Origin of the sequence: Mucilaginibacter angelicae, assembly GCF_042434235.1 — a bacterium.
Taxonomy (GTDB): domain Bacteria; phylum Bacteroidota; class Bacteroidia; order Sphingobacteriales; family Sphingobacteriaceae; genus Mucilaginibacter; species Mucilaginibacter angelicae.
This window is the reverse complement of record NZ_JBHLTS010000004.1, coordinates 288,072-345,742: the sequence shown is the minus strand read 5'-3', so window position 1 is coordinate 345,742 and position 57,671 is coordinate 288,072. Positions and strand designations below refer to the sequence as shown.

General features: G+C 43.6%; 36 protein-coding genes and 1 riboswitch (1 of these 37 only partly in view). Of the genes, 26 read left to right on the top strand and 10 right to left on the bottom strand.

What is annotated here, in order from left to right; genetic code table 11:
* The 3 genes in view from pdxA to ACFFGT_RS01670 are tightly spaced (at most 9 nt apart) and all read right to left on the bottom strand, a layout consistent with a single transcriptional unit that may run on beyond the window.
* Positions 1 to 699, bottom strand: partial view of a 4-hydroxythreonine-4-phosphate dehydrogenase PdxA gene (gene pdxA, locus ACFFGT_RS01680; RefSeq protein ID WP_377020757.1) — the 5' portion only. The gene continues 342 nt to the left of window position 1, outside the view; the window shows 699 of its 1,041 coding nt (coding positions 1–699); its start codon is at positions 697 to 699; the stop codon falls past the left edge of the window.
* Entirely contained in the window at positions 696 to 1,628 is a 933-nt protein-coding gene (locus ACFFGT_RS01675) for a dihydrodipicolinate synthase family protein (protein WP_377020756.1), read from the bottom strand. The genes pdxA and ACFFGT_RS01675 overlap by 4 nt, the downstream gene beginning before the upstream one ends.
* Before the next feature lie 9 nt (positions 1,629 to 1,637).
* Positions 1,638 to 2,804, bottom strand: a complete 1,167-nt coding sequence (locus tag ACFFGT_RS01670) for an iron-containing alcohol dehydrogenase (protein WP_377020755.1) — start codon at positions 2,802 to 2,804, stop codon at positions 1,638 to 1,640.
* Positions 2,805 to 3,212: 408 nt separating this feature from the next.
* Here ACFFGT_RS01670 and fbp point away from each other — a divergent pair, with 408 nt between their 5' ends.
* From fbp to ACFFGT_RS01640, 6 genes are all read left to right on the top strand, one after another.
* On the top strand, positions 3,213 to 4,256 hold the full coding sequence (gene fbp, locus ACFFGT_RS01665; RefSeq protein ID WP_377020754.1) for a class 1 fructose-bisphosphatase: 1,044 nt from the start codon (positions 3,213 to 3,215) through the stop codon (positions 4,254 to 4,256).
* A gap of 139 nt (positions 4,257 to 4,395) precedes the next feature.
* A complete protein-coding gene (locus tag ACFFGT_RS01660) occupies positions 4,396 to 6,861 on the top strand; it encodes a TonB-dependent receptor (protein WP_377020753.1) in 2,466 nt (821 codons plus the stop codon).
* 351 nt (positions 6,862 to 7,212) lie between these two features.
* Entirely contained in the window at positions 7,213 to 8,172 is a 960-nt protein-coding gene (locus ACFFGT_RS01655) for a family 43 glycosylhydrolase (protein ID WP_377020752.1), read from the top strand.
* Between the two features lie 14 nt (positions 8,173 to 8,186).
* Positions 8,187 to 10,169 carry an alpha-L-arabinofuranosidase family protein gene (locus ACFFGT_RS01650; protein WP_377020751.1) on the top strand — a complete coding sequence of 661 codons (1,983 nt, stop codon included), beginning with the start codon at positions 8,187 to 8,189 and terminating at the stop codon, positions 10,167 to 10,169.
* A 37-nt stretch (positions 10,170 to 10,206) separates the two neighbouring features.
* Positions 10,207 to 12,348: a glycoside hydrolase family 43 protein gene (locus tag ACFFGT_RS01645; protein WP_377020750.1), complete on the top strand. Its 2,142-nt coding sequence runs from the start codon at positions 10,207 to 10,209 to the stop codon at positions 12,346 to 12,348.
* Positions 12,349 to 12,582: 234 nt separating this feature from the next.
* The gene (locus ACFFGT_RS01640) at positions 12,583 to 13,470 is read left to right on the top strand and encodes a helix-turn-helix domain-containing protein (RefSeq protein WP_377020749.1); all 888 of its coding nucleotides are present in this window, start codon (positions 12,583 to 12,585) and stop codon (positions 13,468 to 13,470) included.
* On the opposite strand, the gene ACFFGT_RS01635 is transcribed toward ACFFGT_RS01640, so the two are convergent.
* From ACFFGT_RS01635 to ACFFGT_RS01625, 3 genes are read right to left on the bottom strand one after another with little or no spacing between them, the layout of a single operon-like run.
* Positions 13,455 to 14,273, bottom strand: coding sequence for a sugar phosphate isomerase/epimerase family protein (locus tag ACFFGT_RS01635; RefSeq protein WP_377020748.1), 819 nt, complete (start codon positions 14,271 to 14,273; stop codon positions 13,455 to 13,457). The genes ACFFGT_RS01640 and ACFFGT_RS01635 overlap by 16 nt on opposite strands.
* Positions 14,263 to 16,773: a glucosidase family protein gene (locus ACFFGT_RS01630; protein WP_377020747.1), complete on the bottom strand. Its 2,511-nt coding sequence runs from the start codon at positions 16,771 to 16,773 to the stop codon at positions 14,263 to 14,265. Before ACFFGT_RS01630 ends, ACFFGT_RS01635 begins: the two co-directional genes overlap by 11 nt.
* Positions 16,774 to 16,822: 49 nt before the next feature.
* Positions 16,823 to 17,638, bottom strand: coding sequence for a phytanoyl-CoA dioxygenase family protein (locus ACFFGT_RS01625; RefSeq protein WP_377020746.1), 816 nt, complete (start codon positions 17,636 to 17,638; stop codon positions 16,823 to 16,825).
* 544 nt (positions 17,639 to 18,182) lie between these two features.
* Between ACFFGT_RS01625 and ACFFGT_RS01620 the strand changes: the two genes are divergently transcribed.
* The 20 genes from ACFFGT_RS01620 to ACFFGT_RS01525 all read left to right on the top strand — a co-directional run bounded on the left by ACFFGT_RS01620 (position 18,183) and on the right by ACFFGT_RS01525 (position 53,812).
* Complete coding sequence (locus ACFFGT_RS01620) at positions 18,183 to 21,269, top strand: SusC/RagA family TonB-linked outer membrane protein (protein WP_377020745.1); 3,087 nt, start codon at positions 18,183 to 18,185, stop codon at positions 21,267 to 21,269.
* Positions 21,270 to 21,295: 26 nt separating this feature from the next.
* Positions 21,296 to 22,840: a RagB/SusD family nutrient uptake outer membrane protein gene (locus ACFFGT_RS01615; RefSeq protein ID WP_377020744.1), complete on the top strand. Its 1,545-nt coding sequence runs from the start codon at positions 21,296 to 21,298 to the stop codon at positions 22,838 to 22,840.
* Positions 22,841 to 22,978: 138 nt separating this feature from the next.
* Positions 22,979 to 23,794: a DUF6597 domain-containing transcriptional factor gene (locus ACFFGT_RS01610; protein WP_377020743.1), complete on the top strand. Its 816-nt coding sequence runs from the start codon at positions 22,979 to 22,981 to the stop codon at positions 23,792 to 23,794.
* Between the two features lie 71 nt (positions 23,795 to 23,865).
* Entirely contained in the window at positions 23,866 to 24,246 is a 381-nt protein-coding gene (locus ACFFGT_RS01605; RefSeq protein WP_377020742.1) for a YybH family protein, read from the top strand.
* Positions 24,247 to 24,418: 172 nt separating this feature from the next.
* On the top strand, positions 24,419 to 25,195 hold the full coding sequence (locus ACFFGT_RS01600) for an isocitrate lyase/PEP mutase family protein (protein ID WP_377020741.1): 777 nt from the start codon (positions 24,419 to 24,421) through the stop codon (positions 25,193 to 25,195).
* A gap of 288 nt (positions 25,196 to 25,483) precedes the next feature.
* Positions 25,484 to 26,671, top strand: coding sequence for an N-acetylglucosamine-6-phosphate deacetylase (gene nagA / locus ACFFGT_RS01595; protein WP_377020740.1), 1,188 nt, complete (start codon positions 25,484 to 25,486; stop codon positions 26,669 to 26,671).
* Positions 26,661 to 27,452 carry a glucosamine-6-phosphate deaminase gene (locus ACFFGT_RS01590; RefSeq protein ID WP_377020739.1) on the top strand — a complete coding sequence of 264 codons (792 nt, stop codon included), beginning with the start codon at positions 26,661 to 26,663 and terminating at the stop codon, positions 27,450 to 27,452. Before nagA ends, ACFFGT_RS01590 begins: the two co-directional genes overlap by 11 nt.
* Before the next feature lie 119 nt (positions 27,453 to 27,571).
* The gene (locus ACFFGT_RS01585; protein WP_377020738.1) at positions 27,572 to 29,047 is read left to right on the top strand and encodes a glycoside hydrolase family 32 protein; all 1,476 of its coding nucleotides are present in this window, start codon (positions 27,572 to 27,574) and stop codon (positions 29,045 to 29,047) included.
* Positions 29,048 to 29,324: 277 nt separating this feature from the next.
* Positions 29,325 to 29,435: riboswitch (SAM riboswitch) on the top strand.
* Positions 29,436 to 29,553: 118 nt separating this feature from the next.
* On the top strand, positions 29,554 to 30,123 hold the full coding sequence (locus ACFFGT_RS01580; RefSeq protein WP_377020737.1) for a TlpA disulfide reductase family protein: 570 nt from the start codon (positions 29,554 to 29,556) through the stop codon (positions 30,121 to 30,123).
* Positions 30,124 to 30,499: 376 nt separating this feature from the next.
* Complete coding sequence (locus ACFFGT_RS01575; protein ID WP_377020736.1) at positions 30,500 to 33,682, top strand: SusC/RagA family TonB-linked outer membrane protein; 3,183 nt, start codon at positions 30,500 to 30,502, stop codon at positions 33,680 to 33,682.
* 5 nt (positions 33,683 to 33,687) lie between these two features.
* Positions 33,688 to 35,124 (top strand): SusD/RagB family nutrient-binding outer membrane lipoprotein, encoded by a 1,437-nt coding sequence (locus ACFFGT_RS01570; RefSeq protein WP_377020735.1) that lies wholly within the window; start codon positions 33,688 to 33,690, stop codon positions 35,122 to 35,124.
* Positions 35,125 to 35,213: 89 nt separating this feature from the next.
* Complete coding sequence (locus tag ACFFGT_RS01565) at positions 35,214 to 36,131, top strand: bestrophin family protein (protein ID WP_377020734.1); 918 nt, start codon at positions 35,214 to 35,216, stop codon at positions 36,129 to 36,131.
* Positions 36,132 to 36,221: 90 nt separating this feature from the next.
* Positions 36,222 to 36,764 carry an isopentenyl-diphosphate Delta-isomerase gene (gene idi / locus ACFFGT_RS01560; RefSeq protein WP_377020733.1) on the top strand — a complete coding sequence of 181 codons (543 nt, stop codon included), beginning with the start codon at positions 36,222 to 36,224 and terminating at the stop codon, positions 36,762 to 36,764.
* A 173-nt stretch (positions 36,765 to 36,937) separates the two neighbouring features.
* Positions 36,938 to 41,125 (top strand): hybrid sensor histidine kinase/response regulator transcription factor, encoded by a 4,188-nt coding sequence (locus tag ACFFGT_RS01555; RefSeq protein WP_377020732.1) that lies wholly within the window; start codon positions 36,938 to 36,940, stop codon positions 41,123 to 41,125.
* 288 nt (positions 41,126 to 41,413) lie between these two features.
* The gene (locus tag ACFFGT_RS01550) at positions 41,414 to 44,596 is read left to right on the top strand and encodes a SusC/RagA family TonB-linked outer membrane protein (protein ID WP_377020731.1); all 3,183 of its coding nucleotides are present in this window, start codon (positions 41,414 to 41,416) and stop codon (positions 44,594 to 44,596) included.
* A 12-nt stretch (positions 44,597 to 44,608) separates the two neighbouring features.
* Complete coding sequence (locus tag ACFFGT_RS01545; protein WP_377020730.1) at positions 44,609 to 46,309, top strand: RagB/SusD family nutrient uptake outer membrane protein; 1,701 nt, start codon at positions 44,609 to 44,611, stop codon at positions 46,307 to 46,309.
* Positions 46,310 to 46,379: 70 nt separating this feature from the next.
* Positions 46,380 to 47,882, top strand: a complete 1,503-nt coding sequence (locus ACFFGT_RS01540) for an RICIN domain-containing protein (RefSeq protein WP_377020729.1) — start codon at positions 46,380 to 46,382, stop codon at positions 47,880 to 47,882.
* A gap of 54 nt (positions 47,883 to 47,936) precedes the next feature.
* Positions 47,937 to 49,472, top strand: coding sequence for a glycoside hydrolase (locus ACFFGT_RS01535; RefSeq protein WP_377020728.1), 1,536 nt, complete (start codon positions 47,937 to 47,939; stop codon positions 49,470 to 49,472).
* Positions 49,473 to 49,492: 20 nt separating this feature from the next.
* A complete protein-coding gene (locus ACFFGT_RS01530; RefSeq protein ID WP_377020727.1) occupies positions 49,493 to 51,925 on the top strand; it encodes a glycoside hydrolase family 2 TIM barrel-domain containing protein in 2,433 nt (810 codons plus the stop codon).
* Between the two features lie 48 nt (positions 51,926 to 51,973).
* A complete protein-coding gene (locus tag ACFFGT_RS01525) occupies positions 51,974 to 53,812 on the top strand; it encodes a beta-galactosidase (protein ID WP_377020726.1) in 1,839 nt (612 codons plus the stop codon).
* Positions 53,813 to 53,950: 138 nt separating this feature from the next.
* Here ACFFGT_RS01525 and ACFFGT_RS01520 read toward each other — a convergent pair whose 3' ends face one another.
* From ACFFGT_RS01520 to ACFFGT_RS01505, 4 genes are all read right to left on the bottom strand, one after another.
* Positions 53,951 to 55,441: a glycoside hydrolase family 30 protein gene (locus ACFFGT_RS01520; RefSeq protein ID WP_377020725.1), complete on the bottom strand. Its 1,491-nt coding sequence runs from the start codon at positions 55,439 to 55,441 to the stop codon at positions 53,951 to 53,953.
* A gap of 118 nt (positions 55,442 to 55,559) precedes the next feature.
* On the bottom strand, positions 55,560 to 56,399 hold the full coding sequence (locus ACFFGT_RS01515; protein ID WP_377020724.1) for a hypothetical protein: 840 nt from the start codon (positions 56,397 to 56,399) through the stop codon (positions 55,560 to 55,562).
* Positions 56,400 to 56,421: 22 nt separating this feature from the next.
* Entirely contained in the window at positions 56,422 to 57,003 is a 582-nt protein-coding gene (locus ACFFGT_RS01510) for a cupin domain-containing protein (protein ID WP_377020723.1), read from the bottom strand.
* A gap of 25 nt (positions 57,004 to 57,028) precedes the next feature.
* Positions 57,029 to 57,634 (bottom strand): DUF1579 family protein, encoded by a 606-nt coding sequence (locus ACFFGT_RS01505; RefSeq protein WP_377020722.1) that lies wholly within the window; start codon positions 57,632 to 57,634, stop codon positions 57,029 to 57,031.
* Between the last annotated feature and the right edge of the window lie 37 nt (positions 57,635 to 57,671).

Sequence of the window (57,671 nt, the reverse complement as noted above, 5' to 3'; positions counted from 1 at the left end):
TGCCGGGAGGATCTCCAAATCATCTTCGGTACCAAATAATCCCGAATCACCTGCATGCGGATTAAGCCCGGCTATGCCGATTTTTAGGTTTTTTTCGCCAAGAGAGATGAGGCCATCCTGTAAAAGTTCAACTACTTCAACTATCCGGTCTTTTTTTACCAAATCGCAGGCCTGCCTTAATGATACATGGGTTGATACGTGGATCACCTTCATGTTATGTTCAACCAGCAGCATGGCATATTTTTTTGTGCCGGTGTAATGTGCGTAGATTTCGGTATGCCCGGCAAAATGGTGCCCGGCTTCATTAATGGATTTTTTGTTGATAGGCCCGGTTACGGTAGCGTCAACTTCGCCATCAATAGCCAGTTCAATGGCTTTTTTAACAGCTTCAAACGAGGCGTTGCCAGCCATGGCCGAGATCTCGCCAAAACGCAGCTGCTCCATATCTACATTATGGAGATCAAACACATCCGGCTTGCCAAAAACAAAACGCGCGTTGCGGATGTTTTTTATAGAATTGATAGTGGCGTTTAAGCCCAATCGTTTTACAATATCAAAAAATACACCGGTATCGCCAATGATCACCGGGCGGCAAATCTCAAACAGCCTTTCGGTAAGTAAGGCCTTAACGGCTATCTCGGGGCCAATACTGGCCGGATCGCCCATGGTTATCGCTATGATCGGTTTTTCGGCTGTCATTGGTATATCGGCAGGCTAAGGTTTTCAACATTAAGCATACTTTGCAGTTTCTTTTGCAGGTCGGCAGCTTCAGTATCGCTAACTTTCAACAGCGGCGGCATCATGTACGAACGGCATAATCCTGCGCTTTGCATCAGCGATTTTAATGCTGCTAATGATTCGCCCAGCAAGCGTTTGCCCTGGTAAATATCCCCAACTAAGTTGGAATGCCTTTGCAGCTGAAGGGCAGCAGGCTCGTCGTTATTATCGGCCGCTACTATCATTTTGTAATAAATATCGGGGAACAGGTTTCCTGTACTTGGCACCAAACCGTCGCTGCCGGTAAACAGGGCATGTGCAGATTGCGCGCCCCAGCCTAAAAAGTGGCTGAAATCGGCCCGGCCAGCCCAAAGTTTAAGTGAATCTCTTAAGCGGTCATGATTCCGTTCCGAATCTTTGGTTCCAACTATATTATCATGATAACTTAATTCATCGAGAAGGTTCAGGTTTATAGATACGTTGGTGGTAGCCGGGATGTTGTAAACTATCAGTGGGATAGGTACTTCATTGGCCAGCGTTTCAAAGTATGTTTTTATCTCATACTCTGTTAATGTGAAATAAGCAGGCAGGTGTGCTACAGCAACGTCAATCCCTTCACCGGCACAGCGTTTTGCCAGTTCAATTGAATCGGACAGACAGTTTGATGAAATACCTGCGTAAAGTAACCTGCCGGGTTGCCTTACCGAGGTTGCCAGCTTAATAAAATCAAGCTTAAGATCATTTGGCAATGAGGCCGATTCGCCGGTAGTGCCCAGGATGAAAGGCACACCGCCGTAGTTGAAAATATTATCGAATATTTTTTCAACCGCTTCATGGTCAAGTTTATAGTCTTGTGTAAGTGGCGTAATTGATGGCACTACCAGGCCATTATATTTCTTTTTTAGTTTCATTAGTATGTATTAATAAGCAGCCTCGTAAATGGTAACCGCATCATCTATGTTTATCGGTCGTGGGTTGTTTTTAAGTAACCGGGTAATTTTCATGGCATCGGCAGCCATTTGCGGTATGGTGTTTTTATCTATATCTATTTCTTTTAAGCTTGCGGGAATGCCGCAGTCTTTAATCAACTGACGGATCTTTTCTACTCCGGCCTGAGCCGTTTCAAAATCATTGATACTGCTGTTACAACCTAATGCACGGGCAACGGCGGCATAGCGTTCCGGGGCTGCCGGAATGTTATACTCCATTACAAAAGGAAGCAATAAAGCGTTGGAGAGGCCGTGGGCAATATGGTACATACTGCCCAACGGGTAGGAAAGGGCGTGCACACCGGCCGTGTTAACCGGGCCCAAACAAAAGCCGCCCATTAAACTGCCAATAGCTAACTGCGTACGGGCATCCTCATCTGTACCATCGTTTACAGCTTTAACCAAATTGGCCGCTATAAGCCCGATCCCTTCAAGAGCATACATGTCAATAAATGGATGCGCGTATAAATTGGTGTAGGCTTCAAGGCAATGGGTTAAGGCGTCGAGACCGGTTGCGGCGGTAACCTCTGCAGGTAAACTGACCATCAAAGCCGGATCAATGATCACAACATCCGGAACCAGGTAGGGGCTGATAATGCCTTTTTTCTGGTTGTCTGCATCATCTATCAATATAGCATTGGGCGATGCCTCGCTGCCTGTACCAGCCGTAGTAGGGACACAGATAAGCTTTTTAGTGCGGTTTTTGAGCAGGCCAATGCCAGTTATATCCTCCAGGGTTTGATCGTTATTGATCTGGGCGGCTATTAGTTTGGCTACATCAAGTACGCTGCCGCCGCCAATGCCTATGATAACATCGGCCCCGGTATGTTTTACTGATGCAAGCAGGTCTTCAAAATCCTTAAATGAAGGCTCCCGCACTATGGAGGTATCAACATGAACAGCAATTCCGGCTTCTTTAAGCTGGGCCAAAAGCGGTTCAAGCTTTCCTAACAGCGGACTGATAGTAACGATCAAAGCCGATTTGTAGCCATTGTTAATAACCTCATCGGTTAACTTCAAAAGCGAGTTTTTGCCAACAGTTACCTGGCCCGGAAACCGGATAGTGATGTCGCGATAAGGATGTTCATTTTGCGGCATATACTTATATATTATAATGGCAGGCCTTAATTAATTGGTTTTGATATAAAACAAAGATGGATAATGGCATCTCCCATTTTTATCCAACCGTTATCCAATTATTGTACGATATTATCAAATGGGACAGCGGATGATAAGCATCTGTGATACTATCTGCCTGTAATTGGCTTTTATGTGAAGTAATGGTGGTAGATGATCAATGAAATAAAGAGAGACGGGGCATGACAGTTCGATGCAAAAAGCCCGTTAACTTAGCAAAAAGGTGATTATGAGGGGATAGACTAAAGTTTTTGTCACTTTGAGGCTTTTATTCGGCATTGATTAAATCGCCACATTATAATTATAAACCACCTGGCCCGGTGCCGGTACTTTTTAATATTTCTGTTAACTAATTAAATACACATCCCTATGAAAACAGTAAAAACGTTAGGACAATTTATTATAGAGAAACAGGCAGATTTTCCTTTTGCCAAAGGCGAACTGTCAAGGCTTTTGCGGGATATAGGCATTGCTGCAAAAATTGTGAACCGTGAGATCAACAAAGCCGGACTTATTGATATCATCGGCGAAACCGACTCGGTGAACTCGCACGGTGAGCGACAGAAAAAGATGGACGTTTATGCCAATGAGCAATTTATTTCGGCATTACGCAGCGGGGGCGAATGCTGTGTTGTGGCTTCAGAAGAAAATGACGAGCATATCCTGATAGAATCAGAGATTTCAAAACATGCCAAATACATTGTGGCTATTGATCCGTTGGATGGATCTTCAAATATTGATGTAAATGTGAGTGTAGGTACGATATTTTCCATCTATCGTCGTAAAACTGTTGAGGGTAAGGCCACTTTAGCGGATGTGCTGCAAAAAGGTACCGAGCAGGTGGCGGCAGGTTATGTAATTTATGGTTCATCAACTATGCTGGTTTATACTACGGGCAAGGGTGTTAACGGTTTTACGCTCGATCCGTCGATAGGTGAGTTTTGCCTGTCGCACCCCGGTATTAAAATGCCTAAGGACGGTTATATCTACTCCATAAATGAAGGGTATTATACCCATTTTCCTTTGGGTGTAAAAAAATACATCAAATACTGCCAGGTTGAAGATACGGCAACCAATCGCCCTTATACTTCAAGGTACACCGGTTCAATGATCGCGGATCTTCACCGTAACCTGATCAAAGGCGGGATCTTTTTGTATCCGACCACAGCACAATACCCGAACGGAAAATTGAGGTTAGTTTACGAATGCAACCCTATGGCTTTTATAATTGAACAGGCTGGAGGTACGGCATCTACAGGTTATGACCGGATCCTTGATCTTGATGTTGATGAACTTCACCAGCGTTCGGCCATTTTTATTGGTTCGGAACATATGGTTAAGCGGGCCGAAGATTTTATGCTGGCCTTTTCTCCGCAGCAGCCATCGATAGTTCAGCATAAAAAAGTTATTTAGTTATTAAGCGGCTTCAGTGTAATCTATTTTATTCGGATTGGTATTGAGTATATTTTATAAATCTTATTATTAAAATTAGGTAAGACTAATAATTTTTATTTGTTTTGTATGTTATTTATAATGTGCTAAAACGAATAAGATGAAATTATTATACTTACTATACTTTTTACTGATCCCGATAGTTGTTTCGGCGCAGCATGGTTCCCTTAAAGGGAGGTTGACGGCAGGCAGCGAGCCGCTCTCTTTTGCAACCGTTGTATTGTCGGGAACTTCTATCGGCGGCACTACAAACGATAAGGGTTATTATCATTTAAAAAATGTTCCGGCGGGTACATATATCGTTGTGTTCTCAAACATAGGGTATGTTACCGAGCGTTATCATGTGAGTGTAAAGCCGGATGAGGTAGCTTTATTGAATGGTAATCTGCAGGAAAGCAGCTCTAAATTAAGCGAGGTAACAGTAACCGGGGTTTCACGTAAAACCGAACTGCGGAGCAACCCGGTACCTATCGCTGTAATGACGAAGAAGGAAATGGATCAAAATGTAAACAACAACATTATTGATGCCATTGTAAAAGGGGTGCCGGGTGTTAATGCGGTTACCACAGGACCCAATATTTCCAAACCTTTTATCAGGGGATTAGGCTACAACCGTGTTTTAACTTTATATGATGGCGTGCGCCAGGAAGGGCAGCAATGGGGCGATGAGCATGGTATTGAGATAGATCAATACGGTATTGGTCGTGCCGAAGTGGTGAAAGGCCCGGCAAGTTTAACCTATGGCTCGGATGCGCTGGCAGGGGTGATCAACATGATCCCATACCTGCCGGTTGGCGAAAACAATGTTTTACGGGGAGATTATATTGCCGATTATCACACCAATAATGGCATGATTGGTACCTCGCTGGGTTTATCCTATAAAAAAAACGACTGGCGGTACGCCTTCCGGGCAACTGCAAAAGCAGCACATGATTACCACAACAGTGTTGATGGCTATGTGTATAATACAGGTTTCCGTGAGTTTAACTTATCGGGCATGGCCAGGGTTGATAAAAAATGGGGCTATTCGCAAATTGCGGCAACCGTATATGATAACCGGCAGGAAATTCCAGATGGCAGCAGGGACTCGCTTACAAGGCAGTTTACCAAACAGGTAGCTGAAAGCAGTACTGATAATATCAGGAACAGGCCAATTGTAAGTGATGATGAGTTAAGATCATACAGTATAACCCCGCTGCACCAGCGCATTCAGCATTATCGGATCTATTCGCACAACGAGTTTAAACTGGGTGAAGGCAGCAGTATCAATGCCTCGCTCGGCTTGCAGCAAAGTATCCGCAGGGAATACAACCACCCTACACTGGCCAGCCAGCCAGGTTTGTATGTTGTGCTTAATACCCTCAATTACGATCTGAAATATAATTTACCAAGCATTGCCGGGATAGAAAGCACCCTCGGCGTAAATGGCATGTACCAAAACAATCGCAGCAAGGCTGCAACCGATTTTCCGATCCCGGATTATAACCTGTTTGATGCCGGGACTTTCCTGTTCGCCAAAAAAACTATTGGGAAAGTTGATATCTCGGGCGGCATCAGGTATGATAACCGGCACATTAGCTGGCATGATTTTTATGTAGGGCCCAACCCCAAAAACGGATTTGAACAGCATGTAAAATTACCGGATACAGCAGGTGCGCATTTACAGTTTCCGGCCTTTCAGCATGTTTACCAGGGTGTTTCAGGCAGCCTGGGGGTAACTTATAATATCAGCGAACGCTTATTGTTTAAGGCTAATATTGCCCGGGGATACCGTGCCCCCAATATTACCGAAATCGGCTCCAATGGACTTGATCCCGGCGCGCATATCGTATATTTAGGTAACCGCAGCTTTAACCCCGAATTTAGTTTGCAGGAAGATGTGGGCTTCATCGCTTACCTGAAAGATGTTGACCTGATTGCCGAACTGTTTAATAACCACATCAACAATTACATTTACCAGGCTAAACTGACCGATGCTAATGGCAACCCGGTAGTGATTGTGCCGGGTAACAGTACCTACCAATACCAGCAAAGCAGTGCCCGCTTGTATGGGGCCGAGTTTACACTTAATGTGCATCCGCAAAATGTTAAATGGCTGGCTTTTAACAACAGTCTGGCCTATGTAACAGGTATTAACGGCAACCAGCAGCTCATTGATGAATCAAAGGGAGCGGCTAAATATTTACCTTTTATCCCGCCGCTGCATATCAGGTCGGAGTTTAAGGTGAGTTTGCAGAAAGCTTATGGCGCTTTTTCAAAAATTTACTTCAAGGCCGAAATGGATGCCTACACCACACAGAACCGCTTTTATGCTTTGGATAATACCGAGACTGCCACGCCAGGCTATGCTTTGTTTAATTTCGGCGCGGGGACTTCCATCAAAAGCAAATCGGACAAAACCATTTGCGAGCTTTTTTTGCAGGTGGATAATTTGTTTGATAAAGCCTATCAATCAAACCTGAACCGTTTAAAGTATTTTGAATATTACCGGTCATCGCCAAACGGGCACCTCGGTATTTATAATATTGGCCGGAATGTTAGTTTTAAGGCGATTTTTCCTTTTTGATGGGTGAATAACAAGTCGCTTTCCGGCGTATTGACTCACCCCGACATCGCTACGCTTGTCACCCCTCTCTACGCAAGCGTAAAGAGGGGTTTTCTTTTTTATTTTTCTTACCCTCTTTGCGGCAAAGCCGGAGAGAGGGTGGTCCAGCGAAGCGTGGACCGGGTGAGTCGATTCTGCGCATTGCGATTCACCTTCGAATTTTCGAACTCGCAAAGTTTTTCTACTTAACGCCTCTTCGCCTTTGCGTGCTTGTTTATCATTACCTCAAAATAAATTGAGATAAAATTGCCGTAAAATTCGTTAATTGTTAAAATAACAATTAATATTGAATTTCCTTTTTATCTTACCATTATGACCAGGCGTGTACTCTTCTTTTTCATCCTTATTTTGTTTTGCAAGGCTTCGCAGGCACAAAAACAAATGATCCCGAATCCAATAACCGGGGGCTATTTTGCCGACCCAACTGTAGTAAAGGATAAAGGCCGTTATTTCATCTACGCCACAATTGATCCCTGGGGCGATAGGGAGTTAGCCGTGCTGGAAACCACCGATTTTATCAAGTTTAAACGGCACCATATTAACTGGCCCACAAAGCAGGCCTGTACCAGCCCTACTTCTCTCGACGAAATGGTTTGGGCACCATCGGTAGTAAAAGGAAAAGACAATAAGTTTTACATGTATGTAGCCGTAGGTGGTGAGATTTGGGGTGGTGTAAGCGATACGCCGCTCGGCCCCTGGAAAAACTTAAAGAAGGATAATACCCCTATGGTGAAATCAACAGATTATCCCCAGGTACATAATATCGATCCGGACTGTTTTATTGACACTGATGGCAGCATTTACCTTTATTGGGGTTCCGGTTATAAATGGATTAACGGGCATTGTATGGTTGTAAAGCTGAAGGACGATATGGTTTGGTTTGAGGGCGCTCCAAAAGATATTACCACGCCACATTTTTTTGAAGGTGCACATGTGATAAAACGTAATCAAACCTATTACCTCATGTTTTCGGAAGGTAAAGCCATTGATGCCAGCTACCAGGTGGGTTATGCAAAAGGGAACAGTCCGCTCGGCCCTTTTCAGGAAGATGAGCATCGGGTTATATTGAGCACATCTGCCGATAGTACCGTGATAGGCCCAGGTCACCATACCACTTTTATTGAAAAGGGGCAGTACTATATTTTATATCACCGCATTTTTCCTCAAAAGGAATCTTTTGTATTACGGCAGCTTTGCCTGGATAGTTTGAATTTCGATTTAAATGGGAATATCAAAAAGGTGAGCACCAAAGGAGTACAAAAGTTCAATTAACCTTATAACCTGTTATGATGAGAAAAATAGGCTGCATAGCGCTGTTGTTAATGTTGGCATTTGCCGGCTTTAGGGCTTCTGCTCAGCAAAAAACCGACGTTGCAAAACCAAAAGAGATTAGTCCTGATCTTTTTGGGATCTTTTTTGAGGATTTAAGTTACGCGGCTGATGGTGGGCTTTATGCCGAACTTATTCAAAACCGTTCATTTGAATATAGCCCGGCAGATAACCGCGACTGGAATTCGATGACTGCTTGGAAATATGAGACCGATGGTTTTGGTTATGGTACCATTTCGGTTGAAACTGCTGCTCCGGTTCATCCCAATAATCCGCATTATATTTTACTTGATATTCAGGATGAAGGGCAAAAAGGAGTAGGGCTTGAAAATTCAGGGTTTGATGGTATGCCTGTCAAGGCGGGTAAAAATTATAGTTTTTCGGTTTTTTTGAATGTGATGTCGGGCCAATCTTTGCCGGTAAAAGTGGCTCTTGTTGACCGGAAAGGTAAAGAATTAGGCTCTTCCTCGTTTACAACATCCAATAAAGGCTGGAAAAAATATACCGAGCAGATTCACGTGAATTTTGACAATGACAGCGCCAAATTGGTGTTGTTGATCAAGGCAAAAGGGAAAGTCGGGATTGATATGGTGTCTTTGTTTCCTGAGGAAACGTTTAAAAATCATAAAAATGGATTACGGGCAGATTTGGCGCAGGTTATAGCTGATATAAAACCAAAGTTTATGCGTTTCCCGGGTGGCTGCCTTACCCATGGCGATGGCATTGCCAATATTTACCGCTGGAAAAATACCATTGGCCCGGTTGAGCAAAGGGTTGAGCAGCGTAACATCTGGAATTATCATCAGTCGGTAGGTTTGGGATATTTTGAATATTTTCAGTTTTGTGAGGATATAGGCGCAAAGCCGGTGCCCGTACTTGCGGCAGGCGTGAGCTGTCAAAATTCAGGCGGCACCTGGAGGATAGGCGGCACCGGGCAAAAGGGCATCCCGATGGAAGAAATGAGCGCTTATGTACAGGATGTTCTTGATCTCATTGAATATGCCAACGGACCGGCCACTTCTATATGGGGGACAAAACGTGCTGCTGCAGGGCATCCTGCACCTTTCAATTTGGAATACCTTGGCATAGGTAATGAAGATAAGATCACCGGTATATTTGAAGAACGTTTCCGGATGATCTATGATGCTGTGCACAAGGCCCATCCCGAAATTAAGATCATAGGAACTGTTGGGCCAAGCCCGAATGGGGAAGATTTTGATAAGGGATGGAAACTTGCCGATCAGCTTTCGGTTGGTATTGTTGATGAACATTATTATGAAAAACCACAGTGGTTTTTAAAAAATACCGCGCGTTATGATTCATACAACAGGCTAAGATCAAAAGTATACATTGGCGAATATGCTTCGTGGGGCAATACTTTATTCAACGCCCTGGCAGAAGCTGTGTATATGACCAGTTTAGAAAGCAACGGCGATGTTGTAAGGATGGCATCGTATGCCCCGCTTATTGCCAGGATAGGCCACACTTCCTGGAACCCCAATCTCATATATTTTAATGGCACTAAGGTTTTCCCAACGGTGAACTATTATGTTCAGCAGCAGTTTGCCGCTAATTCAGGCAATGAGTATTTGCCTGGTATAATAAAGCTGAAAGGCGAGAAGACAGTAATTGATACCACCGCAGGCACCTCAAGCGTACGTGATTCTGCAACAGGTGATGTTATCCTTAAAATTGCCAACGCAGGCAATGCTACCCTTTCGGGAGAGGCCGATCTGTCAAAAATTAATAAACTACCTAAATCTGCAACACTTATTGTGATTTCCGGAGATCCCGGGGCAAAAAATTCTTCCGACACCCCGCAAGCTGTTCTCCCTCAATCTTCAGTAATAAAATTGAAAAAAAAGTGGGCTTTCACTGTACCAGCCTATTCATTGACCGTAGTCAGAATTAGTGGTGCAAATGCGGAAAAGCGCAAATAATTATCCTGAACATTAGAAAAAATCAAACCAATAATACATGAAAAAAATAGTTTTACTGGGCGCTTTAATCAGTTTTTATACGGTGCTGATAGCGCAGCCGCAGCAAAAATTCAGTGCCTACCTCTTCACTTATTTTACAGGTAACAAAGGCGGCGAAGCTATCCGTTTTGCTTTGAGTAACGATGGATATCATTTCCGCGCCTTGAATAACAATCACCCTGTTTTAAATTCGGCTGATATCAGCGCTACGGGCGGTGTTCGCGATCCGCACATTATGCGTGCTGCTGATGGTAAAACTTTTTACATGGTGGCAACTGATATGAACACCGAAAAATACGGCTGGGGGCCGGATTATGCCATGGTGCTGCTAAAATCAACCGACCTGGTGCACTGGACATCCAAATCAATTGATATCACCAAAACCTTTGCAAACTTTGCCGGGGTTAACAGGGTATGGGCGCCGCAGACGATTTATGATCCGCAGGAAAAAAAGTATATGATCTACTGGTCGATGAGATTTGGCCAGGAAGCCGATAAGATTTATTACGCCTACGCCAATAATGATTTTACAGGTTTAGAAACCGAACCTAAACAGCTTTTTTATAAGCCGGATGGTGGTGCCTGTATCGATGGTGATATTGTGTATAAAGACAATAAGTATTACCTGTTTTTCAAAACGGAGGGATCAGGAGCGGGAATAAAAATAGCTGTATCGGATAAACTAACATCGGGATATGTATTGCGCGATAAATATGTGCAACAAACCAAAGACCCGGTAGAAGGGGCAGGCACTTTTAAATTAAACAACGGCAGTGGTTACATTTTGATGTATGACATGTATACCCAAGGCAAATACCAGTTTACCAAAACAACCGATCTTGAAAATTTTAAACTGATTGACGACGAGGTATCCATGAACTTTCATCCCCGCCATGGTACAGTAATGCCAATTACCGCAAAGGAAGCGGCAGCCTTAACAGCAAAATGGGAAACGCCCGAAGATGTAATGCTCTCGCCTGTTAACAAGCAGCTTAAAAGCATTAATATAGTTTTGGATTCGGCTGCTCATAAGGTTTACCTGCCTGTAAATCCAGGTACCAATTTAAAATCATTTGATCCGTTGTTTACGCTGTTTCCTGGCATAACCATCAGTCCGGCAAAGCCGCAGGATTTTACAAAAGGAGCAGTTAAATATTCCGTATCTATCGCAGGTAAAAAGCCACAGGTTTTTGAGGTTACCGCTCAGGAAACCCATAATCCGGCTATAGCAGGATATTATGCCGATCCGGAAATATTGTATGCCGAAAAAGCGGGCAAGTTTTATCTCTACCCAACCAGCGATGGTTTTGATGGCTGGTCGGGCAATTATTTCAAGGCTTTTTCTTCGGATGATATGGTTAACTGGAAAGATGAGGGCAAGATCCTTGATTTGCCCAAAGATGTGAGCTGGGCAAAAAAGAATGCCTGGGCACCCTGCATCATCGAAAAAAAGATAGGTAGCGAGTATAAATACTTCTACTATTTTGCCGCCGCACAGAAAATAGGGGTTGCCACGGCAAATGACCCTGCAGGACCTTTTACCGATTCGGGCAAGCCCTTGCTGGCTCAACTGCCGGAAGGTGTTAAAGGCGGACAGCAGATTGATGCAGATGTTTTTGCCGATCCGCAAACGGGTAAAAACTATTTATACTGGGGAAATGGTTATATGGCCGTAGCCGAATTAAATGATGATATGATTTCCTTAAAACCGGGAACCACCAAAATCCTCACCCCATATGCGCACTATAACGAAGGTACCTACGTGTTTTACCGCAAGGGCACATATTACTTCATGTGGTCGGAAAATGATACCCGGAGCCCTGATTACAGCGTGCATTACGGTACAGCCAAATCGCCTTACGGCCCAATTGAGATCCCTGAACACAACATAGTTATAGCCAAAGATGCAGCTAAAGGTATTTACGGTACAGGGCATAACTCGGTGATCCAGATCCCGGGTACCGATGAATGGTATCTTGTTTATCACCGGTTCAATTACCCTAAAGGGATTACTATGGGTGATGCCGCAGGATATAACCGTGAGGTATGTATTGATAAAATGGAGTTTGATGATAAGGGGTTGATTAAACAGGTTACGCCTACGCATGAAGGTATAAAACCGGTGCATATGAAAAAGTAATTGATAGCTGCTATTTGGTATCGGTTTGAAACTGATATTTAACCGGCCCGGGTATGATCATATCCGGGTCGGTTGTTTTTATAAAATGTCAAAAAGTGCAAAGAATAATGGGTTTTGGTATATTGGATATTCGTAATTTTATGAATTAGCTGTTGTTTTGGTCATCAAATAGGCAACTCATAACAGCGTAATGCCGCGATAAAAGGTGTTGTTAACCAATGTGAACCATTATTAATGCTGAAGAACTATTTCAAATATCTTAACGTTACTGAGGTTGAAGAACGATGGGGCATTTATGTAACCACCGTTGGCTATTCTAAAACAGAGCCCAATGATAATTACCCTAACCAGGTACATCCGGAAAGCCATCAGCTTACCTGGAACCGTGGGCGCATACTCAATGATTATTATATAGTATTTATATCAAGGGGCAAAGGTGTGTACGGTTCGGCATTAACCAAACCTGCCGAGGTTGCTGAAGGTACCTGTTTTTTTCTGTACCCGGGCGTGTGGCACCGCTATAAACCAGACCCCGGATCGGGCTGGGAAGAGTTTTGGGTTGGTTTCAATGGCTTTTATGTAGAGCAACTGATGAACAACGGCTTTTTTGACCGGAAGAACCCGCTTGTGCCTTCCTGTCTGAATAAAGATATCCTGGCGTTATTTCATAATCTGGTTGAAAGTGTGAGTTCATCATTGCCCGGCTATCCACAGCAAATAGCAGCCATGACCCTGCAGTTATTAGGGTTGATCAGCAATATTATTCAGCACCATGAATATAATGATGATCCGGTAGGTAAGCTCATATCAAAGGCGAGGTTTATTATACAGGAATCATTTGAGGATACATTGGATATGGAAGATTTGGCAAAAGCGTTACCTATGGGCTATTCGTCGTTTCGAAAAGCTTTCAGGCGCATAACCGGAGTGTCTCCCAACCAGTACCACCTTAACATTCGCCTGGAACGGGCCAAAAGTCTGCTCCAGACCACCATTTTAAATACCAGTGAAATAGCCGACCAAACAGGTTTTGAATCGGTATTTTATTTTTCACGGTTGTTTAAAAAGAAGAATGGGGTTTCACCAACTGAATTTCGTAAAAATGTTCAGTCTGCGCAGTAACGTTTCCGCAGCAAGTCTTTCATAAAACAATTGATGCTAAATTGATCAGCAACGGGCTTGTTGCTGAAAGGCATGGCAGGCATATAGGGTTGAGGACCAAATTCTGTAGTTATGGGTAGTATCGGCGTGCCAATCAGTTTATTATTAGCCACTATCCTGTCCCACCAACCCAAAAAGTGATCAAGCGCGTATTGCCACTCAGGTGCTGCAGGATCAGGCACCTGGGGCCCCTCTTCAAAACCAACTCTTGCATGAATATGCCGGCTGCGTTTAATGGCTTCATTCATCGCCCCCTCAAAATTTTGCAGCATACTTTCGGTAACACATACCCAATGCGAAAAATCGGCTGTGATGGCAAATTTATCCTGCAGGTTGAATAGTTCGGCGGTCATTTGCGGCGAATAACCCAACCGGCCGCGGTGTGTTTCATGGGCTACGGTAATCCCTGTTTTGGCCGAAAATTCCTGTGCAGCGTTAATCAGATCGCTGTTTTCCTGCATAGTGAAATAATCTTTCCCCGTGTGCGAATTGATGAGGATAGGGCCGGGTTCGGCACATTTGTGAAGGTTTTTAACAAATGATTCCCTGAATTTTTTGAACGTGCTGCCTTCAGCTTCATGTTGATGAATTACAATGTGCATTTGATGCTGTTGCAGGTAATCATACAACAATTGCTGATCGTCCTCATCGGCAGGCAACCAGGTATCTATCCCATCATATCCTGCTACCCTGATCTTGTCGAGAAAAGTTTTCAGCGGCAGGTGTTCGTGCCCCCACAGCGGGCTTAGGATCTTAATTTGCATGGATAACGCTTATGTTTTCAGAAATGGGCGTTTTTGCGCGGTTAACCGTTAGTTCGCCTTTGCTGTCGCTCTTTCCTTTTGTTACAACTTTGTCGCCAACTGAAACGCTGTATTGTTCATTAGGCTTCAATTGGCTAATGCGGTAAGTAAGCGGCGCTGCCGAAGATGTAGTTGTGCTTTGTACCCATTCCATTTTGTCGCTGCTCCAGTTAATTATATTGAGGGTTAACTGCTTGTTTGATGTAACCTTTAAAGCTGTCTGTTCATTGCCGCCATTGAAATAAGATAACTGGCTTGGAGTTGCATTAAACCCGAAGTTCCTGGGACTTATGATTTTAAACTTGTTGTTTGCTACAGAATAGCCATCATTATTAAGCCCGATAGTTAATCGCTGGCCTCTGTAATTATATTTAAGCTCGGTACCAGACAGTTCGGGTGTGATATGTGGGTTGAGGTAAAAACGGTTATATAAAGGGTTTACGCCATAAACAGCCTGGTATAAACCAACTATACTTAAACTATTGCCCGATAAAATATCATCGCCACGGCCGTCCTGTTTCAGCCGTCCGTAACGCTGGTAGGCAAGTCCGTCTTTACTGTACTGCTCCAGTACGTTTTTTACATATTTAACTGCCAAAGCCGGGTTATAGCTTGCATAAGCAGCAACAGCTACAGATCCCCAGGATAAAAACAAATCACCATTTTCATATTCGGGGAAAGGGAACTGGTACTCTTTCCCTTCGGCGGGTTCATAGGAGGTCATGGCCAAAGGCCAGAAAAACAGCTTTTCCTGCTGCATTTGAGTCTCAATGTTGTCCAATATCAGTTTCGTGCGCGCTTTGTCATCACAAATACCATAGGCAATTGCCATGAAGTTAACGGGGGTAACCATATTGCGGCCATGTATGGTGTTGTCCTTATCGCGCCAGTGTACGTAACATTGTTTTTCTTCGTCCCATAAACCGCCCTGGCTTGTGGGCTTATTAAAACTTGTTTTCAGTTTGGCTGCAAAGTTTTCGTAATAACCGGCTTTTACCGGGTTGTTGAGCTGACGCTCAATTGCCGCCCATTTAACAAGGGCATGGTAGAGCTTGGCATTTACAAAAGCATTTTCATAGGATGCCCAGATAATATCTATCCAATCGCTGCTTTTTTTCTGATTTTGCGAATTGGTCATCATCTCAACCAGGCCGTTATTATTACCGTCCCTTTTCAGGATCCATTCCAGTGCTTTTTCGCAGGATAACTGCTGACTTTTAACCCAGTCTTTGTTTCCCGTCATGTCGTATAACTCGGCAACGTTGGTCACAAAGTCGGGGTTCGAATCTATTAAAATTCCCCACTGGGCTTCATAAAATCCATATTTATTAAACTGACCTGGCGCGGCATCCTCATTGGTATACGCCCAGCGTGAATAAACGCGGCCATCGGGTTGGATAGCATGATCGCGGTAAAAATCGAGGCAGCTTTGATAACCCTTCAGGTAGGCCGGATCATTGATACCCAGGCCAAGCTGACCTATGTATTGCTCGTGCAGGCATATCGGGCCGTAAGGCGTAGCCCAGCTATTACCGCCAAAATGCAGGGAATCAATAACGCCGATGCGGGCAATGGTGCCTAAAACCGCGCTTACCTGTGCCCCGTTTATACCCGCCAGCTTACCCCTGCCATATTTTTCATTGTAATCAAAATAGCTAAAGGTGAGACTTTGGCAGCTTTTAACAGTCGATACATCAAAAGGAGCCCATACATCGGTTCTTTTCCTGATAAACAGTCGTCTGTTGGTGCCGCTGTCTGATTTTGGCAGCATTTCCCGGTCGGCAACAGTGACGGCGTAAGCCAGTTTATCGCCATTAGTGCGGGTGTATTTCATGGCAACCGCTTTGCCCGGTGCATCAACAGTGATGTTCAGCCCGTTGTTGTTTTTACTGTTCCAGAAATTGGTTGAGCGTGTATGAACGCCATAAGTGCACAGTTTTTCATTAAAAAGGTAAAACCAGGCCAGCCCGCCGTAGCCCTGGTAGGCACCTTCCCAAGTGTTAATGTTATCAAAATTAATAACAGGCAGATCTGTTTCTTCAATTTTGGCCGCTTTGGAAAAAGTCCGTTCTATGCGCCATTTTATCGCGCCTTCTTTTTTTATGAAGATCCACTTTTCGCTGATAGTCAAATCTTTGCTGCCGTATTTTATGCCACTGAGTGTTATCGCTGCTGGAGTTTGCAGCAGCACCGGGTTCCCTTTCAAATGCAATGAAGAGTACAAAACGCCATCTGCTTTAACAGATGTAAAAGCCCCGTCTGTATTGCTCACTACTTTTTGCCCGTTCACAATCAGCGATGTGATTTGTGCTTTATCGCCATAATCAAGTACCATTGTAATTTTAGGCGTACTGATGGTTACTATTTTACTTTCGGTAACCAGCGGGGCCGCAATGCCTCTAAAAGATAAAAGTAAAAGGAGCGATAATATGAAGTTAATGATCGTTTTGTTAAGGAGCATGGTTTGGCTTATTAGTTGAGAAACAGGATTGGTTTTATCGTAAGCTAAATTACTTTGTACTGCTATAAATCAAAGGATTTAACCGGTCATTATTTAACAAGTCTCCCACTTTAATGTTGGCTGCATCTTCATCGCTTAAAATATTTTGTATGCCGTTGTAAGTATTGCCGTCGGGCATGTAGGCGCAGGTCATGGCACGCCTGTAACCCGGCGTCATGTTGGCATGTGCTCCGTGTATAGTAAGCCCGTTGTGAAATGAGCAGCTTCCTGCTTTCATGGGGGCTGCAACTGATTTACTTGCTTTAAATTCGGGGTAGGTGGTAAAAATAGCACCCATGTTTTTGCCGATGCCCGGGTTTTCAAATGTGGTTTGATGATACGATCCCGGAATGAAGAACAGGCATCCGTTTTCATAGGTGGCATCATCAAGTGCTACCCAAATAGATAAAGCCCTGCGGTCGCTGAATGACCAATAGGGGGTATCCAGGTGCCAGGATGTGGGGTTGGCCCATGGCTTTTTAATCAGCGCCTGATCATGCCAGATCCTGATACCGTCAACACCGGCCAGTTGGGCTGCCATTTCGCCAAGGCGCTCATCAAGCATCACCTGTTTCATTTGTTCGTTATCCTGCCACAGGTTAATCAGCTGGTCAAAAACATTATCATAATAAGCTTTATCGGCATCATCACCTTTACCATATACTTCTTTTCGGTCGGGCATTTTATTACCGTTCCTCTTAGCTACAGCGGCATCAAGAGCTGTGCGCCAAAGGGCAAGTTCATCGGGAGATAAGAAGTCTTCTATCACCAGGAAACCATCACTACGGTATTGTGCAACCTGTTGTTGCGAAAGCTCATTTTTCATTTAGGTTTTGTATTTATTGGTTTATGGCTCCAAAAGTATTTTAAATGAATTTCGGGTTGTTAGCACAAGAGCGTCTATTTTTTGTACTTTTTGATATATCGTCCCGAGTGCCCAGCGTACCAAAAAATACAATAAAAAAATATCAAAAAGTACAAATTAAAGTGCGAAATGTGTATTTCGATTTTTGATCTATGAAATACTTTTGATGTTACAATTATAAGCCAACCAGCCAGATACGTTTCCTTACGCCGGGTCTGTACATGGTTGTCATCATCTTTAACCACCCTGCTCTATGAAAGAAAACATTATTGACCGGGTACAGACCGTTGCAGACAAGCGAAATTTCGTTTGTCTGGTAAAACGTTTTATGCCCGAAGTCACTACCCAGTCCCAAAGCCCATAGCGGCTTATTGTTCAACTGTTTTATTATTTCAAAAGCCCTGAGGCATTAAATAACGATTGCCTGAGGCAAAAAAAGCTAATCAAACTGGCCTGGCTTTGCTATGCCTTATTCAATCCATCATTAACCAACCCATGTAATTTTATGAAAAAAAAAATTCTACTTTTTGACCCCTGGAAGTATCTTTCAGCGCTCCTTTTGGGGCTGCTGATGTATCTTCCGTTCAATGCCGGTGCGCAGGTTGCGGTAACCGGTACTGTAAAAGATTCGGTTAGCTCGGAGCCGGTAATGGGCGTATCAGTTATGCTGAAAGGAACGTCAACCGGTGCCCAAACCGATGTTAATGGTAAATTCAGGATCAGTGCCCCGGTTGGCGGGGTATTAGTGTTCAGGTATATTGGCTATAAAGAACAGGTTGTTACGGTTCAAAATACCGGATCAATCGATATCCGCCTGGCGTCACTTTCACAAAACCTTAAAGAAGTAGTTGTAGTGAGTTACGGAACGCAGAACAGGCGCGAAGTTACCGGTGCCATCAGCTCCATAAAGGCATCCGAAGTAAAAGATATGCCGGTTGCCAATATAGGGCAAAAGCTGCAGGGCAAACTTGCCGGTGTGCAAATCAATCAAAATTCGGGTACGCCGGGCTCCGAAATGACTTTCAGGATCCGTGGCGCGGCTTCAATTAATGCAGGTAATAACCCGCTAATTGTTATTGACGGCTTTCCCTCCGTTAGCGGCTTGCAAAGTTTAAGCCCTGATGAGATCGAGTCTATCTCTGTGCTAAAAGATGCATCTTCGGCATCGCTGTATGGTTCGCGGGCTGCCAACGGTGTTATCCTTGTTACCACAAAGCAGGCAAAAAACGGTCAAAAAAGCCTCGATTTCAGTTCTTATACAGGTATCCAGTCGGTACCTGATCGCGGAAAGCCTGATTTGATGAATGCCCAGGAATTTGCACAGTATAAAAAAGAATGGTATGAAGATGCCGCAAAGTATGAAGGTTATACCGGTGGAGTGCCGCAGGTTTATCAAAACCCCAGCCAATATGCGGGCCAAACCGGTACAAATTGGTTTGATGTATTGCTGCGTAATGCCGTAACTCAAAATTATAACCTGGCTTACAGCGCAGGGGCAAAGGATATCAAAACCACTGTTAACTTAAACTATAATAAACAGCAAGGTGTGGTATTAAACTCACAGGATGAAAGGTTTACAGCCAGGACCAATAATGTTTACACCGCATCTGACAGATTAACGCTTGGTGTTAATCTCGAATTAAGCTATGGTAACAATCAGGTTGTTCCTGGTTTGGATAACGGGCGTAACATTATTGAGAACGCCTATTTAATGGATCCAACGCTGAAGTATAAAAACGCTGATGGATCATATCCTGTATCATTTTCTCAACCCGGGATGTTCCCCAATCCCAACTATTATCTTGTGGTTACGCAACAGGTAAACAAAACCAAAGCTGCCAGGGTACTTGCAAATGGCTTTGCCGAATTTAAGATCATTGACGGGCTTAAGTTCAAAACAACTATAAACGTAAACACCGATAATACTATTAACAGGCAGTTTACTCCCTCAACAGCACAGGGCGGCTTAGGTAGTGCACCACCTCAGCCGGCTACGGGCAGCTATAATACCAGCAGTTTTGTTACCTGGCTGAGTGAAAATACGCTGAACTATCAAAAAACGCTGGGTGGTAAGCACAATTTCGATTTACTTGGTGGTTATACAGCGCAAAAATATTCATATGAGAATAGCAATATCAACGGAACTCAATTCCCGGATGATAACGTTCAATGGATAAGCGCGGCTACTACTAAATTAGGCGACGTAGGTGCTACGCAATGGTCACTTATTCGTTATATCGGCCGTTTAAAATATAATTATGATTCAAAATATCTTGTCGAATTTGCTTTGAGCCGCGATGGTTCTTCTAAATTCGGGCCAAACAATAAGTACGGAAATTTCCCGTCGGTATCTGCGGGCTGGGTAGCATCTGACGAGGCATTTGTGAAAAACATCAAGCCTATCAGCTTCCTGAAAATAAGGGCAAACTGGGGTAAGGTAGGTAACAATAACATTGGCGATTACAGCTACCTGGCTTCGGTTAATACCAGCAACTACGTGTTCAGCAATCAGGTAGTTCCAGGGAAAGCATTAAGCGGTATTGGCAATAACAGCCTTACCTGGGAAACTACGACAGGTTACGACCTTGGTTTAGACCTGGAATTATTTAACAGCAGGATAGCATTTACCTATGATTACTATTGGAAAAAAACCGACGGCCTGTTATATGGGATAGATATTCCTGTACAATCAGGTTATTCAAGCATTACTTCAAATGTTGGCAGGTTTGATTTCTGGGGGCATGAGTTTACCATCACCTCTAAAAACCTTATCGGTGCCTTTAAATGGAATACCAATTTCAATATTTCCTTTGATCGTAACCTGGTTAAAAGCTTAGGTACCAATAATGCACCTATTGGTGGTTATAACGAATATTGGGATGATAACAGGACTGCTGTAGGGCACCCGATAGGTCTATTTTACGGTTATATCAACACGGGAGTTTATATGACCCAGCAGGAATTTGACACCCAGCCACATGACGCAACTGCCATGGTAGGTACTGCCCGCTTTAAAGATGTTAGCGGCCCTAACGGTGTTCCTGATGGCAAAATTGACAGTTATGACCGTACTTATATTGGTAACCCTAATCCAACTTTTGTTTATGGTATTACCAATAGCTTCTCATACAAAAATTTTGATTTGAGTATCGTACTGGCAGGTTCGGTAGGAAACGATATTGCTGACGATGCTTTTCAGTCAACAGAAAATTTGGACGGTGTATTTAACGTGCGAAAAGGTGTTGCTAATCGCTGGAGATCAGAACAAGATCCTGGCGACGGGATCTACCCAAGAACGAGAGCCGGAACAACTGCCGATTTCAGGAACTTTACCAGCAGGCAGGTATTTAAAGCTGATTATATAGCTGCAAAAAATATAACCCTGGGCTATACTGTACCTGTTAAAAACAATAAATATTTCAAAAGCTTCAGGATAACGCTGAGCGCGCAAAACGCGTTTATTTTCACCAAATATCCGGGGCTTAATCCCGAAGCAGGTTTAGCCGGATTGAACGGCTTGAACCAGGGCCGCGACTTTACAGGTTATCCAATTCCAAGAACACTTTCTGCAGGTTTAAACGCAAGTTTTTAGTATTGAATATTTAGCAAATACACAAAATGAAAAAAATAGCAATAATCATATTAGGGGCATTAAGTATTGTATCCTGTAAAAAGGAAACGCTTAACCTTGTTCCCCAAACAAGCCTGAGCTCGGCTTCTTTTTATAAAGACGCTGCTCAGTATAACCAGGCGCTAACAGGCGCTTACACCAATCTTCGTTCAGTAGCTTTTATAGGTATCTATATGGATGAAATACGCTCTGATAATACATTTTTTACGATTTATTCTGCCGATAGGGGGACCTCAACCAGTGCCGAGGCAATGGCTGAGTTTATTGACAATAATATTTCGAGCCAAGAGCCTAATAATCCGGGCAACAGGTACGGTAACGATTACTCGGGCATTTCTAAAGTAAACACCATATTATCAAGGCTGGAAAAATCAAGCCTGGCGCAGGCTGATAAAGATCAGATTTCGGGCGAAGCATTATTTTTAAGGGCGTTTTATTATTATGACCTTGTTCAGCATTACGGTGGTGTACCATTGCAACTGACAGAGGTAACAGATGTAGCCGGTGCATTTTTGCCGCGAAGTTCGGCAGATGAGGTTTATAACCAGATCATCACCGATTTAAATGCTGCTATCCTGGTATTACCCGTTGCCAAAACTTTTCCGCAAACAGGCAGGGCAACACAGGGGGCTGCAAAAATGCTTTTGGCTTATAGCTATATGTCAAAGCAAACTAAAGAGTATGCCAAAGCCGAAGCAGCGTTGCTTGATATAACCAAAATGAACTATGGCTTATTGAGCGATTATGCCGCAGTGTATGATCTTGCCAACAAAAACAGTAAAGAATCGATTTTTGAGGTGCAATACAAAATAGGTAACGATGGCCAGCAGAGCGATTTTATCTGGCGTTTCATACCGCGAACAACAAACTCTGAATTTATCCTCGGCTTAAGGGGTACTAACGCGCGGGGTGGCCTGGCCAGCGGCGGCTGGAATGTACCTACACAGGAAATGGTAAACTCGTACGAACAAGGCGATCTTAGGCTACCTGCCTCTATCGCGGTTGCTGAAGGTAATATTAACAATGAGGTAATGACCATAACAGCAGTTAAAAGCCCTGTTAATTACAAACCAACCTCAGGTGTAGGATACAATTACTTCATCAAAAAATATTTACATCCGCCATATCAGGTTGAATACAATACAGATGATAACTGGCCGGTATTCCGCTATTCGGGCGCGCTATTATTGCTCGCTGAATGCCTTGTAGCCGAAGGTAAAGCCGCTGAAGCGTTACCTTACATTAACCAGGTTAGGCAACGTGCAGGCTTGGCTGCCCTTTCAACTGCTACCAAACAAAATGTGGCAAATGAAATGAGGCATGAGCTTGCATTTGAAAATCACCGCTGGACCGATCTTATACGTAACGGCATGGCTATTGATGTTCTTAACGCAAAAGGTGTAACAATGAAAGCATTGTACGGTTGGTTGCTCCCGAGTACCTTTAACGTTACCCAGGACAGGTTGATTTATGCTATCCCGTTCCGCGAATTGCAAATAAATAGTAAACTCACCCAAAACCCTGGTTATTAATTCATCCCAATCTAAATGTTATCTTAATTTGGCCGTACAACCTTCTTTAAAGGTTGTGCGGCTTTTTTTGACTTTTCATTTAAGAATGTTCCGTTTTTTACAATTCAGGTGATCTCCTCACATCTTATATTTGTGTTAATGGTTTTCAAAGAAATCCTTCCGGGCCAAAAGCTGCAGCCTTATATCAAGTGCTTCTATCTGTATGAATCTGATTCGGACAGGAGCTATGATGATATCGTATTTCCAAGCGGTACCATGGAGGTGATCTTTAACCTTGGCACCGGAAACTGGAAATCAAAAAAAGGAGATTTGTTTTACACCACGCCACCCGTTGAACTTTGGGGCCAGATCACCAGGCCATTAGCCATACAATCGGTAGGGAGGAATATTATGCTGGGCTTCCGTTTTTATCCGCATTCGGCCGCTTATTTTTTTGATGAAAGCGTATCAGAGTTTAATAACGAAATTGTTGATGCCACGCATGTATTCGGCCCTAAATTAAAGACGCTTTATTTAAAATTACTGGAGACTGCCGATCTGAATACAAAAGTGGCCATGATTGAGGATTATTTATGGAGCCGTTTATCGGTATCTGAAAAAAAGCATTCGAAAATCAAATTCATAGGGGATATTGTAAGCAATCTTAAAAAGAATTACAGCGGCGATAATATCCTGTCCATATCCAACCGTCATAACATCTCAGCGCGGTACTTGAATACCCTTTTTTCGCAATACACAGGTTTACCACCTAAATTATTTTATAAAATAAACCGCTTTCAGCATAGCCTCAGCCTGGTTAGCTCCAACGAAGAAAAACTGACTAACGTGGCTTACAGTGCAGGCTATTTTGATCAGGCACATTTTATAAAAGAATTTAAACTTTTTACTGGCTTTACGCCTAATTCTTTTGCTGCTCAGGCGTCGCCAATAAACCAGGTATTGGCCGGCGGTTAACACTTCCGTTTTGTACAATTTTGGGCTGTTCACGCTCCATAGTTTTGCTGATATAATTAACAAACAAAAAAATGAAATCAGCAAAAACACCACAGGAAGTGCACGCATTATTGGCGGCAGCTTTTAACACCAAAGATTTAAATGTAATTATGAATGTGTACGATGCCAACGGCATCATTTTCCCCGAACCGGGAAAAGAAGTATCAGGCAGAGCCGAGTTTGAAGAAGCTGTTAAAAGCATCTGCGCTGTTCCGGGCGTAATGGAAATTAAAACCGTTTACTGCCTGCAATCGGGCGATGTAGCTTTGGGCCGGTCTGAATGGACAATTACAGATCAGGGCAAAACACAGGTTGCCGCAAAAGGTATGGAGGTAATGAGGCAACAACCTGATGGCAACTGGAAAATTATCATCGACCACGCTTTCGGTGCCGAAGCTAACCTTGTAGCCTGATCCGAACTTCAGAAACACCAATGGCCGGGTACCGGCCATTGGTGTTTCACCTTTCACCTTTCACCTTTCACCTTTCACCTTTCACCTTTCACCTTTCACCTCATCTGTTCCGTTTTATACAATTTAAGCCGGAATCGTCGCGGTATTTTTGAGCATAAATAAAAATATGATCATGAAAAATAGATTTAAAGAGTTTTTAGCCCTGCACCATAAAACAATCCCTGTGCAGGTTGGCAATGTATGGAATGCTCAAAGCGCACTGGTTTATGATAAGTTAAATTTTGAAGTAATCGGCACATCAAGTGCAGCTGTTGCCGGGTCATTAGGCTTTGCAGATGGTGAAGAAATGAGTTTTGAAGAGTACCTTTTTGTCATCAAACGGATAGCAGCTACAACATCGGCCATGCTAACTGTCGACCTGGAAGCCGGTTATGGGGATACGCCGGAGGAAATCAGTAATAACATAATTCAGTTGCATAACCTTGGGGTAGTGGGCATCAACATAGAAGACTCGATAGTAACCAATGGTAAGCGAAGTATTGTTGATGCGGATAGTTTTGCTGCAAAACTTAAACAGATCACCAAACTGCTGGCCGATGCCGGAGTAGAAATATTTATAAACGTAAGGACTGATTCATTCCTGCTTAATGTACCCAATGCGTTGGAAGATGCTTTGGCCAGGACTAAACTTTACCAGGATACAGGTGTACATGGTTTGTTTTTTCCTTGTATCACCCAAATAGCTGATATAGAAAAAGTAACAGCATTATCTACTCTTCCCATTAACGTGATGTGTATGCCTGGCCTCCCGGATTTTAAAGCGTTACAGGATGCCGGGGTTAAAAGGATCAGTGCAGGGCCGTTTTTAAATATGAACATTTACAAGGTGTTGGAAAGCTCCATTGAAAAAATAGTTGCCGAAAATAGCTTCATGAGCCTGTTTAATTAGGCCATAAACCAACTATGAGTTGTAAGGAGTTGAAAACTTTTTATAGGATGTGAAGTTATTGTGAAGTAGTTTAATAAACTATAAAATAAGTTTAGGTTAAAAGTCCCTGCGGCGAGCGTTAGGGACTTTTTATTTTTTGAGAAATGCTGGGCAGATGTTTAAAAGATTTCCGGCAACAATGATGAATAATAAATTACCGCTGCTTTGGGAATAATCATAATAAATACTATAATTGCTATTGTGTACGTACACGTATTGGTTTTGAGATTAATATCAGTATCTTAGAAGATGGATTATCCGGGTTTGAAAATCATTAACGCAAAAATTGTAACGCCAACGCGGATCATTAAGAACGGTACGTTATTAGCCCGAAACGGTAAGATCATTGCTATTGCCGAAGGGAATATAGATAGTGAAGCTGAAACAGTAATTGATGCAGGTGGTAAATACTTATCGCCTGGTTTTATTGATATCCATGTGCATGGCGGTGGTGGGCACGACTTTATGGATAATACCGTTGAGGCTTATCTCGAAATTGCCAGGCTGCATGCCAGTCAGGGTACAACAGCTTTTACACCAACTACACTAAGCTGCGAGCAGGATGCTTTACTAAAAACCCTGAGCTTGTACGAAGAATCGGAGCCATTAAATAAAGATGGGGCCCGGTTTTTAGGGATGCATATTGAAGGCCCATACTTTGATATGGAGCAGCGGGGAGCACAGGATCCCCGCTTTATCCGCCCGCCTGATCCAAAAGAATACCAGGAAATTTTACAGCATTCATCTGTAGTAAAACGATGGAGCGCCGCCCCGGAGCTAAAAGGCGCGATTGAATTCGGGCGCTTCCTGAAATCAAAAGGGATTTTGCCATCCATAGCCCATACCAATGCCATTTACGAAGAGGTGCTTGAAGCTTATGAAAATGGTTATACCCATATCACCCATTTTTATTCGGGCATGTCGGGTGTATCCAGGCGCAATGCGTTCAGGTACGCCGGAGTTGTTGAAAGCGGTTACTTGCTGGAAGATATGACGGTTGAGATAATTGCCGACGGAAGGCACCTGCCCCCGGCTTTGCTTAAGCTTGTTTACAAGATTAAAGGGCCGGAAAAAATCGCTCTCATAACTGATGCTATGCGGGCCGCCGGAATGCCGCCCGGCGAAAGTATTTTAGGCGATCGCCGTAATGGCTTAAAAGTGATAGTGGAAGATAACGTAGCGAAATTGCCCGACAGGAGCGCGTTTGCCGGGAGTGTTGCAACAACTATCCAACTGGTTAAAAACATGATCACCCTTGCTGATGTACCAGTAATTGATGCCGTAAAAATGATGACCATAACCCCGGCCAAAATTATGAAAGCAGATGATACCATGGGATCAATAACTGTTGGGAAAGATGCCGATCTGGTGATTTTTGACGATGAAATTAACCTGCATAAAACCATCATCGGCGGTAAAGCTGTTCATGCAATTTAATTTAGTTAACGACATTTCCATGTTGAAAAAGATAAAAGCAGAAAAGCTTGAAGTAATTGTGCTGGAAAACCGGGCAGCCCTTGGGCAAACAGCAGCCAAAATGGTAAGCGAAAAAATTAAGCAGCTGCTGCTTACGAAACCCTCGGTCAATATGATTTTTGCGGCTGCACCTTCACAAAATGAATTCCTGGATGCATTGGTGAATGATGAGGGCATCGAATGGCAGAAAATAAATGCTTTTCATATGGATGAATACCTCGGTTTGCCATATGCTGCTCCACAGTTGTTCAGCAGCTTTCTTAAAAAGAGGCTTTTTGAGCGTGTGCCATTTGCGTCAGTCAATTATTTTAACGGTAACGTGGCAGATCATAAGGCCGAATGCGAACGCTATACCCAACTATTGAAAAGTAACCCGGCTGATATGGTATGTATGGGGATAGGAGAGAACACCCACATTGCTTTTAACGATCCGCATGTGGCAAACTTCCATGATCCGGAAATGGTGAAAAGGGTACAGCTGGATCAGGCCTGCCGGCAGCAACAGGTTAACGACGGTTGTTTTGATATTTTGGATGCCGTGCCCGAATACGCAATGACGCTAACTGTTCCCGCTTTAATGAACGCTGCCCATGTATTTTGTATGGTGCCCGGGGCTAATAAAGCAGCAGCTGTAAAACATACCCTGCAGGAGCCTGTGTCGGAGTATTATCCTTCTACCATCTTAAAAATGCATGATAACGCTGTACTCTTTGTTGATGCAGATAGTTTTAGCCACGTGTAAAATCAGCTGATAAAAGAATGTTATCTGCAGAAATGTTGCTGTATGGGGCAAGTATTTAAAACTATTTGGTTTTAAATAAATTATCGGTGTATATTCCCATACCAATTAATCCTGTAATAATGAAAAATTTGAAGATCCTGAGCCTGTTGGCGCTTGGCCTGGTATTACCGGCTATAGTAAATGCACAGGAAAAAACTGCTGCAACTTACAAAGAACAATACCGCCCGCAGATCCATTTTTCGCCAAAACAGCATTGGATCAATGATCCCAACGGCATGGTTTATTTTAACCATACTTATCACCTGTTTTATCAGTATTATCCCAAGGCATCTGTTTGGGGACCCATGCACTGGGGGCATGCAATGAGCACCGATCTTATTCACTGGAAAGAACAGCCGATTGCTTTATATCCCGATAGTTTAGGTTATATATTTTCGGGCAGTGCTGTGGTTGATTCCAACAACACAAGTGGTTTTGGTAAAAAGGGAAAAATCCCGCTGGTTGCCATCTTTACCCATCATGACCCAAAAGGGGAAAAGGCGGGAACGGATAAATTTCAAAATCAAAGTCTGGCTTACAGTCTTGATAATGGTAACACCTGGACTAAATACAAGGGTAACCCGGTTCTGAGAAACCCCGGCATAAAAGATTTTCGCGACCCTAAAGTGATGTGGTACGCTAAAGAGAAGAAATGGCTCATGACGCTTGCCACTAAAGATCATATTACGTTTTACTCAGCGCCCGATTTGAAAAATTGGAAAAGGGAAAGTGAATTTGGATTGGAAACAGGGGCGCATGGCGGTGTTTGGGAATGCCCTGATTTGTTCCCTTTAAAGGTTGATGGTAAAACTTATTGGGTGCTTATCGTCAATATTAATCCCGGTGGGCCAAACGGGGGCTCGGCAACCCAGTATTTTGTCGGGCAGTTTAACGGCAGTAAATTTACCCCGGTTGATACTAAAACCCGCTGGCTCGATTATGGTCCGGATGAGTACGCTGGCATAATATGGGGCAATACAGGTCCGCGCAAAATATTTTTAGGCTGGATGAGCAACTGGGAATATGCCAACCAGGTGCCAACCGAAAAATGGCGTAATGCCATGACCATCCCGCGCGTTTTGTCGTTGAAAAAAGTGAATGGCGAATTGTTACTTGCGTCGGTTCCTGTTGGCGAGTTAAAAATTATTTCCTTGGCCCCTCAAACTGCTGCAACTGCAAAACTGTCTGCGCAAAGTGTGTTAAAAAAGATTACAGAATCGCTTGATGATTATACGATAACCCTATCAAATGATCTTGGCGAAGAGCTATTGATCGGCTATGATAAAAAAGCAAATCAATATTATATCGACAGAACGAAAGCGGGCAAGGTTGATTTTCAAAAAGATTTTAAAGGCCGCTTTGTTGCTCCAAGGTATGCGAGAACAAAAACCTCAGATCTTACACTGGTAATTGATGGTACATCAGTTGAACTTTTTGCCGACGGTGGACTTACTACCATGACAGCTATCTTTTTCCCTAATAAACCCTTTGATCGTATTACAACCAAAGGCATCGGCCTGCAACAAACCGCGTTAAAATCAATCTGGGAAAAATAAAAACACAGTTACTGAATTTTATGAATGAAAGCGCCCCATAATGAATAGGGGCGCTTTTTTGTTTTTGCAGGTTCAGGCGTCCACGCTTACTATACGATGATAACCGCGAGCGAGGACCCTCAATTTCTCTTTAATTCAAGCGTGGACGCTTGAACTTGCACGTAGAGATACAATTTTTATGATGCTTAATTCATTTTATTGCAATAATTATATAATGTCTATGGTTTTAGTAGAATTTATATATATTTGCATTGTCAAAACGGCTCTTTGAATATTTTAATTATCAAGAAAGACTGAGGGAAAGGCCCTGTGATGTCTTAGCAACCTGTAAGCCCATTGTTATAAAGGTGCTAATTCCTGTCTGCCCATTGGGTAGAAAAGATAATATAATACACTATTGCCCGGCTTAGTGCCCGGTAATGTATATATTCTTTTCTCTCCTCGTTTTCCTTGCTAAAAAATATTGAAGTATCACCGATCTGATATAACGGTTAACATGTATAGCAATGAACATTAAACATTTACTTATTACCTGCTCGCTTTCCATAACAACATTGCTTGCTGCTGCGCAAACAACAAAGGTTGCTGATCCTGCCGCGGGCGACCGCGGTTACATTGTGAAAACGGGTGACCTTGCCCCTGCAGATTTTGAGCTGGTATTAACCGATGGTACCAAAACATCATTAAAGCAATTGCGCGGTAAAGTGGTTATCCTGCAGTTTACCGCAAGCTGGTGTAGCGTATGCCGCGAAGAAATGCCGCATCTGGAAAAAGACATCTGGCAGGCATATAAAGATAAAGGCCTGGTTTTAATTGGCGTTGACCGCGATGAGCCGCTTGAAAAAGTAAAAGGTTTCCATCATGATATGAATATCAGCTATCCGCTGGCACTTGATCCCGGTGCTGATATTTTTGGCCGGTTTGCCAACAAAAAGAGCGGCGTTACCCGCAATGTAGTTATCGACCGTGATGGAAAAATTGTTTACCTCACCCGTTTATATGATAAACAGGAATTTGCATCCATGTTAAAAGCCGTTGATGCTTTGGTGAACAATAAAACAGCATCTATAAACTAAAAAAACAATTGATGGCAACCCTGTTTGCTGTCATCAGTTAAAAAAATCTATCTGCACTTATTTAATACCCGTTTTTATGAAAACAAAAACTACCCCCTTACACAACAATGCTTTAGTTTCATTGAACCAGCTCACGGCCAAATTCTTCTATCCAAGTATGCAAAGCATGCGTTGTTGCTGCTAATTCCTTACAGTATGTATGGTACTAATGCACGGGCTTGCTGCAGTTTGCTACGGCGTTAATAATATCATCCCCTAATCAATTCTTTACAGTTAAAACAGGTTTATGAGCCGGGCATTGTATGCCTGCTAAGGCCATTGCCATGCTTTGTTTATCTGTATCGGCATTAAAAATTAATCACAATTATTAATTATCATGTTAAAAATTTACAAGCTATTACTGGCAATTGTATTGCCTTTTATTCTCGTCCAAACGGTTGCGGCGCAATCCGTTAAAATAAGCGGTGTGGTAACCGCCAAGTCAGATGGGTTGCCGCTGCCCGGTGTTAGTGTATCGGTTAAAGGTAAAACCACCGGCGCGCAAACCAATGTTGATGGCAGGTTTACCATCACTGCTAATGCCAATGATGTGCTCAGGGTAAGCTACATCGGTTTTACAACCCAGGAGATCCCGGTTACGCAAAGTACATCAACTTTAAACGTAGTACTGGTTGAAGCGCCCAATTCATTGAATGAGGTGGTTATAACGGCACTTAATATTTCAAAAGATAAAAAATCATTGGGTTACGCTGTGCAGGGTTTAAAATCAAAAGATATCTCTGAAGCCAAGGAAACTAACTTTGTAAACGCGCTGGCAGGTAAAATTGCCGGTGTACAGGTTACCAACAGCCAGGGCGATATGGGTTCGTCGCGCATCGTCATCCGTGGTGAAACCTCCATATCAGGCAATAACCAACCTTTGTTTGTGGTTGATGGAGTTATTGTTGATAACAGCCAGTTTTTAGGAAACAATGGTTCAAGGGATTTTTCAAATGCTATTTCTGATCTTAACTCAGAAGATATTGAATCGGTAAGTGTATTGAAAGGGCCAAACGCGGCTGCGCTTTATGGTTCACGCGCAGCGGCTGGCGTTATCCTCATCAGGACTAAAACAGGTAAAGGTGCAAAAGGATTAGGTGTTACCATAAACTCCAATACCAGTTTTTCAAACGTGCAGGTATTACCCAATTATCAAAACCAATATGGTCAGGGCTCAAATGGCAAATTCAGCTACGTAGATGGTAAGGGCGGCGGCGTTAACGACGGTGTTGACGAAAGCTGGGGCCCTGCATTGGATGGTTCACTGATCCCGCAGTTTTATTCAAACGGGCAAGCTGTTCCTTTCGTTGCCCATCCCGATAACGTAAAAGACTTTTTCAAAACAGGTGTTACGCTCAATAACGGCATCGCGATAGCAAACAGCAGCGATAAAAGCGATTTCAGGTTATCATATAACAACCTTCACCAAACAGGTATTGTACCTAATACATCACAAGGGCGCAACTCTTTCGCTTTAAACTCAAGTTATCGTATCAATCCTAAATTAACTGTAAATACAATTGTTGATTATAGCAAGGACGATGCAGATAACCTTCCGGGCACATATGGTAAACGAGCAACCAGTACCATGCTGCAATTTACCTGGTTTGGCAGGCAGGTTGATATCAACAGGCTTAAAAACTATAAGGATGCCAATGGCAACACCTTTAACTGGAACAACAGCTACTATAGTAACCCTTACTGGCTGGCCTATGAAAATACAGTTGGGCAGCATAAAAACCACCTGATAGGAAGTATCGAGTTGAACTACAAGATCATTGATGGCTTATCGGCAAACTTCCGTACCGGAACTGATTATTATAACGACCGCCGTAAGATCAAGGTAGCATATGGTACTAACGGAACTCCATTTGGCTCGTACGAAGAGGATGCTTATAGCGTGAACGAAAACAATACGGAAGCGAGGTTGCAATACACCAAAAAGCTGAATAACGATTTTTCGCTCGATGTATTGGGCGGCGGGAATATAGCCGTAAGGACAACTGAAAATAATGATCAGCTGGCTCCAAAACTTGCGGTTGCTGGCCTGTATACACTGAGCAATTCCCGTGATCCATTGGTTTCAACCAATGTTTATGGTAAACTTAAAACCTATAGCTACTTTGGCTCAGCCCAGGTAGGCTTCAGGAACTATGCCTTTGTTAACTTTACTGCCCGTAATGATTGGTCGTCATCTTTACCGTCAGATAACCTGTCCTATTTCTATCCGTCGGTAAACGGAAGTTTAATCCTGTCAGAAGCGCTGGGCATTAAAAGCGATGTGCTCACCTATGCTAAATTAAGGGGTGGCTGGTCTAAAGTAGGTAAAGCAACAGATCCTTACCAGTTACTTAATGTTTTCACTTCTTCAACACTTTTTGGTTCAAACCCGCAACAAAGTTCACCGGCTACTGATCTGAACGATCATCTTAAACCAGAAACCACTACATCGGCCGAAGCAGGTTTTGAACTGGGCTTTTTCCACGACAGGGTACACCTGGATGTAAGTGGCTATAATACCAATAGTACTAATCAGATCCTTACAGTACAGGTGAGTTCATCAACAGGCTATGGTTACAAAGTAATAAATGGGGGCCGTATCAACAACAAAGGCCTTGAGGTTCAACTGGGCCTAACCCCGATTAAATCTAAAGGATTTACCTGGGATATCACCACCAACTATTCATTAAACCGCAGTAAGGTAGCTGCACTCGATGCCGATGGCCGCCTGCAAAGCGTGGTATTAGGCACCGACCGTACCGTACAGGTTTTAGCATCGCTTGGACAGCCTTATGGGGCGCTTTATGGTACAGCTTACACGCGTAACGCTTCCGGGCAGATCATCATTGATGCCAACGGCACGCCGGTATTCAATACCACCAAACGTTATCTTGGCAAGTTTACCCCAAACTGGCTGGGAAGCATTAATAACAGCTTTACTTATAAAGGGATAAACCTTAGCTTTTTGGTTGATGCACGCTTTGGCGGATCAATTTATTCAAACACCAACCGTACCGGTACCTATACCGGCGTGCTGGCCTCAACTTTACCGGGCCGTGGTGCAGCTAACGGTGGTTTAAGCTACTACTATCCGGGCAATAATACTTCGGCAGCAGCAGTACAGGTAACCGGTGCCGCACCCGCAGGTGTTACTGTATACAACGATGGGATGATCTTTAAAGGGGTAAAAGCCGATGGCTCGCCAAATACTACCATTATACCAGCACAATCATACTATAAAGGCTTTACCAATATCGACGAAGCATTTGTTTATGATGCCTCATACATCAAACTGCGCGAGGTGAAACTCGGTTATTCATTACCGGCAAAATGGATCAATAAGATTGGTTTCCAGGGAGCTACATTCTCGGTAGTTGGCCGTAACCTGTGGATTATCCATAAAAACGCTCCGAATATCGACCCGGAAACAGCCTTTAACGCAGGCAACGGCCAGGGATTGGAAGACCTTACCCTGCCAACTGTACGCAACATCGGCTTTAACGTAAACCTTAAATTTTAAACATCATGAAACTTAAATATATCAGCATATTATCCGGCGCGGTTTTATTATCGGTGACATCGTGCAAAAAGGAACTTCTTAGAATTAACCAAAACCCTAATGGTTCGCAGGCTGCCCAGCCCGATTACCTGTTGACTGCGGCCACCAAAGCAACTGCCGATACCTACTGGGGCGTAGCCAATAACATGGATGCCAGCTTGCTTTTTGTACAATACTGGTCTAAAATTCAGTATACCGACCCCGACAGGTACATTTATGCCAGCAGCGCTTTTGAGGAGCTTTGGAGTACCGGCTATTCAAAAAGTATTGTAAATCTTAACCAGATTGTCAAAATTGCTGATGCACAGGGTAATACCAATTATAAAGGTGTTGCACTGGTGCTGCGTTCATGGACATTTAGTTTATTGACAGAGGCCTATGGTAATATTCCTTATAAACAGGCAGCCAATATTGATCAATACCTCACTCCGGCTTATGATGCCCAAAAGGATGTTTATTTTGCTTTGCTGGATGACCTGAAAGCAGCTCAAACAGCGCTTGACCCATCAGGTAAAGCTATTGCCGGAGATGTAATATACGGTAATAGTATTGCTTCATGGAAAAAATTTGCCAACTCTTTAAGACTCCGCATTGCTTTGCGCATTGCCGATAGGGAACCGGCCAAAGCTAAACAGGTGCTGGCAGATATTCAGGCCGAAGGGGGCTCATACATCAGCTCAAATGCCGAAACGGCACAATTTACCTATATTGACTCCCCAAATCAAAACCCGGTGAGTAACCTGTTTGATACCCGCGATGATTACCGCATCAGCAAAACTATAGTTGATAAGCTGTTTGCGCTCAATGATCCGCGCTTATCAATATATGCTGCTAAAACGCAGGATGCTACACCTCAAACTTATGTTGGCTTGCCAAACGGTTTATTAGTAGGCGATGCCAGCAACTACGGTTTTACCAAAACCTCAAAACCGGGCACTTATTTCAGGGCGCCGCATGCCCCGGCAGTGATACTCAGCTACGCCGAAAGCCTGTTTGACAGGGCAGAAGCTGCCGCACGTGGTTTTACTACCGAAGATGCTGCTTCGTTATATGGGCAGGCCGTTACCGCGGCATTGGCGCAATACAGCATAGCTACGGCAGATATTGCGACTTACTTAGCGCAGCCTGCAATAAAATACGACGCATCCAACTATAAAAAATCAATTGGCGAGCAAAAATGGATAGCCCTGTTTGGCCAGGGATTGGAAGGTTGGACCGAATGGCGCCGACTTGATTACCCGCAATTGCAGCCTGCTGTTGCCGGTACCCTGAATGGCAAAATACCTGTAAGGTTTATTTACCCGGGTACAGAGCAATCATTAAACAAAACTAATTACCAGTCGGCAGTTGCCGCACAGGGGGCCGATGCATTGACCACCAAACTTTGGTTTGATGTAAATTAAAAACATCAGCATATTGAAATAATTTAAGAAACGGGTTTCCTCAAACGGGAAATCCGTTTTTTATTGAAAATAAAGCCGAAATTTGCAGCATGATTATCAGGAAAAAAGAGCATTGGTTCAGGATGCTGTTTATCTGGCATGGTTCTGTACTGCCGCGCTTATTGCCCCGCCTGGGTTTGCTATTGGTATTATCTATAATTATAGTATACCTGCATGGCTCTTTGTTTTCGTTCAAGGTACCGCTCAATCCGGCGCCGTTTACCTTATTTGGTTTAGCACTGGCCTTGTTTTTAGGTTTCAGGAACAACGCCAGTTATGACCGCTTTTGGGAAGGGAGAAAACTATGGGGTGCCGTTTTAAATGACACCCGTTCGTTGGCGCGGCAAGCTTTTACTACTACAGGCTATGAAATTGCTGATCAGGAACCGCAATATTTTGTTCAATTGCTTATTACCTTTACTTACAGCCTGAAACATCAGTTGCGCGGTACAGACGCACGTGCTGATCTGCATCAAAGATTGCCTGCCGATTTGGCTTCGCGAATAGGAGTGACGAGGTATAAACCTATAATGCTATTAAGTGAAATGGGGAATTGGGTGCGTACACTTAAGGCACAAGGGAAAATTGATTCGATCATCCAGGTTGCGTTTGAGGAAAGCTTCAATAAATTGTCAGACATTGTTGGAGGCTGTGAAAGGATCGCGTCGACACCTATCCCGTACAGTTACCGGGTGTTATTACATCGTACCGTTTACCTGTATTGTTTTATGCTGCCCTTTGGCCTGGTTGATAGCCTGGGCTGGTTAACGCCGTTCATAGTTGTTTTTATAGCCTATACCTTTGTCGCATTTGAAGCCATTGCGGATGAAATTGAAGAGCCTTTCGGAACAGAGGACAATGATCTTGCCTTAAATGCCATGTGCCGGATGATAGAAACCACCCTGCTTGAAATAGCCGGGCAGCCATTGCCTGAGGTTAAAGAATTTGAAGGCCGGATCATCGACTAAAGCGTGCTGAAAAACCGATATAAAAAGAAAATAACACAAAACTCGGGAGATCAACGTTTCTCCTGAAGATAGTAATAATAATTATAGCGAGTGAAGATAGAAGAAACCGTGATTTTGGTTGATCGCGACGATCAGCAAACAGGTACTATGGAGAAAATGGAAGCGCATATTCAGGGCAAGCTGCACCGTGCATTTTCTGTTTTTATTTTTAACAAAAAAGGGGAGTTGTTATTACAGCTAAGGGCCGATGGCAAATATCACTCGGGCGGTAAATGGACAAATACCTGCTGCAGTCACCCAAGGCCCGGCGAAACCACGCCCGAAGCAGCACATCGCAGGTTAAAGGAGGAGATGGGGATAAATACTGAGCTTAACTTTGCTTTTTCGTTTGTATACTGCACGGCTATCCAGGATGATATTATTGAGAACGAGTATGACCATGTGTTTTTTGGTGTTACTGATGCATTGCCGGTACTAAATCCTGATGAAGTATCTTCATTTAAATACATCAGTATGGTTCATTTGGCAGCGGAATTGAAAAATAACCCCGGCGATTATACCCAATGGCTTGCAATTTGTTTCGACGAAGTGATGGCCCATTATCAGCAATTGTCTATATCAAACGAGCAATAAATCACTGCTATAATAACGCGGAGGCTACAATTTTTATATAATTGAAGAAAGCCTATTTTTCTTGAGTGTAACGGGTATTTTACATTTTTCATGATATTATTGTATTTTTAACAATTAATTAGGTAGCTTTAATCTGCCAATTATTTGTGTAATTCACAGCCTGCAATTATTTAATGAAAAAGAGATACCCCTTCTGTTTTCTGCTTTTTTTGATTATTTCTTCGGCTTATGCCCAGTCGCCCATCAAAAACAAGATCCTCAACTACTCGTTGAAAAACGGTCTTTCTTTCGGGATCGTGAACAGCATAACACAGGATGACAAAGGTTTTATGTGGTTTGCCACCAATGATGGACTTAACCGTTTCGACGGCACAAGCTTCAAGTTGTTTAAATCGCGCCAGGGCGATTCAACTACCCTGGCAAGCAACTATGTTCAAAAGGTATTGTGCGATGTGCATGGTAACATCTGGGTATCATCACGCAACGGGCTAAGTAAGCTGGATACCCGCACCGAAAAGTTTGTACACTACAGATTAAAGCTTAACCGTGCAGTTAAAAGCGATATAGGTAATATCATACAAAGCCATGACGGTAATTTATGGATCACATCTTACAATTTGGGCTTCTCTTACTTTGATATTAAAACCGCCAGTTTCATTAATTACACCCAAATCAATTTACCCCATTTAGCAAGTAACAGGGTAATTTGTTTATTTGAAGATTCAAAAGGCCTGTTATGGGCAGGAACGCAGGAGGGCGGCATTAATATATTCAGGCATAAGGGCGGAGTGATCGACAAAAAAGAAGGTTTGTTGCCGCAGATCCCAAACCTGCCTGCTACAAGGATCAATGATATTTTTGAAGACCATTTTCATAATATCTGGATAGCAACCGGTAGTGGTCTCGTTTATTATAATCGTCAGGCTAATAAATTTACCTTACTGAAAACCGATCAACCGGGCGTTAAAAGCAAAAGGTATATATCGGTTATTGAAGATAATGACAGGCAACTGCTTGTTGGCCTTCAGGATGGTGGCCTCTTCAAACTTAATATAGGCTCAAGTCCCGATTACAATATCGCTAATTACTTTCTTCAGCCCGTAACCGGCGATGACGGCTTTTATCTTACCCAGCGCTCAGTACAAACACTTTTTATTGATAAAGATAAAAACGTTTGGGTAGGTACCTACGGCGACGGCATTTACATGGTAAGCAGTATCAAGGAAAAGTTTTCAAGGATCACCAAAAAGCGGTACGAAACCAGCGGCGAAAGCCTGATCAGGTTTTATGGTATGTGCCAGGACCGCGACGGTTTTTTATGGCTGGGTACAGATGGTGAAGGCATTTTTAAAACCAATCATAATGGTACGCCTATCAGGCAATACAAAGCCGATGGCAGGCAGGGTAGCATTACAGATAATGCCATTTTATACGGTTATACTGATAAAGATGGTAATATTTGGTTTGGTACCTATGCAAAGGGGCTTTTACTGTATAACAAAAAAACAGATTCATTTATATCATACGCGCACATCGTAAACGATAACAAAAGCCTTGGCGGGAACGATGTAAGGGTAATTTATCAGGACAGCCATAAAAACCTGTGGATTGGTACCAATGGCGGTGGTTTAAGCTTATTTAATCCGGCGACCAAAACGTTCAGTAATTATACCCCTGCAAATAGTGGTATTACAGCTTATGATGTGCGTGCAATTACCGAGGATGACAAAGGCAACCTGTGGATAGGTACTTACGGCGGCGGCCTGGATTTTTATGATGCCGGGCAAAAAAAGTTCAGCCGGTATTTTAAACCTGCCGATGAAAAAAACAACCTGCCCGGCCAGGTTATATTTTCCCTTTATGCCGATAAACAGCACCGTTTGTGGATAGCTACCGAAGGTGATGGCCTGATAGCATACGATCTTAAAAGCAGGACTTTTAAAAAGTTTAACGAAACCAATGGCCTCGCCAATAATACCGTATCTGCCTTTAAAGAAACAGCCGACGGTACATTGTGGATGAGTACTAACAAGGGCCTGTCAAACCTTAACCCCGCAACCGGTAAAATTTTAAATTACGATCAGTCGGATGGATTGCAGGCCGGGCAGTTTAATGCCGGCTCTGTTTTGTTTGATGCTGTCAACAGCCTCATGTATTTCGGCGGAACTGAAGGCCTGAATTTCTTCGATCCTGAAAAAGTTAACAGAAGCGATTACAAGCCTAAAGTTATCATAACCGGGCTGCAGATTTTTGGCAAGCAGGTTGAGGTTGGTACGGTTGACAAAAACCGCGCTGTTTTGACCCAGGCTATCAATGAAACCCGTCAGATTACGCTGGGGCCGGATCAGTCGGTATTTTCTATCCAGTATGCGTCCTTAAACTATACTTATCCGGATAAGGGTGGCTTTGCTTACAAGCTGGATGGCCTTGATAAAACCTGGAACTACGTTGGCGATCAGCGGCTGGCTACCTACCGTTATCTGGAACCCGGCGATTATACATTTAAGGTAAAAGCATCCAATCAGGATGGTTTATGGTTTGATAATTACGCCACATTGCAGGTTAAAATTCTGCCGCCATGGTATAAAACATGGTGGGCTTATTTAATTTACATAGCAGCTGCCGGGCTTGTTACTTATTACTATATACTTTACAAAAGCCGGCAAACCCGGCTTAAGTACGAAGTTAAGGTAGCCCAGCTTTCGGCCGAAAAAGATAAAGAGCTTAATGAACGCAAGCTTTCGTTTTTTACCAATATCTCGCATGAGTTCCGTACGCCGTTAACGCTCATTATCAACCCGGTAAAGGATATGCTGTTTGGGAAAGGTGAGGCTACTGATGATGCAGGAAACCTGCACATCATTTACAGGAATGCACGCCGCCTGCTGAGCCTGGTTGATCAACTGCTGCTTTTCAGGAAAGCCGAAAGCGATACCGACAAGTTGAAAATTGTACGGCTTAATATCGTATCGCTTTGCCATGAGGTGTTTTTGTGTTTTAACCACCAGGCACGTACCAAGCATATCCAGTTTGACTTTATAAGCGAAAAGGATACGATTGACATTTATGCCGACAGGGAAAAAATGGAGATAGCGTTATTCAACCTGATCTCGAACGCCCTCAAATTTACACCAGAGTATGGTATAGTAACCTGCACCCTAAGCGACAGGGGCGAAGGCATTTCCATCGACATAAAGGATAGTGGCTGCGGTATAGCCGAAGGGACAGGCAATGAGCTATTTGGTAAGTTTTATCAGCTGCAAAACTCGGTACCACTGGCTGGAGGCTTTGGCATCGGGCTTTATTTGGTTAAAGCATTCATTGAAAACCATAAAGGTACCATCACATATACCAGTAAGCAGGGGCAGGGCACAACATTCCACGTATCATTGCTGAAAGGGAAGGATCATTTTGGCCAGCAGTTTATTTTTGAGGATGTTGCCGAAACTTCAGTATTCCTGGATGAGCTGATGGAAAACAAGGGTGAGCTGGCAGCAGTTGAAGCAGAAAGTGCTGCCACGGTTAAAAACTCCGAAGCTTTAAGCTCAGATACCAAAACCATGCTGCTTATTGATGATAACCAGCAGATCCGCACGTACCTTAAACATATTTTTAGCGGCGAGTTTGAAATTTTTGAAGCTGACAATGGTACTGATGGGCTGGATCTGGTTTATCACCTCGTGCCCGATATTGTGATAAGCGACGTAATGATGCAGGGTTTAAGCGGTATTGAAGTGTGCAGCCGTATTAAGGAAGATCCGGTTTTGAACCATATCCCGGTGATTTTGCTAACCGCCAGCTCATCGCCCGAAATAAAGCTTAAAGGCATTGAAGGCGGGGCTGATGATTACATCAGTAAGCCTTTTGAAAAAGAGATCCTCGTTGCCCGGGTTAACGGGATCCTGAAAAGCCGGAACAACCTGCAAAAGTATTTTTATAACGAGATCACGCTCAACAAATCAAACGATCTGAAGATCTCGCAGGAGTACAAGGAGTTTTTAGAAAAATGCCTCCAGATAGTTGAGCAACATTTAACTGATCCCGACTTCAGCATCAAAACATTGGCTGCCGAAATAGGCATGAGCCACTCTAATTTGTACAAACGTATCAAGTCCATTTCGGGGCAATCGGCAAATAGTTTTATCCGTTTTATCCGTTTGCGTAAGGCGGCAGAGATCTTGCTTACAACCGATAGCACGGTTTATGAAACAGCCTACAAAGTGGGCTTAAATGATTTAAAATACTTCAGGGAGCAGTTCAATAAGCTGTTTGGAATTAACCCATCCGACTATATTAAGAAATACCGTAAGCCCTTTCACAATAATTACAATGTGAACCGGGATGTGATTAAGGAAAATTAACAATATTAATTTACCCCCTCTCTAAAAAGCCTCAAGAACAGCGTTTTTGAGGCTTTTTTTATCAAATACCCCCTGTCTTAATCAGAATTTACCCCTCACTCTTTTTTGCTTTAAAACGCAATTTAGACCCAACCAATAACCAGGGTTTAAACCAAACTTTTGCATAGTATATAAAAGTTGCCAGGAAAAATTAGGGAAAATGAATTAGCATCCTTTCCGAATTCCTTGCTCTGTATGCTTCGCAATAGCAAAGTTTAAGTCAATTAAAAAACCAATTTAAAAAACCGTATGAAACCAAATTTACTCGAAAAGGATTCTCCTCATCGGAAAAGATCACCCCGCTTTTTCGTCATTGCGGCCAGCATGGCTGTCGCTTGTTTCGCTACTGTGCAAATGCCTGTAATGGCTTTTGCTGGTACTATTAATGAGCAGCGCTTACCTGATGCCAGGATAACCGGTAAAGTTACCGACGAGAAAGGCGAGACATTACCAGGTGTAAGCGTCGCTTTAAAAGGTACGTCAACCGGCGTTGTTACCGATATTAACGGTAAGTTTAGCCTTAATGTACCCAATGCTTCATCGGGGACGCTGGTGTTTAGCTACATTGGCTATACACCTCAGGAGGTAGTTCTTAATGGGCAAACCACCATCAATGTACAATTAACAGCCGATTCAAAATCACTGAACGAGGTAGTGGTTGTAGGTTACGGTACCCAGAAAAAAGCAACTTTAACAGGTTCAATATCGCAGGTAAAGGGTGCCGAACTGGTAAAAAGCCCTCAGCCCAACTTATCGAACTCTATTGCTGGTCGTTTTTCGGGTGTAATTGTTAACAACCGCAGCGGTGAGCCGGGTTATGATGGCTCAAATATCACTGTGCGTGGCTTGGCTACAACCGGCAGTAACAACGTACTCATCGTAGTTGACGGTATTCCCGGCCAGATAGGCGGTTTGGAAAGGCTCGACCCTAACGATATCGAAAGCATGTCGGTACTAAAGGATGCATCGGCTGCTATTTACGGTAACCGTGCTGCAAACGGTGTTATCCTCATTACTACCAAACGTGGTAAAGCTGGTAAACCAACTATCAACTACAGTTTTAACCAGGGCTTTGCTTCACCAACCCGTTTGCCAAAAATGGCTGACGCAGCAACTTACGCCCAGATCATGAACGAGATCAACCTCGACTCGAACCCGAATGGTGGCCCGAACCAGGCTTACTCGGCAGATCAGATCCAAAAATTCAAAGATGGATCCGATCCCTTAAACTATCCAAATACCGATTGGGAAAAACAAACGCTTAAAGGTTCTGCCCTGCAAAACCAGCACAGTCTTTCTGTTTCAGGCGGTAGTGATGATGTGAAGTATTTTGTATCGCTGGGTACTATCTACCAGGACGGTATTTATAAAAGTGGTGCTACCAAATATCACCAGTACAACTTCCGCTCAAATATTGATGCAAATGTTACCAAACGTTTAAAAGTAGGCTTGTCATTATCAGGCCGTGAGGAAGACAGGGTATTCCCTGAAGTTGGAGCAGGCGATATTTTCCGTTCAGTATATCGTGCTAAACCTATTGTTGCTGCCTATTATCCAAATGGCTTGCCAACAACAGGTATCGAAAACAATAACCCAGCGGTGCAGGTAACCGATATCGGTGGTATCAACAATAACCCAACCCAGGTTTTCAATGGTATTTTGAGGGGTAGCTACTCTATTCCGGGTATTGAAGGCTTGTCATTAGATGGTTTCTTTTCAGTAGATAAGTCATATGCCTTCGACAAAAACTTTAGTAAACCGTACATCTTGTACAGCTATGATCCAACTTCTAAGGCATACAATAAAGTTATCGTAGGTGGTAATAACAATGCTGCAACCTTGTTTGAGTCGCAAAATAACCAGTCGCTGATCACCTCAAACATTAAATTGAATTACGTAAGGAAATTTGGTTTGCACGATATCAATGCATTTGTAGGTTATGAGCAAAGCAAAAACCACCTGGAGTATTTTGATGCTACACGTTACAATTATCTTTCATCGCAACTGCCTGAATTATCACAAGGTGGTAGTGCTGCAACAGATTATCTTAACTCGGGTTACAGCTCAAACTATAACCGCCGAAGCGTGATCAGCCGTTTAGCTTATGCTTATGACGAAAAGTATTTGTTTGAAGGCCAGTTACGTGCCGATGGCAGCTCTATATTCCCATCCGGAAAACAATGGGGGTACTTCCCATCAGCATCAGTAGGATGGAGGATCTCTAAAGAAAACTTTTTCAAAGGCAGTTTTACCTTTATCGATGATTTGAAGCTGAGGGCTTCTTACGGTTCGCTGGGTAACGATAACGTAAACGGTTTCCAGTATTTTGATAACTACGTGTTAGTTAACAATGGCTTTGTTGCCAGTGCGCCAGGCAGTGGCTCAAACACTATTCAGCCTAACGTTAACCTTGTAAAGCTTGCAAACCCTAACATTACCTGGGAAGTTGCAAAAAAACTGGATATCGGTATCAACGCTACTTTTTTACATAACTTCACTATTGAGGCCATCTACTTCCAGCAAAAAAGGTCTGATATCCTTGCTGCCAGGAACGCGTCATTACCTGGTTCATCAGGTATCGTAAATCCTTACGGTTCCGATCCATTGGTGCCTTCTGAAAACATTGGTAAAGTAAACAGCAATGGTTTTGAAGCAACTTTGGGCTACAATAATAGCGGTCATGCATTTACATGGGGAGTAAGTGGTAATATCACCTACGCCAAAAGTAAAATCGTCTTTATTGATGAAGCCAGCGGTACATTAAGTTATCAGCGTCAAACCGGTCGTCCGTTAAATACTTACCTGCTTTATGATGCCATCGGTATCTTCCGTACCCAGGCCGAGCTTGATGCTTCTCCGCATGTAACCGGAGCTAAAGTAGGTGATCTTAAATACCGGGATGTTAATGGCGATAGTCAGATAAACGCGGATGACCAAACCCGTACAAAATATGGCAACATCCCACAAATCACTTACGGTTTTAGCCTTAATGCTGCGTACAAAGGGTTTGATCTGTCGGTGCTGTTTGCAGGCCAGGCGCAGGTTAGCCAGTATGTATTACCAGAAGCAGGTAGCATAGGTAACTTTTACAGCAGCTGGGCCGATAACAGGTTTAGTGCTACAAACACCAACGGCACCTATCCGCGTGTAACCGACCGTGCATCAAACGCCATTAGTGGTGGTTTATATAACAATACCTTCTGGCTTAATGATGCCTCGTTCCTGAGGTTAAAGAATGTGCAGTTAGGCTACAATTTCAATGCACCTTTCCTGTCGAAACTTAAAATTGGCGGTTTAAGGGTTTATGCAAGTGCGTTCAACCTGTTCACCATTACCAAAGTGAAGGATTACGATCCGGAAGGAACCAGTGGCAGCGGGCAATTTTATCCGCAGCAGAGAATTTTGAACTTAGGTGTTAACGTGAAATTTTAATCAGAGACGACAATGAAACTACAATATAAAACCCCGCTATATTTAATGATATGCGGCATGATGGGCTTTACGGCATGTAAAAAGAGCCTTTTAGATGTACAACCTACAGACAGGATTGCTACATCGGCCATTGAATCAGATACAGCCGTATTTGAGGCCTATGTAACCAATCGCTACATCGGTGCTAAACTTCAGGACAAGGAAGGCGACGGATCAAACCCTGGTTTTGGCCGTGGCTTTGAATACAGTATGTGGAGCTCTTTAACTGATGAATCTATCTACAACAATGATGACGCTACCTGGCTGATTCAAAGAGGCCAGCTGGCCCCCGAAAATTTGGGTGGGGCAGGAGTACTTTGGGGACGCAGCTACCGCAGTATCAGAGAATGTAATTATGCTTTAAGCATATTGCCGAAATTAACAATGAGTGCTGGTCATAAAACCCGTATTGAGGGTGAGTTGAAATTTATCAGGGCCTTCCGCTACCAGGATTTGATCCGTAATTACGGCAAGGTTGTTTTGATAGGCGATAAGGTATCTCAGCTTACAGACAATTTGCAGGACCCATCATTATTTAAGCGTGCCTCGATCAAAGAAGGTATCGACTATGCTGTGGCTCAGCTTGACGATGCTGCTTCAAAGTTACCACTCAACAATGATGGCAGCTGGCTGTTAGGACGTGCCACAAAAGGTGCCGCACTGGCCTTAAAATCAAGATTGACGCTTTACGCAGCAAGTCCGCTGTATGCTGCCGGCGACTGGACCGCTGCTGTTACCGCTGCTCAAGCTGTTATCAGCCTTAACAAATATGGTATTTACGCAGGCGGCTATGGTAACCTGTTTTTAACCAACGAAACCAACGAAACCATTTTTGAGCGTTTATACACCAAAAACGCCAACCACACTCACCTTGAAATAGCTAACGGGCCGAATGGTTACGGCGGCTGGGCTGGTAATACACCGCTTCAAAACCTGGTTGATGATTATGAAATGGACAATGGTAAAGCTATTACTGACCCAACATCAGGCTACGATGCTACTAAACCGTACGAACACCGCGACCCAAGGTTTGCTGCTACCGTATTATATAACGGATCTCTTTATCGCGGCCAAACAGTTGACTCTTATATCCCGGGTGGTAAGGACAGTAAAGATGGACCTGATAACTGGAATACCACCAAAACCGGCTACTATCTAAAAAAATACATGAACGATGCGTATCCCTTGCAAAACCCATGGGGCAATGCGGGTTTCCAGCCATGGATCTATTTCCGCTACGCCGAGATCCTGTTAAACTTTGCCGAAGCTGCTAACGAAGCTTATGGTCCGGATGTTGTGCCTTCTGGTTCAAGCTTATCTGCACGTACGGCCATTAACCTGATCCGTTCGCGCCCGGGTGTTAATATGCCTCCTTTGGCTGCGGGTATGTCGAAAACAGACATGACTACCGCAGTTCGCTATGAGCGCCGTGTGGAGCTTGCCTTCGAAGAGCACCGTTTTTACGATGTACGCCGCTGGAAAATTGCAGAGGTTACCGAAAACAAACCGGCGGGTGGTGTAATTATTACCAAAAATGCTAATGGTACATTTATTTATACACCCAAGGTGGCTTTAGACGGTCGTTTATTCAAACCCCAACATTATTGGCTACCTATACCAAGGTCCGAGATCCTGGCTTCTGGAAAGCTTTTAGAGCAAAATCCGTTCTATTAACAATCGCTAAATATGGGGGGAGAGCTTTTCTTCCCCCTTTTTTCTACCCAATTATAACCTATAGCAAATTATGAAGAACATAAGTATTTTATTATTAGCGATGTGTTGTTTGGCGGCCGGGTGTAAAAAGGATATCGTGTCAGTAAAAAAATCATCGACTCCGGATGAAGTAACAACAGGAGACAAAACCGTCACTACAGATTCAACGCCGGCAAGCGCCCTGAAAGGGGTGAACTGGGCTGCCGATGGGGATAACTTCAGCGACGGGATCCTGGTATTAAGCGGCTTAACATCTGCCGATAGCTATGCCACGGTATCGGCTAAAGCCGATGCTGTATTAAGTGGCATTCAAACCAATACAGGAGCAAATACGGTAAGGCTGCCTGTTAATTATTCAACCGTATCACAAACCTGGTGGAACTCATATACCGGTGTTATTGATAAAGCATTGAGTAAAGGGATGAACGTGATACTGGGTTACTGGGAAGCCAAATCATCTGAGGATGGGAAGATAGATAATACAACCGAGTTTTGGTCGATGTGGCAAACCATTGTTACCAAGTATGGCAGCAATGCGCATGTGTACTTTGAAATATTTAACGAGCCGCACGGCTATTCTTTAACCGACTGGACTACCATTTGTGCCCAGTGGTTAAGCAACTATCCCTCTGTTCCGCAGGGTAGGATCCTCATCAGCGGTACTTCCTACTCGCAGGATATTACCGGGGTAGGGGCCGACAGCCGTTTTTCGGGCTGTTTATTATCGATACATGATTATACCTTTTTCAGTAACGGCACGCTTACAACCGCCTTGCAATGGGAAAATCGCTTAAAAGGTAATATCGGTGCATACAGCAGCCGCGCAGTGCTTACCGAGTTTGGTATCCCGATGACAGGTGGTAAAAATTACACCGGTGCCATCGGCGGCGACCAGGAAATAGCCTATCTGCAGGGTTTAACCAACCAGGCGCGTGCTTTTGGCATGGGTGCGGTTTATTGGCCGGGTGTGCGTACAGGCGATAGCTACGCCATTCAACAATTAAGCGGTACAGGTACAAGTCTTACTGTATCAACCACAAATGCATCGGGCTTAAGCCGGATTAAATATGCCTGGGGAGTAGGTGCCGGTGGTACCGACACCTTTTATACCGGCGCTTACTACCGGTTTTTAAATGTTAACAGCGGCCAGGCGCTTGACGTTAATGGCGGCTCAACCGTAAACGGGGCAGGCATTATTCAATGGCCTCAAAACGGAGGTAACAACCAGCAATGGGTTATTGCTGCCAATGGCGGCGGCTACTACAAGGTAACTAACCGAAACAGCGGCCAGTCGCTTGATGTGAATATGAGCTCGACAGCCAATGGCGCGGGCATTATACAGTGGCCATGGAACGGGGGCAACAACCAGCAATGGCAGCTCACTGCAACCAGCGATGGTATTTATAAAGTAATTAACCGCAACAGCGGCCTTGCACTTGATGTTAACGGCGCTTCAACAACCAACGGCGCAGGCATCATACAATGGCCATGGGGTGGCGGCACTAACCAGCAATGGCAAGTAGTGCAACAATAATATTGCAATAAAACAGCACTAAACAGTGCTGTTTTATTTGTTGATTTAAATGCGATGATAATAAAAACTACTATAAAAAAAATGCTGCTGGCTGCTACTGTTTTAGGGCTTAATATCCCTTTTGCAAACAGCCAAAGCAAAGAAGTTACTATTGATATCAATTTTGCTAAAACGTACCAAACCATCAGCAATTTTGGTGCATCGGATGCGTGGTCATGCCAGTTTGTGGGCAATTGGCCCGATGATAAACGCAACAAAATTGCCGACCTGCTTTTTAGCCGGGATACCTATGCCGATGGTTCGCCAAAAGGGATAGGTTTATCGTTATGGCGGTTTAATATTGGTGCGGGCAGCACCCAACAGGGAAATGAAAGCGGCATTAAAGACGAGTGGCGTCGTGCTGAATCGTTTTTAAATAATGACGGTAGCTATAACTGGCAAAACCAGGTCGGGCAGGTGTGGTTTCTGAAGGCAGCTAAGCAACGCGGGGTTAAGCAGTTTTTAGGTTTTAATAACAGTCCGCCGGTGCAGTTTACCATTAATGGTAAGGCCTATGCCAACGGTGGTAAAGTAAATATAGCCCCTGATCAATATGATGCTTATGCAACGTTTTTGACCAAAGTGGTAAAAGGTGTTGAGCAGGTAAGCAAAGTGAAATTTGATTACATAAGCCCAATCAACGAGCCACAATGGGATTGGAGCGATGGCGGGCAGGAGGGAGCCCCATATAATAATACAGAGATGGCCGGATTGGTAAAGGCAATCAATAAAGAATTTACAAATAATAAGATTGGCTCAAAGATTTTGGTTGGTGAAGCAGGAAGCATCAACTATTTATTTACAAAAGGTGATAAGCCAGGTAAAGGCAGCCAGGTCAATGATTTTTTTAAGCCAGGATCGACGAATTATATTGGTGATTTGCCATCGGTAGCCAAAACTATTGCGGCACACAGCTATTTCAGCACATCGCCAATGGCATCAGCAATAAAGGCGCGTAAGGCACTGGCCGATAGTGTGGCGGCTATCAACGGACTTGATTTCTGGCAATCAGAATATTGTATTTTAGGCAATAATGCCGGCGAGATAGATGGTAATAAACGCGATCTGGGGATTAATGCCGCCCTATATTTAGCCTCGGTGATCCATACCGATCTTACTACCGCCAATGCATCGGCCTGGCAATGGTGGACTGCTATTTCGGCTTATGACTATAAAGATGGCCTCATCTACATAGATAAAAATAAAACCGACGGTAATTTTTATGCCAGCAAAATGCTTTGGGCCTTGGGCAATTACAGCAGGTTTATTAAACCCGGTGCTGTAAGGGTTGATGCTGAAGTCTCCTCATCTGCCGAAGATAGACCCTTACTTGTTTCGGCATTTAAAAACGGGAAAAGCTTAATTGTGGTTATTGTTAACCAGGGTGCTGCCGATGTAACAACCGGGTTCAGTATCAATAATGGCAAAGCTCAATTTACATCATCTTACTTAACATCACAAACAGGTGAGCTTAAGGCTGGTAAGATAGCCGCGGATAAAAATGTTATCCCGGCCCGTTCCATCGTCACCCTTACCGGGATTATCAAATAGCATCTTATTCCTGTTATAAAATGAAAAATAAAAATTATCTGCTTCTTTTTTTACTCGGCATGGTATTGCTGCCCGGCTTGCTTAAAGGACAGGGTACTGGCAAACCGGCATTATTTAATTCGGCCTGGGGTTTCCACAAGGGGGATATCAGTATGGGCATCAGCGGGATCGCTGCCGAAATGCAATGGGAAACTGTCGACCTTCCACATGACTGGAGTATTGAAGGGCCTTTCAGCGATGAATGGGCAAGTGCTACGGGCTATTTACCCGGCGGCATTGGCTGGTACAAGAAAAGTTTTGCCGGTAACAGCAACTGGCAGGGCAAGCAGGTATATATTTATTTTGATGGGGTATATAAAAACAGCGAGGTATGGATCAACGGGCATTATTTAGGTAAACGCCCGAATGGTTTTATTTCCTTTCAATATGAGTTAAGCCCGTACTTGAAATTAAAAGGTACCAATACTATAGTTGTTAAGGTTGATCATAGCGAATTTGCCGATTCTCGCTGGTATACAGGTTCGGGAATTTATCGTAATGTGTACCTTATTGTTAAAGATCCGGTACATATTGCTCCCTGGGATGTGGCATTCAGCACGCCTGATGTTTTGGCCGATAAAGCCACTATAAAAGTTAAGGTGAATGTTACTAATAGCAAGACCGCCGATGCTTCTGTATTAGTAAAAGTAAACATGCTCGACGGAAAAGGAAAAGCGGCTGTTTCCCTGCAAAAACAGGTGAAAGTAAAACCGGGCAAACATGAAATTGAGTTTGAACAGCAGATATCATCTCCGCAATTATGGGATACTGAAAAGCCTGAACTTTATAAACTCCAGGTATCGCTTAGCCGCAATGGTAAACCATTTGATGAAATAACACAGTCTGTAGGCATCCGCAGTATTCGTTTTGATAAGGATAAAGGTTTCTTTTTAAATGATAAAAGCACCAAGCTTAAAGGTGTATGTATCCATGATGATGCCGGTGCGCTTGGCGTAGCCGTTCCCGAGGAGGTTTGGGTACGCAGGCTGAAGATATTGAAGGAAGCCGGAGTAAACTCGCTCAGGTTAAGCCATAACCCGCATGCCGATTATTTGTACGACCTGTGCGATAAAATGGGCTTTTTGGTAATGGACGAAGCTTTTGATGAATGGGAGGTAGGAAAAAATAAATGGGTAGCGGGCTGGAATGTGGGTACACCGTCTAAAAACGGCTACCACGAATATTTTAAGGAATGGGCCGATCGTGATATTGCTGATATGGTGCTGCGTGCGCGTAACCATCCATCAATTATTATGTGGAGCATTGGTAATGAAATTGATTATCCTAATGATCCATATACGCATGAAGTATTGAATACCGGTCGCAATCCTCAGATCTATGGAAAAGGTTATTTGCCCGATCATCCACCGGCAAGCGAATTAACACCTATTGCCAAACAATTAGTTAAAGCTGTCAAATCCGTTGATACTACCCGCCCCGTAACTGCTGCCTTAGCCGGTGTAGTAATGTCGAATGAGGTAGGTTACCCGGATGTACTGGATGTGGTGGGGTATAATTACCAGGAATACCGCTATCCCGAAGATCACAAAAAATACCCTAACCGGATCATTTACGGCAGCGAAAACGGTATGGCGCAACAGGCCTGGAACGCTGTTGACAGCAACGAATACATCTCTGCTCAATACTTGTGGACAGGGATAGATTACCTGGGCGAGGCTGGTAAATGGCCGCAACGCAGCAACGGAGCCGGACTTATTGATCTGGCCGGTTTTAAAAAGCCCGAATATTTTTACAGGCAAAGCCTTTGGTCGGCTAAACCAATGGTTTACATAGGTGCGCGTGCCATAACCAGTACTGAGGACAGGGGCATCTGGAGCCATCGCACTGCCGAACCCATTTGGAACTGGCAGGCAGGCAGTAAAATAAAGGTTGATTGCTTTACTAATTGCCAGGAAACAGAATTGTTCCTGAATGGTAAATCCCTCGGTAAACAATTACGCAGTACCGCAAGAGGGCAGGTGCCTTCATGGGAGGTCGACTATCAACCCGGTGAACTTGTTGTTAAAGGCTATAACAATGGCATAGAGGTTTGTACCAACAGCATAAAAACCGCCGGTGATGCTTACCGGTTAAAAACGATAGCAGACAATTCCTCATTTGGCAGCAATACAAAAAGCTTGAGCCAGGTTGAAGTCTACATTACCGATAAAGATGGCAACCCTGTATTTAACGCCACTGATGAGGTCACTGTATCAATAGCCGGTGCGGCTAAACTATTGGGCCTGGAAAGCGGCAGCAACAGCAGTCATGAAAGCTATCAGGCAAACAAACGTAAAGCATTACACGGGCGCTTATTAGCCTATATACAAACCACCGGTAAGCCGGGCAATGTTCAAGTGCAGTTTAGTGCCGGTAATCTTAAATCATCAACCATAACAATAACTGTAAAATAACCATCCCAAAAATCATCGATAAAAACTAAACCCCTGCATTTTCAATTTATGAAGCTTATAAAATTATTGTTCCTCCTTGTTATCCTGTTTGCAACTACAACGTTGCAGGCACAAACTGTTAAACACACTTTCGCCCTTGGCGATACTACATTCCTGCTTGATGGTAAGCCTTTGCAGATCATCTCCGGCGAAATGCATTACACCCGCGTGCCGCGCGAGGCCTGGCGTCAACGTATGAAAATGGCTAAGGCTATGGGTTTAAATACCATCGGTACCTATGTTTTCTGGAACGTACACGAACCTCAAAAGGGACATTATGATTTTACAGGTAACAACGATATTGCCGAGTTTGTGAAAATTGCAAAGGAGGAAGGCCTTTGGGTGATACTGCGCCCCAGTCCATATGTTTGTGCCGAATGGGAGTTTGGCGGCTATCCTTACTGGCTCGAAAAGGAGCAGGGTTTGGTGGTACGCAGCAAAGAACCCAAATATCTGGAAGCTTATAAAAAATACCTTACAGAAGTAGGTAAACAACTATCGCCTTTACTGGTAAATCATGGCGGTAATATATTAATGGTGCAGATAGAGAACGAGTATGGCTCATACGGCAGCGATAAAGATTACCTTGCCCTTAACCGTAAAATGTTCATCGATGCCGGTTTTGACGGTCAGCTTTACACCTGCGACCCGGAGCCTGCTATAAAAGATGGTCATTTACCGGGCCTGTTACCTGCCATAAACGGTATTGATGATGTTGCGAAAGTTAAAAAACTGATCAGCGATAACCATAATGGCAAAGGCCCTTATTTTATTGCCGAGTGGTACCCGGCCTGGTTCGACTGGTGGGGAACTGCGCACCATACCATACCTGCAGATAGATATGTTCCGAAACTTGACTCAGTGTTGGCAGCGGGGATCTCTATTAACATGTACATGTTTCATGGTGGTACAACCCGCGGTTTTATGAACGGGGCAAACTACAACGATCAAAACCCTTATGAACCACAGATCAGCAGTTATGACTATGATGCACCGCTTGATGAGGCAGGTAACGCTACTGATAAGTTCATGAAGTTTAGGGCGGTGATCAGTAAGCACCTGCCTGCTGGAGTGACCCTGCCCGAAGTTCCGGCGGCTAAACCTGTTATGAGTCTACCTGCAATTAAATTTACACAGTCAACCAGCTTGTTTGATGTGCTGCCGGTCGCAAAGATCAACAGCACACCGCTTACTTTTGAAGACCTGAACCAGGCTTATGGGTTTGTGTTGTACCGTACAACCATTAACGGTGGCAAATCCGGTTTGCTGAAACTTAAGGACCTCCGCGATTACGGCATCATTTATGTAAATGGCAAACGTGTGGGCATCGTAGACAGGCGCAAATACCAGGACAGCCTGATGATCAATTTGCCTAAAGGAAAAGTAACATTGGATATTTTGGTCGAAAATCTTGGCCGCATCAATTTTGGCCCTTACCTGCTTAAAAACAAAAAAGGCATTACAGAAAAAGTGCTTTTTGCAGGTACGGAGTTGAAAAGCTGGAAAATGTATTCGCTTCCTTTTGATGATATCAATAAAGTGAAGGTAAATGCATCAGTTAAAAAAGCAGTTGCGAATAACGCACCGCAATTGAAAAAAGCTGTTTTCAAGGTTGATAAATTGGCCGATACCTACCTTGATATGAGTAAATGGGGTAAAGGTATTGTTTGGATCAACGGGCATAATTTAGGCCGTTACTGGTATTACGGTCCGCAGCAAACCATATATGTACCTGCTGAGTGGTTGAAAAAGGGCGATAATCAAATTACTGTACTTGAGCTGATAAAATCATCAGAGAATACTTTGAATGCCATTGATCATCCTATTTTGGATGTTTTAGGGAAATAAGCTCTTTTGCCTTGATTACCTAAAAAAGGATGTCACTTCAAAAAGCGACATCCTTTTTATTTTGATTAAAGACTGAAGCTGAAAGCTTCAGTTATGCTGGTCACAGGTTACGCTGTCGCTAAACCTGCGACAGTTGATCTAATTCACAACAAATGTATTGAACGAATCAGCTTCCAGAATTGGGCTGATAGTTTTATTGCCTACTTTGATAGTAACCTGTTTTTCGTTTTCTCCATCGTTTTGCACTATGAGGATCACACTGTTATCCGGGTTTTTGAAGGCAAGCATATTGTTGAAAGTACCGCCGGTACTTAGCATTACCGCACCAGGTTTTACGTAATGGCTCAGATGCTTAAATAAGTAATATTCGTGATTAAATTTGTATGTGCGTGCGGTTGTATCAACACTAACCAGCGAGTTTTGATGCCATCCCCAGTGACTGATGCCGCCCTCGTTCAGTGAAATGTTCCAGTACATGTAAGCATTGGCCCCGCTGTTAAAATAGTGCTTCATGAGGTCCCAGGTGTAACGGCAGTATTTCCAGTCGTTTTGGCCGTCACCGCATTCCTGTTCACTTTGATATAGGGTGAGGTTAGGGTAACGATTGTGGATGCCTGCAATAGCGCCTTTGCCTGCCCATTGAAAGCCCATTCCTGTTATAAACTTGCCGCTTTCGGGGCTTGTTAAAAGGGTGTCAGCCAGTTTTTCGTTAGGGCGTTCATCCGTACCGAAAAAAACTTTTACGCCCCTTTGCTGCATCTGCGGGCCAAGGTAGCTTACAAATTTGGCCAGGCCATGAGCCGTCCATGTACAGCTCGGGAAGACCTGGGCCGAGTTAAACTCATTTTGCGGCATTACCATACCAATGTTGATACCCTGCTTTTTATAAGCGTCAATAAACTTACCAAAGTAATTTGCATAGGTGGTAAAGTATTTATCGTCCTGTACAAACATATCTGTACCTTCTTTTCCAACCTGGCTTGATTCGAGGCCGTTGGTTACGTTGCTGAAGTCCATCCCGGTTAATTTGTGGCCGCTGGCTTCATACTTTTGGATCATTTCTTTTGAGGGTACCATCGCAGCAGCATAATGTTTATTACGCTTGAGCCATTGCGGCGGGCTCCACGGCGATGCCCATAGTGCCAGCTTAGGATTGTATTTTTTAGCTTCTTTTATAAAAGGGATCAGTGTTTTAAGGTCATGCGCTATGCTGAAATTTTTCAGATCGAAATCACCTTCAGTTTCATCGTATGAATACCAGTCGAGCGAAAAGTCATTAGCGCCGACAGGCATCCGGCAAATGGTAAAGTTTGCGCCAATATTAGGGGCAAACAGCTCCTTCATGATAGTTTGCCTATCGTTTGAGCTTAACAGTTGCAACGACGTATAGCCAAGCTCATTAAAACAGCCGCCAAAGCCCTCAACTTTTTGCAGCGTTTTATCGGTGAATACTTCAGCATCGGCAGTCTTCCGGCTTTGTGCTGCCGGTATTTTATGTTTTACTTCCCAATTTGATGTGCTTGTGGTTGAAACCCATTCGCCGGTTTGGGCGAGAACAGAGGAATTGGCGGCCAAAAGAATGCCGGGGAGCAGCAGAACGCGGCACAAGGAGTTTAGTTTATTGCCCATACATTAAGTTTAAATTGGTTGAAAGAAAACACACTGACAGGATCGCAGCTTGTTTTCGTCCTAAAAATAAACAATATATGAGATTTTAACAATCGATTGCGTGAATAAAATGCGGCTGTTAATTTTTTGTATGTTTTAATAAATGTACGCCAATGAGGTATGGCATTATGAACGCAATTGCAGGTATTGCAACAAGATAACCGGCGGTACCGAATGGTTCGGGCCAGTAGGGAGGGAGTACAACCAGCACCATGCCGGCTAAACCGAAAATAATATAATACCGGCATGCAACCGGGTTAAAAAGCTTTGCAACTTTTAGTGATACAGCAAAAAGTACTGTGCCGAGGTACATCAATAACACCTCGGCTATGCTGATCACATAAAACAAACTTTTTAATGGTCCATGCAAATCGGGGCGTTTTGCTACGCCTAATTGTATGAAAGCCCGGAATGCATCCGTCAGGTAATATCCCCAAAAAGCCATGTTGATGATAAAAAGCGGTAAGGCAAGATTAATAGCTGCCGAAGCCATTGCTGAATATAGATTTTCGCCTGCCGCCTGTAATTTTACTTTCAATAATGCAGAGCCAAGCGCAAATAAAATACCTCCTGCAATAAGTATAGTATAACGGATCTGCTGCTCGGCAGCGGTTTCAACCCAGCCTTGCAAGGTTGCAGGAGGCGGCCCCATCCCCGCGAAAATGGAAAACATTAACCAGGGTGTAAACAGCAATAAAGCGGTAATTACCTGTTGCTTTGTTTGGTTATTGCCGTTACTAAGCCGGTGAGCGCCCAGGTTCCATGCAGCTGTTATCATTAAACAGGCATTAATAAGCCAAACCGGTAAATAAATTTTGTAGCTTATATGGCCTACACCGAAACCAATAGCCATAACTATCAATGGTACAAGGCATAAATAAACGAGGCTTAGCTTCTGCGTAAAAGAGAGTGACTTCATTGTTATTACAGCGGCAGGATAGTTAAAACTTTTTGTAATATTCAAGCGGAGGACCAACCCTTTCAAAACCGTGTTGCTTCCTGAACTCATCAAGTTCGGCTTCGGTTTTACCCTTCATCAGGCCATCGCTCAATGCCTGGAAACAAGCTTCCATTTTACCGGCAGGCTGGAAGGTGGTCAGCATTTTAGCAGGTGTATCATCACCTATTTTAGTAAACGTATGCGGAACGCCCCGCGGGCCAAATACACTGTCGCCGGGTTTGGCATGAAATAGCTGGTCGCCTACTTTGATCTGAAACTCGCCTTCCAAAATGTACCACCACTCATCCTGCTCATAATGCACGTGCAGGTTTGGGCCACCTTTTTTTACCCTGGTTGATTCATAAATATACAAGTCACCATCGGTATCGGCAGTTGAAACTTTGGTGTAAAAGGTGTCGCCTTCAAACAGGTGCATAGGTTTTTGAACCCTGTCTACCCCCGAATCAGTTTTGTAGCCTTTCTTTTCCCTGATTTTGGATATGGTTTTGGCAATTCCTTCAAATGGTATAGCCAAAAGTGCTGTGGCACTTATCAACGTGTGTACAAATGTGTTTCGTTTCATATAGGTATAGGTTAATTTTGATCTATTATTTACGGGTAAAACTCAGTAGGGTATCAAAAAGCTCCTTCCCACCAGCACTTTCGTGCCACTCAAGCTCATAATGGTCATTGTCGATGAATTTCAGAAGCGCGTGAAACTTTCGCATGGCCCCCAGCGGTAGGTTTGGCCGGTTCGGCGATAATGTTTCTCCATCATAAGTAATGATCTTTTTTATTGGGTCATAAACCCCTTCTAAAGAGATGATGCCTGTTTCAAATTCATTGTTGATATAGGAGGCAACAAATTTCTTTTTAACATTGTCGTATCCCAGCAGCATTGTTTCATGCATGGTAATCAGTTTCCCATCTGACCATGGCATAGGAATGTCCTGACCGGTTACTTCAGTTGTGAAATACCTTCCATCCCACAAATCTTTACCGGTCATGCTGCCTGTAAACTCTATTGGTTTGTGCCCGCCGGCAAAGGTGTGTTTGCCTGTAAATGACCATTCTCCTTTAACCTGCGCCAATAATAAGTGGTTAGCATTGGTTTTTGAAAGTTCGGCCATCTCATTTTTATCCTGCGCAAAGGAGGTGCTGGTTGTAAGCACTGCCAATAAAAGAGTTGAGCAGATCTTGAATAAGTATTTCATGTTATCGATTCGATTTTAGCTCACTTACAGCATTACT

What these genes read in the sequence shown, in the direction of transcription:
- ACFFGT_RS01675 (WP_377020756.1), bottom strand. Translation starts at nt 1,628, where the DNA reads ATGAAACTAAAAAAGAAATATAATGGCCTGGTAGTGCCATCAATTACG.
- ACFFGT_RS01670 (WP_377020755.1), bottom strand. Translation starts at nt 2,804, where the DNA reads ATGCCGCAAAATGAACATCCTTATCGCGACATCACTATCCGGTTTCCG.
- fbp (WP_377020754.1), top strand. Translation starts at nt 3,213, where the DNA reads ATGAAAACAGTAAAAACGTTAGGACAATTTATTATAGAGAAACAGGCA.
- ACFFGT_RS01660 (WP_377020753.1), top strand. Translation starts at nt 4,396, where the DNA reads ATGAAATTATTATACTTACTATACTTTTTACTGATCCCGATAGTTGTT.
- ACFFGT_RS01655 (WP_377020752.1), top strand. Translation starts at nt 7,213, where the DNA reads ATGACCAGGCGTGTACTCTTCTTTTTCATCCTTATTTTGTTTTGCAAG.
- ACFFGT_RS01650 (WP_377020751.1), top strand. Translation starts at nt 8,187, where the DNA reads ATGATGAGAAAAATAGGCTGCATAGCGCTGTTGTTAATGTTGGCATTT.
- ACFFGT_RS01645 (WP_377020750.1), top strand. Translation starts at nt 10,207, where the DNA reads ATGAAAAAAATAGTTTTACTGGGCGCTTTAATCAGTTTTTATACGGTG.
- ACFFGT_RS01640 (WP_377020749.1), top strand. Translation starts at nt 12,583, where the DNA reads ATGCTGAAGAACTATTTCAAATATCTTAACGTTACTGAGGTTGAAGAA.
- ACFFGT_RS01635 (WP_377020748.1), bottom strand. Translation starts at nt 14,273, where the DNA reads ATGCAAATTAAGATCCTAAGCCCGCTGTGGGGGCACGAACACCTGCCG.
- ACFFGT_RS01630 (WP_377020747.1), bottom strand. Translation starts at nt 16,773, where the DNA reads ATGCTCCTTAACAAAACGATCATTAACTTCATATTATCGCTCCTTTTA.
- ACFFGT_RS01625 (WP_377020746.1), bottom strand. Translation starts at nt 17,638, where the DNA reads ATGAAAAATGAGCTTTCGCAACAACAGGTTGCACAATACCGTAGTGAT.
- ACFFGT_RS01620 (WP_377020745.1), top strand. Translation starts at nt 18,183, where the DNA reads ATGAAAAAAAAAATTCTACTTTTTGACCCCTGGAAGTATCTTTCAGCG.
- ACFFGT_RS01615 (WP_377020744.1), top strand. Translation starts at nt 21,296, where the DNA reads ATGAAAAAAATAGCAATAATCATATTAGGGGCATTAAGTATTGTATCC.
- ACFFGT_RS01610 (WP_377020743.1), top strand. Translation starts at nt 22,979, where the DNA reads ATGGTTTTCAAAGAAATCCTTCCGGGCCAAAAGCTGCAGCCTTATATC.
- ACFFGT_RS01605 (WP_377020742.1), top strand. Translation starts at nt 23,866, where the DNA reads ATGAAATCAGCAAAAACACCACAGGAAGTGCACGCATTATTGGCGGCA.
- ACFFGT_RS01600 (WP_377020741.1), top strand. Translation starts at nt 24,419, where the DNA reads ATGAAAAATAGATTTAAAGAGTTTTTAGCCCTGCACCATAAAACAATC.
- nagA (WP_377020740.1), top strand. Translation starts at nt 25,484, where the DNA reads ATGGATTATCCGGGTTTGAAAATCATTAACGCAAAAATTGTAACGCCA.
- ACFFGT_RS01590 (WP_377020739.1), top strand. Translation starts at nt 26,661, where the DNA reads ATGCAATTTAATTTAGTTAACGACATTTCCATGTTGAAAAAGATAAAA.
- ACFFGT_RS01585 (WP_377020738.1), top strand. Translation starts at nt 27,572, where the DNA reads ATGAAAAATTTGAAGATCCTGAGCCTGTTGGCGCTTGGCCTGGTATTA.
- ACFFGT_RS01580 (WP_377020737.1), top strand. Translation starts at nt 29,554, where the DNA reads ATGAACATTAAACATTTACTTATTACCTGCTCGCTTTCCATAACAACA.
- ACFFGT_RS01575 (WP_377020736.1), top strand. Translation starts at nt 30,500, where the DNA reads ATGTTAAAAATTTACAAGCTATTACTGGCAATTGTATTGCCTTTTATT.
- ACFFGT_RS01570 (WP_377020735.1), top strand. Translation starts at nt 33,688, where the DNA reads ATGAAACTTAAATATATCAGCATATTATCCGGCGCGGTTTTATTATCG.
- ACFFGT_RS01565 (WP_377020734.1), top strand. Translation starts at nt 35,214, where the DNA reads ATGATTATCAGGAAAAAAGAGCATTGGTTCAGGATGCTGTTTATCTGG.
- ACFFGT_RS01555 (WP_377020732.1), top strand. Translation starts at nt 36,938, where the DNA reads ATGAAAAAGAGATACCCCTTCTGTTTTCTGCTTTTTTTGATTATTTCT.
- ACFFGT_RS01550 (WP_377020731.1), top strand. Translation starts at nt 41,414, where the DNA reads ATGAAACCAAATTTACTCGAAAAGGATTCTCCTCATCGGAAAAGATCA.
- ACFFGT_RS01545 (WP_377020730.1), top strand. Translation starts at nt 44,609, where the DNA reads ATGAAACTACAATATAAAACCCCGCTATATTTAATGATATGCGGCATG.
- ACFFGT_RS01540 (WP_377020729.1), top strand. Translation starts at nt 46,380, where the DNA reads ATGAAGAACATAAGTATTTTATTATTAGCGATGTGTTGTTTGGCGGCC.
- ACFFGT_RS01535 (WP_377020728.1), top strand. Translation starts at nt 47,937, where the DNA reads ATGATAATAAAAACTACTATAAAAAAAATGCTGCTGGCTGCTACTGTT.
- ACFFGT_RS01530 (WP_377020727.1), top strand. Translation starts at nt 49,493, where the DNA reads ATGAAAAATAAAAATTATCTGCTTCTTTTTTTACTCGGCATGGTATTG.
- ACFFGT_RS01525 (WP_377020726.1), top strand. Translation starts at nt 51,974, where the DNA reads ATGAAGCTTATAAAATTATTGTTCCTCCTTGTTATCCTGTTTGCAACT.
- ACFFGT_RS01520 (WP_377020725.1), bottom strand. Translation starts at nt 55,441, where the DNA reads ATGGGCAATAAACTAAACTCCTTGTGCCGCGTTCTGCTGCTCCCCGGC.
- ACFFGT_RS01515 (WP_377020724.1), bottom strand. Translation starts at nt 56,399, where the DNA reads ATGAAGTCACTCTCTTTTACGCAGAAGCTAAGCCTCGTTTATTTATGC.
- ACFFGT_RS01510 (WP_377020723.1), bottom strand. Translation starts at nt 57,003, where the DNA reads ATGAAACGAAACACATTTGTACACACGTTGATAAGTGCCACAGCACTT.
- ACFFGT_RS01505 (WP_377020722.1), bottom strand. Translation starts at nt 57,634, where the DNA reads ATGAAATACTTATTCAAGATCTGCTCAACTCTTTTATTGGCAGTGCTT.